51 protein-coding genes (1 of these 51 running past the window's edge) are annotated in these 57,671 nt (G+C 55.7%); 23 read left to right on the plus strand and 28 right to left on the minus strand.

The features are described 5' to 3' along the window. Window positions 1-207: 207 nt before the first annotated feature. Window positions 208-1,032 (plus strand): 3-methyl-2-oxobutanoate hydroxymethyltransferase, encoded by an 825-nt coding sequence (locus ACR0NW_RS22630; RefSeq protein ID WP_480452161.1) that lies wholly within the window; start codon window positions 208-210, stop codon window positions 1,030-1,032. A gap of 99 nt (window positions 1,033-1,131) precedes the next feature. Next, window positions 1,132-1,455, plus strand: a complete 324-nt coding sequence (locus ACR0NW_RS22635) for a 2Fe-2S iron-sulfur cluster-binding protein (RefSeq protein ID WP_170653301.1) — start codon at window positions 1,132-1,134, stop codon at window positions 1,453-1,455. Here ACR0NW_RS22635 and ACR0NW_RS22640 read toward each other — a convergent pair. The 6 genes from ACR0NW_RS22640 to ACR0NW_RS22665 are packed head-to-tail and all read right to left on the minus strand — an operon-like array spanning window position 1,452 to window position 7,809. Beyond that, window positions 1,452-2,612, minus strand: a complete 1,161-nt coding sequence (locus ACR0NW_RS22640; RefSeq protein WP_480452163.1) for an alpha-hydroxy acid oxidase — start codon at window positions 2,610-2,612, stop codon at window positions 1,452-1,454. The genes ACR0NW_RS22635 and ACR0NW_RS22640 overlap by 4 nt on opposite strands. Then, the gene (locus ACR0NW_RS22645; protein WP_480452165.1) at window positions 2,609-3,871 is read right to left on the minus strand and encodes a M24 family metallopeptidase; all 1,263 of its coding nucleotides are present in this window, start codon (window positions 3,869-3,871) and stop codon (window positions 2,609-2,611) included. The genes ACR0NW_RS22640 and ACR0NW_RS22645 overlap by 4 nt, the downstream gene beginning before the upstream one ends. A 5-nt stretch (window positions 3,872-3,876) precedes the next feature. Continuing rightward, on the minus strand, window positions 3,877-4,188 hold the full coding sequence (locus tag ACR0NW_RS22650; RefSeq protein ID WP_480452166.1) for a non-heme iron oxygenase ferredoxin subunit: 312 nt from the start codon (window positions 4,186-4,188) through the stop codon (window positions 3,877-3,879). Then, window positions 4,169-5,182 carry a fatty acid desaturase gene (locus ACR0NW_RS22655; RefSeq protein WP_480452168.1) on the minus strand — a complete coding sequence of 338 codons (1,014 nt, stop codon included), beginning with the start codon at window positions 5,180-5,182 and terminating at the stop codon, window positions 4,169-4,171. Before ACR0NW_RS22655 ends, ACR0NW_RS22650 begins: the two co-directional genes overlap by 20 nt. A gap of 30 nt (window positions 5,183-5,212) precedes the next feature. After that, complete coding sequence (locus tag ACR0NW_RS22660) at window positions 5,213-6,835, minus strand: 5-guanidino-2-oxopentanoate decarboxylase (protein WP_480452169.1); 1,623 nt, start codon at window positions 6,833-6,835, stop codon at window positions 5,213-5,215. Further along, a complete protein-coding gene (locus ACR0NW_RS22665) occupies window positions 6,832-7,809 on the minus strand; it encodes a C-terminal binding protein (protein WP_480452171.1) in 978 nt (325 codons plus the stop codon). Before ACR0NW_RS22665 ends, ACR0NW_RS22660 begins: the two co-directional genes overlap by 4 nt. Window positions 7,810-7,958: 149 nt before the next feature. Here ACR0NW_RS22665 and ACR0NW_RS22670 point away from each other — a divergent pair, with 149 nt between their 5' ends. Beyond that, the gene (locus tag ACR0NW_RS22670) at window positions 7,959-8,846 is read left to right on the plus strand and encodes a LysR substrate-binding domain-containing protein (RefSeq protein WP_480452174.1); all 888 of its coding nucleotides are present in this window, start codon (window positions 7,959-7,961) and stop codon (window positions 8,844-8,846) included. Window positions 8,847-8,861: 15 nt separating this feature from the next. Here the strand turns inward: ACR0NW_RS22670 and ACR0NW_RS22675 are convergent, their stop codons facing one another. From ACR0NW_RS22675 to ACR0NW_RS22685, 3 genes are all read right to left on the minus strand, one after another. Then, a complete protein-coding gene (locus tag ACR0NW_RS22675) occupies window positions 8,862-9,752 on the minus strand; it encodes a 2-hydroxy-3-oxopropionate reductase (protein ID WP_480452175.1) in 891 nt (296 codons plus the stop codon). Window positions 9,753-9,762: 10 nt separating this feature from the next. Then, the gene (locus ACR0NW_RS22680; protein ID WP_480452176.1) at window positions 9,763-10,779 is read right to left on the minus strand and encodes a D-2-hydroxyacid dehydrogenase; all 1,017 of its coding nucleotides are present in this window, start codon (window positions 10,777-10,779) and stop codon (window positions 9,763-9,765) included. 80 nt (window positions 10,780-10,859) lie between these two features. After that, complete coding sequence (locus tag ACR0NW_RS22685; RefSeq protein ID WP_480452178.1) at window positions 10,860-12,245, minus strand: Rieske 2Fe-2S domain-containing protein; 1,386 nt, start codon at window positions 12,243-12,245, stop codon at window positions 10,860-10,862. 172 nt (window positions 12,246-12,417) lie between these two features. Here ACR0NW_RS22685 and ACR0NW_RS22690 point away from each other — a divergent pair, with 172 nt between their 5' ends. From ACR0NW_RS22690 to ehuA, 6 genes are all read left to right on the plus strand, one after another. Beyond that, window positions 12,418-12,951 (plus strand): Lrp/AsnC family transcriptional regulator, encoded by a 534-nt coding sequence (locus ACR0NW_RS22690; protein WP_480452179.1) that lies wholly within the window; start codon window positions 12,418-12,420, stop codon window positions 12,949-12,951. Window positions 12,952-13,239: 288 nt separating this feature from the next. Next, window positions 13,240-14,703: a betaine-aldehyde dehydrogenase gene (gene betB, locus ACR0NW_RS22695; RefSeq protein ID WP_480452252.1), complete on the plus strand. Its 1,464-nt coding sequence runs from the start codon at window positions 13,240-13,242 to the stop codon at window positions 14,701-14,703. Window positions 14,704-14,883: 180 nt separating this feature from the next. Next, window positions 14,884-15,723, plus strand: a complete 840-nt coding sequence (locus ACR0NW_RS22700) for a transporter substrate-binding domain-containing protein (RefSeq protein ID WP_480452180.1) — start codon at window positions 14,884-14,886, stop codon at window positions 15,721-15,723. 107 nt (window positions 15,724-15,830) lie between these two features. Then, on the plus strand, window positions 15,831-16,496 hold the full coding sequence (ehuC, locus tag ACR0NW_RS22705; RefSeq protein ID WP_480452181.1) for an ectoine/hydroxyectoine ABC transporter permease subunit EhuC: 666 nt from the start codon (window positions 15,831-15,833) through the stop codon (window positions 16,494-16,496). Between the two features lie 3 nt (window positions 16,497-16,499). Next, window positions 16,500-17,165 (plus strand): ectoine/hydroxyectoine ABC transporter permease subunit EhuD, encoded by a 666-nt coding sequence (gene ehuD / locus ACR0NW_RS22710; RefSeq protein WP_480452182.1) that lies wholly within the window; start codon window positions 16,500-16,502, stop codon window positions 17,163-17,165. Next, on the plus strand, window positions 17,166-17,984 hold the full coding sequence (gene ehuA / locus ACR0NW_RS22715; RefSeq protein ID WP_480452185.1) for an ectoine/hydroxyectoine ABC transporter ATP-binding protein EhuA: 819 nt from the start codon (window positions 17,166-17,168) through the stop codon (window positions 17,982-17,984). 125 nt (window positions 17,985-18,109) lie between these two features. Here the strand turns inward: ehuA and ACR0NW_RS22720 are convergent, their stop codons facing one another. Continuing rightward, window positions 18,110-18,865, minus strand: coding sequence for an IclR family transcriptional regulator (locus ACR0NW_RS22720; RefSeq protein ID WP_480452187.1), 756 nt, complete (start codon window positions 18,863-18,865; stop codon window positions 18,110-18,112). A gap of 95 nt (window positions 18,866-18,960) precedes the next feature. On the opposite strand from ACR0NW_RS22720, the gene ACR0NW_RS22725 reads away from it, so the two are divergent. From ACR0NW_RS22725 to ACR0NW_RS22735, 3 genes are read left to right on the plus strand one after another with little or no spacing between them, the layout of a single operon-like run. Next, complete coding sequence (locus ACR0NW_RS22725) at window positions 18,961-19,662, plus strand: SDR family NAD(P)-dependent oxidoreductase (RefSeq protein WP_480452188.1); 702 nt, start codon at window positions 18,961-18,963, stop codon at window positions 19,660-19,662. A 16-nt stretch (window positions 19,663-19,678) separates the two neighbouring features. After that, entirely contained in the window at window positions 19,679-20,209 is a 531-nt protein-coding gene (locus ACR0NW_RS22730) for a 2,4'-dihydroxyacetophenone dioxygenase family protein (protein ID WP_170653266.1), read from the plus strand. Window positions 20,210-20,214: 5 nt separating this feature from the next. Further along, entirely contained in the window at window positions 20,215-20,949 is a 735-nt protein-coding gene (locus ACR0NW_RS22735) for an SDR family NAD(P)-dependent oxidoreductase (protein WP_480452189.1), read from the plus strand. Between the two features lie 249 nt (window positions 20,950-21,198). Here ACR0NW_RS22735 and ACR0NW_RS22740 read toward each other — a convergent pair whose 3' ends face one another. From ACR0NW_RS22740 to ACR0NW_RS22750, 3 genes are all read right to left on the minus strand, one after another. Next, complete coding sequence (locus ACR0NW_RS22740) at window positions 21,199-22,050, minus strand: DUF4396 domain-containing protein (protein ID WP_480452191.1); 852 nt, start codon at window positions 22,048-22,050, stop codon at window positions 21,199-21,201. Between the two features lie 207 nt (window positions 22,051-22,257). After that, window positions 22,258-23,013, minus strand: a complete 756-nt coding sequence (locus ACR0NW_RS22745; protein ID WP_480452193.1) for an isochorismatase family protein — start codon at window positions 23,011-23,013, stop codon at window positions 22,258-22,260. A 27-nt stretch (window positions 23,014-23,040) separates the two neighbouring features. Then, window positions 23,041-23,472, minus strand: a complete 432-nt coding sequence (locus ACR0NW_RS22750; protein ID WP_480452195.1) for a VOC family protein — start codon at window positions 23,470-23,472, stop codon at window positions 23,041-23,043. Window positions 23,473-23,557: 85 nt separating this feature from the next. Between ACR0NW_RS22750 and ACR0NW_RS22755 the strand changes: the two genes are divergently transcribed. Next, window positions 23,558-24,454, plus strand: coding sequence for a LysR family transcriptional regulator (locus tag ACR0NW_RS22755; protein ID WP_480452196.1), 897 nt, complete (start codon window positions 23,558-23,560; stop codon window positions 24,452-24,454). 102 nt (window positions 24,455-24,556) lie between these two features. Here ACR0NW_RS22755 and ACR0NW_RS22760 read toward each other — a convergent pair whose 3' ends face one another. The 3 genes from ACR0NW_RS22760 to ACR0NW_RS22770 are packed head-to-tail and all read right to left on the minus strand — an operon-like array spanning window position 24,557 to window position 27,161. Continuing rightward, window positions 24,557-25,192, minus strand: a complete 636-nt coding sequence (locus ACR0NW_RS22760) for a glutathione S-transferase (protein WP_480452254.1) — start codon at window positions 25,190-25,192, stop codon at window positions 24,557-24,559. A gap of 50 nt (window positions 25,193-25,242) precedes the next feature. Beyond that, the gene (locus ACR0NW_RS22765; RefSeq protein WP_480452197.1) at window positions 25,243-26,331 is read right to left on the minus strand and encodes a TIGR01458 family HAD-type hydrolase; all 1,089 of its coding nucleotides are present in this window, start codon (window positions 26,329-26,331) and stop codon (window positions 25,243-25,245) included. Then, the gene (locus tag ACR0NW_RS22770; RefSeq protein WP_480452198.1) at window positions 26,301-27,161 is read right to left on the minus strand and encodes a DMT family transporter; all 861 of its coding nucleotides are present in this window, start codon (window positions 27,159-27,161) and stop codon (window positions 26,301-26,303) included. Before ACR0NW_RS22770 ends, ACR0NW_RS22765 begins: the two co-directional genes overlap by 31 nt. 147 nt (window positions 27,162-27,308) lie before the next feature. Here ACR0NW_RS22770 and ACR0NW_RS22775 point away from each other — a divergent pair, with 147 nt between their 5' ends. After that, a complete protein-coding gene (locus tag ACR0NW_RS22775) occupies window positions 27,309-28,664 on the plus strand; it encodes an aminotransferase-like domain-containing protein (protein WP_480791954.1) in 1,356 nt (451 codons plus the stop codon). A gap of 281 nt (window positions 28,665-28,945) precedes the next feature. On the opposite strand, the gene ACR0NW_RS22780 is transcribed toward ACR0NW_RS22775, so the two are convergent. After that, window positions 28,946-29,131 (minus strand): hypothetical protein, encoded by a 186-nt coding sequence (locus tag ACR0NW_RS22780; protein ID WP_480452201.1) that lies wholly within the window; start codon window positions 29,129-29,131, stop codon window positions 28,946-28,948. A 451-nt stretch (window positions 29,132-29,582) separates the two neighbouring features. On the opposite strand from ACR0NW_RS22780, the gene ACR0NW_RS22785 reads away from it, so the two are divergent. Beyond that, window positions 29,583-31,562 (plus strand): bifunctional 2',3'-cyclic-nucleotide 2'-phosphodiesterase/3'-nucleotidase, encoded by a 1,980-nt coding sequence (locus tag ACR0NW_RS22785; protein ID WP_480452203.1) that lies wholly within the window; start codon window positions 29,583-29,585, stop codon window positions 31,560-31,562. A gap of 122 nt (window positions 31,563-31,684) precedes the next feature. Here the strand turns inward: ACR0NW_RS22785 and ACR0NW_RS22790 are convergent, their stop codons facing one another. From ACR0NW_RS22790 to ACR0NW_RS22800, 3 genes are all read right to left on the minus strand, one after another. Next, a complete protein-coding gene (locus tag ACR0NW_RS22790; protein ID WP_480452205.1) occupies window positions 31,685-32,818 on the minus strand; it encodes a TIGR03032 family protein in 1,134 nt (377 codons plus the stop codon). A gap of 88 nt (window positions 32,819-32,906) precedes the next feature. After that, entirely contained in the window at window positions 32,907-36,641 is a 3,735-nt protein-coding gene (locus ACR0NW_RS22795; protein WP_480791955.1) for an autotransporter outer membrane beta-barrel domain-containing protein, read from the minus strand. A 318-nt stretch (window positions 36,642-36,959) separates the two neighbouring features. Continuing rightward, complete coding sequence (locus ACR0NW_RS22800) at window positions 36,960-37,145, minus strand: ectoine synthase (protein WP_480452256.1); 186 nt, start codon at window positions 37,143-37,145, stop codon at window positions 36,960-36,962. 61 nt (window positions 37,146-37,206) lie between these two features. On the opposite strand from ACR0NW_RS22800, the gene ACR0NW_RS22805 reads away from it, so the two are divergent. Together ACR0NW_RS22805 and ACR0NW_RS22810 are read left to right on the plus strand one after the other, a co-directional pair. Then, window positions 37,207-38,085 (plus strand): LysR substrate-binding domain-containing protein, encoded by an 879-nt coding sequence (locus ACR0NW_RS22805; RefSeq protein WP_480452207.1) that lies wholly within the window; start codon window positions 37,207-37,209, stop codon window positions 38,083-38,085. 137 nt (window positions 38,086-38,222) lie between these two features. Next, window positions 38,223-38,729: a hypothetical protein gene (locus ACR0NW_RS22810; RefSeq protein WP_480452208.1), complete on the plus strand. Its 507-nt coding sequence runs from the start codon at window positions 38,223-38,225 to the stop codon at window positions 38,727-38,729. A gap of 104 nt (window positions 38,730-38,833) precedes the next feature. Here the strand turns inward: ACR0NW_RS22810 and ACR0NW_RS22815 are convergent, their stop codons facing one another. The 7 genes from ACR0NW_RS22815 to ACR0NW_RS22845 all read right to left on the minus strand — a co-directional run bounded on the left by ACR0NW_RS22815 (window position 38,834) and on the right by ACR0NW_RS22845 (window position 48,427). Further along, window positions 38,834-39,700, minus strand: coding sequence for an alpha/beta fold hydrolase (locus ACR0NW_RS22815; RefSeq protein WP_480452210.1), 867 nt, complete (start codon window positions 39,698-39,700; stop codon window positions 38,834-38,836). A 243-nt stretch (window positions 39,701-39,943) separates the two neighbouring features. Beyond that, complete coding sequence (locus tag ACR0NW_RS22820; protein WP_480452211.1) at window positions 39,944-40,270, minus strand: hypothetical protein; 327 nt, start codon at window positions 40,268-40,270, stop codon at window positions 39,944-39,946. A gap of 139 nt (window positions 40,271-40,409) precedes the next feature. Beyond that, window positions 40,410-44,192: a beta strand repeat-containing protein gene (locus ACR0NW_RS22825; protein WP_480452213.1), complete on the minus strand. Its 3,783-nt coding sequence runs from the start codon at window positions 44,190-44,192 to the stop codon at window positions 40,410-40,412. 103 nt (window positions 44,193-44,295) lie between these two features. Further along, window positions 44,296-45,447 (minus strand): TIGR03032 family protein, encoded by a 1,152-nt coding sequence (locus ACR0NW_RS22830; RefSeq protein ID WP_480452215.1) that lies wholly within the window; start codon window positions 45,445-45,447, stop codon window positions 44,296-44,298. A gap of 193 nt (window positions 45,448-45,640) precedes the next feature. Beyond that, window positions 45,641-46,603 carry a TAXI family TRAP transporter solute-binding subunit gene (locus ACR0NW_RS22835; RefSeq protein WP_480452216.1) on the minus strand — a complete coding sequence of 321 codons (963 nt, stop codon included), beginning with the start codon at window positions 46,601-46,603 and terminating at the stop codon, window positions 45,641-45,643. A 63-nt stretch (window positions 46,604-46,666) separates the two neighbouring features. After that, complete coding sequence (locus ACR0NW_RS22840) at window positions 46,667-47,692, minus strand: D-cysteine desulfhydrase family protein (RefSeq protein WP_480452218.1); 1,026 nt, start codon at window positions 47,690-47,692, stop codon at window positions 46,667-46,669. 6 nt (window positions 47,693-47,698) lie between these two features. Beyond that, on the minus strand, window positions 47,699-48,427 hold the full coding sequence (locus ACR0NW_RS22845) for a sulfite exporter TauE/SafE family protein (RefSeq protein WP_480452219.1): 729 nt from the start codon (window positions 48,425-48,427) through the stop codon (window positions 47,699-47,701). A gap of 107 nt (window positions 48,428-48,534) precedes the next feature. Between ACR0NW_RS22845 and ACR0NW_RS22850 the strand changes: the two genes are divergently transcribed. Then, window positions 48,535-49,428, plus strand: a complete 894-nt coding sequence (locus ACR0NW_RS22850; protein WP_480452220.1) for a LysR family transcriptional regulator — start codon at window positions 48,535-48,537, stop codon at window positions 49,426-49,428. Window positions 49,429-49,731: 303 nt separating this feature from the next. Further along, the gene (locus ACR0NW_RS22855) at window positions 49,732-53,109 is read left to right on the plus strand and encodes an adenylate/guanylate cyclase domain-containing protein (RefSeq protein ID WP_480452221.1); all 3,378 of its coding nucleotides are present in this window, start codon (window positions 49,732-49,734) and stop codon (window positions 53,107-53,109) included. Window positions 53,110-53,352: 243 nt separating this feature from the next. Here the strand turns inward: ACR0NW_RS22855 and ACR0NW_RS22860 are convergent, their stop codons facing one another. Next, window positions 53,353-54,252: a LysR substrate-binding domain-containing protein gene (locus ACR0NW_RS22860; protein ID WP_480452223.1), complete on the minus strand. Its 900-nt coding sequence runs from the start codon at window positions 54,250-54,252 to the stop codon at window positions 53,353-53,355. 139 nt (window positions 54,253-54,391) lie between these two features. Here ACR0NW_RS22860 and ACR0NW_RS22865 point away from each other — a divergent pair, with 139 nt between their 5' ends. The 4 genes in view from ACR0NW_RS22865 to ACR0NW_RS22880 are tightly spaced (each overlapping or abutting the next) and all read left to right on the plus strand, a layout consistent with a single transcriptional unit that may run on beyond the window. After that, complete coding sequence (locus tag ACR0NW_RS22865) at window positions 54,392-55,486, plus strand: aromatic ring-hydroxylating oxygenase subunit alpha (protein WP_480452225.1); 1,095 nt, start codon at window positions 54,392-54,394, stop codon at window positions 55,484-55,486. Beyond that, complete coding sequence (locus ACR0NW_RS22870) at window positions 55,480-56,235, plus strand: class II aldolase/adducin family protein (RefSeq protein ID WP_480452227.1); 756 nt, start codon at window positions 55,480-55,482, stop codon at window positions 56,233-56,235. The genes ACR0NW_RS22865 and ACR0NW_RS22870 overlap by 7 nt, the downstream gene beginning before the upstream one ends. After that, window positions 56,232-56,879: an enoyl-CoA hydratase/isomerase family protein gene (locus tag ACR0NW_RS22875; protein ID WP_480452229.1), complete on the plus strand. Its 648-nt coding sequence runs from the start codon at window positions 56,232-56,234 to the stop codon at window positions 56,877-56,879. The genes ACR0NW_RS22870 and ACR0NW_RS22875 overlap by 4 nt, the downstream gene beginning before the upstream one ends. Continuing rightward, window positions 56,876-57,671, plus strand: partial view of a CaiB/BaiF CoA transferase family protein gene (locus tag ACR0NW_RS22880; RefSeq protein WP_480452230.1) — the 5' portion only. 362 nt of this gene lie beyond the right edge of the window; the window shows 796 of its 1,158 coding nt (coding positions 1-796); the start codon lies at window positions 56,876-56,878; its stop codon lies off the right edge, out of view. Before ACR0NW_RS22875 ends, ACR0NW_RS22880 begins: the two co-directional genes overlap by 4 nt.

Below are 57,671 nucleotides of genomic sequence, written 5' to 3' on the forward strand. Positions count from 1 at the left end.
CGTGATGGGCCCGGTCATGCGCAAATCCTACCTCGAATACAAAAATGACGAGTGGGAACGATACCACCAGTCCGTCACAGACTGGGAAGTCCAGGAATATCTGAGACTGTATTGATGAACCAAAAGCAGGGCGATCAGCCGGCCATGGTCGCCCCGCGGAAAATGCCAATAGCATCAACAATCTACAGATCATCTGAGACTACGACGATGAAGAACATCTATACGTTCAACGGAACACCAGCGAAGCGTAATTTCACTGTCGCCGACCTGCGTGCACGCAAAGGTTCCAAAGACAAATTGACGATGGTCAACCCGTCCAGCCCGGAAGAAGCGCGGGCAGCGGTTGAAGCCGGTATCGATCTGTTCACCCTTTGGGATGAACAAGTGGAAATGGTGCGCCAGGTCGCCCCGAGCACATTTGCCGGTTCCGGTATGGGGTGGGAGCAACACGCCACCAATGACGACATTCTGCGGGCCGGTATCGCATCGATGGAGCGGGGCGCAGATTTCTTCTACACGAACCGCAGCTACGATGCCGTTGAGCTATTGGCCAAGAATGGAATTCCCGTCCAAGCGCATATGGGATTGATTCCTCGCTTGTCGACATGGGTTGGCGGACTTCGAGCCATTGGAAAAACGGCTGAAGAGGCGATGGAGCTACATCGCACATTCAAGCGTTTGGAAGATGCAGGGTGTTTTGCCGTCGAGATTGAGTGCGTCGCCGAAGAAGCGTTGCTGGCCCTGAACGAGAAAACCAGTATCGTTACATGTTCTCTGGGATCGGGTTATGCCGGTGATATCATTTTCCTCTTTTTGCACGATATCTGCGGCGAGGCCCCGAATGATCCGAAACATGCAAGGGCGTTCGGTGATGTGGGTCGGTTGCACCGGCAGATCTATAGCGAACGGGTAGAGGCAATGGTCAAATTCCGGGATGCCGTTAACGAGGGCTCGTTCCCGGGCCCCAAAGAGACGGTGCATATGTCGAAAGAGGAGAACGAGAAACTTCTCGAGGCATTGGACAAGCTCTGACAGCCGACCGCGATGGGGGTTCCGCCCCGATCCCACAAAATTCGAAATACTCGCCTTGGAAACCAAACCTGCAACTGCTTACAGGGAGATCTAACGAAGATGGCAACGATTACCTACGTCGAGCATGGCGGTACCGCTCATGTTGTCGAGGTTCAAAACGGTCTGACCGTGATGGAAGGTGCAAGAGACAATAACCTGCCGGGCATCGATGCCGATTGCGGCGGTGCATGCGCATGTTCGACATGCCACGTCTATGTGGATGCGGCTTGGGTCGAAAAGCTGCCGGGCAAAGATGACATGGAAGACGACATGCTTGATTTTGCATTTGAACCAGATCCGGCGCGGTCGCGTCTGACTTGTCAGATCACAGTATCAGATGCCTTGGACGGTTTGGTTGTTCACCTGCCCGAGAAGCAGATTTAAGTCGACGCTGTTGACAAGAATTGAGGCAGATCGCGCGGGGTCAGGCATCCGATCTGCCTCAACGCCGTTTTGAATTCAGCGAGAAAAACATCAAAGACGTGGTCCGCACCTTCAGGCCCAAGCGCGGCGACCCCTGCATAGAATGGACGCCCGGTGCAAACGAAGTCGGCCCCCAGCGCAATCAGGCGACAAATATCCAGGCCAGAGCGGACCCCGCCTTCGGCCAAAATCGGAAATTCGCGTCCTAACTGCTTGCGCATTTCAGGCAAAACGTCGGCCGGAGTAGGTGCCGCGTCGTATTGCCGGCCACCATGGTTGGACACCACCACGCCATCGCACCCCATGTCGCGCAGCTTAGCGGCTTCGGTCGGAGACAAAACGCCCTTCGCCACAAGTTTACCGGGCCAGTGGTCCCTTACAGCGCGCAGGCGGTCGGCGGTAACGGGCGTCGACAGGCTTGCGATCACATCGGCGGCGTTCTGGCCATCGCGGCCGATATAAGGACGCAGGTTGGCGAAATCCATTATGCCGTGGCGCAGGACGTGGTGTAGATTGGCCCAGCTCCAAGCGGGGTTCAGCGCCATCTGCCACAGTTTGGGCAAATCAAACCGGAACGGAAACTCTAACGCGTTGCGTAGATCGTGGGCGCGTCGGGCGGGGGTCGGCACGTCCATCGTGACCAGCAGAACGTCGTATCCGGCAGCTTTGGCGCGGCTTAACAGGTCATACGTGATACCGTCCCGGGATGACACATATAGTTGAAACCAGGCTGCTGGCCCTGCGATCTGCCGCAGCTTTTCCAGCGTCGCAGCGGTATATGTCGACCCCGTAAAGGCGAGCCCAGCCCGCGCAGCGGCGGATGCCAAGTGGGACCCGGCCCGCGGCCAGGCAATTTCGCCCCCGCCAACCGGAGAGACACCAAATGGCGCGGCATATCGCTGGCCGAACAGGGTGCAGGATAGGTCAGGGCCTTCGGCGTCATGAATACTGCGCGGCGTCAGGGTGACCTCAGACAATCCTGCGCGGTTTCGGGCCATCGTTGCATTGTCATCGACGCCTTCGAAAATGAAGTCTCGGGCAAATCCCGGCAAACGTTGTTTCGCCCGCCTTTCAAGATCATCAATGCGGGGAAAGCGTCGATGCAGTTCCGATGTCAAATCTCGCGACCAAGCAGATTGGATTCAAAGGGGAACTTGGACAACAGTTCATACCCGTCCTCGGTGATCAGAACCTGCTCTTCCAGTTTCACACCTTCAGCCCCTCCGACTTCTCCTACATAGCTTTCAACGCACATCGCCATGCCGGGCTCAAGCACGCCGTCATAGGCCAGAGCTTCGTCCTGCGGGTAGTAGATGCACGGCCATTCATCGGACATCCCGATACCATGAGCCAATACCGCATAGTGTTGATCCTGGAATTGCTCGGGCTGTTTGAACCCTTTCTCCATGACTTCACGGAACGACATGTCCGGTTTCATCAGTTCCAGATTATGCTGAATTTCATCATAGGCACGGTTGTAAAGCTCGCGTTGATAGTCGCTTGGCCGACCCGAGCCACAGAACAGTGTGCGCGACACATCTGCTGAATATCCGAAAGGGCCGACCATATCCGTGTCAAATGCCACCAACTCTCCCGGGCGGATGACGCGCCCCGAGGCTTCCTGCAACCATGGGTTCGTTCGATCGCCTGCCGCCAGCAAGCGCCCTTCGATCCAATCACCACCGGCCTCGACATTGGCTTTCCAAAGATGCGACCACAGTTCGATCTCGGTTAGGCCGGGGCGCAAGGCCTCGCGCATGCGCCACATGCCGCCTTCGGCCACCGCGATGGCGTAATTCATGCACAGGACTTCTTCGATGGATTTGATTGCGCGGGCTGGTTCGACCACCTTGTGCGCATGAACGACTTCCAGCCCTTTATTCGCAAACAACGCCGCAACCTGCGGTACCGGGCTTTCCACGCCCAGACGTGTGCTGCTACCGCCATGGCGTTGCATCAGGGCAGTAATCTGATTGACCCAACGGTCGATCATTTCGTCCATGCGCTGACCGGCAAACATAAAGCTGATCTGGATCGCCTCATCGCCCAACTCATCAATAGTTTCCAACCCCTGAGCGATCTTCTTGCCGGTTTCGCCATCGAAATAGACTGTCGGACCTTCAGCGGGTACGAACAGATAGCTGAGCGGGATGTGGCTTTGCATGATGCCGGCATCGCGCATGCCGGTAGCGTAGCGGATCGAATAGACCGAGGTCAGGACGCAGCCGCCCATGTCCTGTCGTTTCATCTCTTCCCGCAGCCGTTGCAGGCGATAGGCCCGCATCTTGGGTAGGTCGATCATTTCCAGCGTGTCGGTCATGCCGACAACCGGCGTAACCCGTGCGGCCTGCGCCAGTGTCATATCCGCATAGCGCATAAGCGTCAGACCTTTACAAAAACGCGCCCGTTTTCGACGCGGGTTTCATAGGTGCACAAATCTTGAACCGCAGGCGCGTTGAGCGCCTTTCCCGTGCGAACACAAAACCGACCTTGATGGAGGGGGCATTCGATTACCCCATCCATGACCAGCCCATCGCCCAGTGATTCATCTTCGTGGGTGCACATGCCGTCCGTGGCAAAGAAACCTTCGGGCGTGTTGTAAATGGCCAGAAGTTTGCCCCCGACATCCAGAGTGATCAAATCCTCGTCGTCAATGTCGCCTGTTGCACAGGCATCATGCCATTGCTGTGTCATTTTCTTCCTTTGCTAAGTCATCCGAGAAGGCCTGGCGGATTTTCTTGGACCGGTCATCGCGCCCCAGCGAGCGTCGGATGGCAATTTTAAGAACCTCCCAATGAGTGCTCAGGAAACCGGCATCGGGTTCGGGCAATTGATCGGTGAGCGCCTCACTCAGGTCCGGCAGCGCATGAAACGGCACCGTTGGATACAGGTGATGCTCGATATGGTTGTTCATGTTGAAATACAGGAATTGAAAGAACCAATTGGTGCGGAACGAGCGGGTCGATTGCACGATATTGGGTTGGTTTTCGGCCATTTCCACATGCTGCATCAGGATGAATGCGTTCATGATCGGTCCGCCCAGAACGCGCGGGATCACGATCAGCCACAGGGGCCATAGCCAGCCAAGCCAGACGCTGATTGCGGCAAGGCCCAGGTAGATCGCGACGCAGATCTGCGTATTGCGCTGCATTCTGGACAGTTCGCTTTTCGGTGTGACGCGTTTGACGTTCTCCGAGAAGATGCCGAAAGAATGCAGCACAAACATTCTCGTCTGATGCCAGTATAGCCCCAGCCCCAGGATTTCCTCGATCCATCCCCAAAAAGTCAGCGGGATCGGGGCATAAGGCATCTGGTTGTCTGCGCCCTCGATCCAGGTGTGGGTGTGGTGGCTGGCATGGGAGTAGCGACGGTGCAGCGGTTCCTCATAATAGAGCAGTGAGGTGAACCAGAATACCAACTCGTTCAGCCAACGGGTCCGAAAGGCGGTGCCGTGTGCGCATTCATGTGACAATGCATAGGCTGATACCGCGAAGAACCCGGAATAAATCAACAGCGCCGGAACCATCCACCAAGTGCCTACGGAGAGCATCACCAAAGTGCCGGTAATCGCCAACAGGCCAAGCCAGCACCCGAGGTAAATCAGGCCTGGCCGGTCACTGCGCCGCATGAGCTGCTTGAGCTCTTTCTTGTCCATGTGGATGTTGGATGTCTTTGCATTGGTAATCATGACATAGCCCCAGTTCCGGGGCCCGGCAGCTTATTGCAGCCAGGCGTCTTTCTCGTCGATTTCGATGATGGTTGGACCATCTGCCTGCAGCGCGAATTCCAGCGCCTCGCGCAGCTCTTCGGCGCTCTGCGGACGGCGACCATGGGCGCCAAAGGCTTCGGCGATTTTCTTGAACTCGGGGTTGTAGATGGTGCAGCCGATGGTGGGCAGGCCCTTGCTGTCCATATATTCCCGGATTTCCTGATAGCCGTCGTTGGACCAGACGATTATCGGCATCGACAGCTTTTGCTCGACCGCTGCGGCCAGTTCTTCGCAGGTCATCTGGAACGACCCGTCTCCGGTGATGCAGGCCACCGGCTTGTCACCCGCACCGACCTTCATGCCGATGGCGACCGGCACGCCAAACCCCATCGCTGCATAGCCGTTTGGGAAGTGAAACAGGTTCGGGAGTTTCATCGGATAGTGATAGAGCCCGGTATAGCAGACCTGAGACGCATCGGCGCTGATGATCGTATCCTCGGGCAGGACGTCGTGAATGATTCCCAGCGCCTTTTTGTGCTTGGGGGATTCCTTGCACAGATCTCCGCTGAATTTGGCCTTGGTCTCGGCCACGAGATCGGCGGCAGGTTGGTCGTGCTGCGGGCCGTTGTGGTTTTCCAGCGCCTTCAGAATGGCCGAAACCGCCAGCTTTGAATCGCTCAGCAGGGCAGCGGCGGGTTTCGAATAGTGCATGATCTGGCCGGGATCGATATCGATGCGGATCAGTTGCCCGTTGATCGGGTAATCCTCGGTGAAATACCGATCGGGTTCGGCAAATTCAGTGCCGATGGCCAGTACAGCATCTGCATCTCGCAACAGGTCTCGCACCGGATCAAACGCCTGAGTGAAGCCTAAACACAAAGGATGATCCTCGGGGATCACACCTTTGCCCGCGCAGGAGTTGATGACGGGCGCGTCCAGCCGTTCGGCCAATTCCAGAACCTCTTTTGAGGCCGGGATAGCACCGCCACCCACCACGATCATGGTGGAATTGCTGGCGGAGAGCATCCCGGCAATCTTGTCGACCTCGGTCGGGTCGGGGCCGGGTTTTGGGGCAGGGGGCCAGGCTTCGATTTCGAAGCTAGCGGGGCCGGCAAGAATGTCCTGCGGGATCTGGATGCAGACCGGGCGCGGGCGCTGGCCGGAAAAGACAGCAAAGGCGCGGGCCAGAACCTCGGGCAGGTTGCGTGCGTCCAGCAAGGTGTGGGTGAACGCCGTGACCTGATCCAGAATGTCGGATTGCGAGCGCAGCTCGTGCATCCGGCCGCCGTTCATACCCAGCTCGTGCACGTTGTTCATGGTGGTGAAGATCAGCATCGGGATCGAGTTTGAATAGGCCTCGCCTATCGCCGTGGTTCCGTTGGTAACACCAGCACCCGTGACCAGAAAACAAACGCCGGGCTTGCCGGTGGCGGCGGCATAGCCATAGGCGCCATAGGCCGAGCCCTGTTCGTGCCGGGGGGTGACCTGACGGATGCCCATCTTGTCGAAATTCCGGTAGAACTCGACTGTGTGATAGCCGGGAATGCCAAAGGCAGTATCGACACCATAGGCTTTGAGCAGATGCAGAAGGCCCTCGCCACAGGTCATGGCGGATGTATCTAGATCTTTCATGGCTGTTTTGTCCCTTCGACGACAAAGTGGTCCGGTCGACCGGAGTTGGCATAAGTGATCACGTTCTTGATCGCGCGCGAGCGGCCTTCCTCATCGGCCTCGACCGAGTAATAGGCGGCATGCGGTGACACCACGGTGCGCGGGTGGTGCAGCAGGGGGTCATTTGGATCAGGTGGCTCGACCTCGAACACGTCCAGCCCGGCACCGCCGACCTGACCACTGTCCAGAGCAGCGAGCAAAGCGTCGGAGTCAATCAAAGCGCCCCGCGAAGCATTGACGATGAAACTGCCGCGTTGCATCCGCCCCAGCAGATCAGCGTTTACGATATGCCTGGTTTCGGCCGTGAGTGGAGAGTGCAGCGATACGACGTTGGACCGTTCAAACAGCGCTTCTTTGGTCTCGACCCGCTCGATCCAGTCCGGGAATGCTTCGGCGGGCATATAGGGGTCATATGCAATTACCTTGCCAAAACTGGGTGCAGCGCTGCGTGCGGCCTGCTGGCCAATGCGCCCACACCCCATCAGACCAAAGGTCATGTCGTGCGTGCGGTGCAGAACGCCCGGCTCTTCATAATCCCAGCGCCTTTCGCGGACCGAACGATCATAGAAGGGCAGGTGGCGAACCAGAGACAGCGCCATGGCGGCGGCGTGTACGCCAACTTCGGACACCCATGCGTCCGGGATATGCGCAATCCAGACACCGTGCCGCTTGGCCGCTTCTGTATCAATGGCATCGACCCCGACCAGCGGGACGCTGACGACTTTCAGATCGGGTAGGGCAGAGAACACGGCCTCGCCAATCGGCGCATAGAGCGACACGATGGCATCAGCGCCGGTTTCCTTGACCAAATCGATAACCTCTTGTTCCGAGGTGCAATGGGGATCGGCCACCACCATCTCGAACCCCGCGTCGTTGATAAGGGCGGTTTCCAGATCGAGGTCGGGTTGCACGAAATCAGTAAAGGCGATCTTCACACCTGGGTCTCCTTGCTGAGCCTTGGGTAAGCCCGGCACAGCCCCTGCTGTCCGGTGACTCGATAAAGGAGTTTTGAAGTCATCTTTTCAAACGACTAATTTCCGGCCATGATGCGACGAAATGGAATGGCAGCGTTGAGACTGAAGGAATGCAGCAGGAAAACCGCAAAACAGCGACTCCGCCACTGCATTGGCTGCGCGCCTTTTCGGTCTCGGCCCGGCATCTGAGTTTCACCGACGCAGCGCAGGAGCTGCTGATCACGCAATCCGCTGTAAGTAAGCAGGTTAGGCTGCTGGAACAGGCCTTGGGTCAGCAATTGTTCATCCGCCGCCATCGCGGTTTGACCTTGACCGAGGCCGGTCGCAACTATCTCCCCATCGTCGAGCGGGCCTTCAACACGCTGGAACAGGGCACGCGGTCGTTTCTGGGTTATTCGACCGGTCGCAATCTACACCTGAAAGTAAATTACGCCTTTGCCTCGTTCTGGCTGATGGATCGACTGGATGACTTCATGGAGGCCCATCCGGACGTGCAACTGACCGTCTCAACCGCATTGTGGGAGCAGGAGTTTCAGGGCACCACCGCGGATATTGAGATTCACTATGGTCGAGAGGAAACCTTTCAGGAAGACGCGATCCGTCTGCGGCAGGAAACACTCACGCCGGTTTGCGCACCTGAAGTTGCGAAACGGCTGAAGTCGCCGGATGATCTGGCAAATGAACGAATTCTCGATCTGACGGGTGTCAACGAAACTTGGGACTTCTGGCTCGCGCGTTCCGGGGTTCGGGGGCTTGCGTTGAAAGACCGACATTTCTTCAGCACCTATGTCCTGTCACTGACTATGGCACAGGCGGGCAAAGGAGTGTCCATGGGGCACACGACATTAGTCGAGCGCGCGATCGCACGAGGCAATCTGGTCGTACCGTTCGACATCCATGTTCCCGGGCGTGACGCGTATTTTCTGATCCACAATAAGGGCAGCGCCGCAAATCCTTATGCGTCGCTGTTTGTCGATTGGGTTCAGGCGCAGTTTTGAAACCGGCCCGACGCGTTATCCGTCAGAAACCGGATGGTTGGCCATCCGCTCAAGCGCCTTGACCATACCCGAGTGATCGTCCTGCGCCCCGCCATTGGCCGAGCAGGAATTGAACAACTCCTGCGCTGTGGCGGTGTTGGGCAGCGACACGCCGAGGGCGCGGGCCGAGGACAATGCCAGATTGAGGTCCTTCTGGTGCAGTTCGATGCGGAACCCCGGATCCATCGTGCGTTTGATCATCCGTTCTCCGTGAATCTCAAGGATTCTTGAAGTGGCAAGCCCGCCCATCAACGCCTCTCGAACCTTTGCAGGATCGCAACCCGCCTTGGATGCAAAGACCAGCGCCTCGGCCACCGCTTCGATATTCAGGGCGACGATGATCTGGTTGGCGATCTTGCAGGTCTGACCAGCTCCATTGGCCTCGCTTATTAGGGTGATGTTCTTGCCCATCAGCTCGAACAGGGGTCTGGCCCGGTCAAACGCGGTTTGCGGCCCGCCGCACATTATGGTCAGGCTCGCCGCCTTTGCGCCAACCTCGCCGCCCGACACCGGGGCATCGACGTATTGACCGCCCTTTTCATTCACAGCCCGTGCAAGCGCCTCGGTTGCGATAGGGCTGATCGAGGACATGTCGATCACCAGAGAGCTTTCGTGCACATTGACCAGCACACCGTTTTCCCCGGTGATCACTCGTTCCACATCGGGCGTGTCCGGAACCATGACGATCACGGTATCGCAATGCGCCGCGACCTCGGCCGGGCTGCCGACCACCTGAACGGGCTTGTCCGCAAGCGCATCGGGCAGGGCCGAGCGGTTGAGACAGGTGAAAATGGTATGGCCAGCATCTGCCAGATGCCCGGCCATGGGGGCGCCCATGACGCCCAGTCCGATGAACCCGATATTCATGACAATCTCCTCAATAGCCCAACTTGGGATCGATGGGATTCAGCAGCGGCTTGCCCGCAAGAAACAGCTCCATGTTCTGAAAAAACAGGCCCAGCGTCAGCGGGATGTACGCGTCGCCGTCATCGGCCGAGACATGGGGCGTGATAATCATGTTCTTCGTGTTCCACAGACGCGACTCGGGTGCGATGGGTTCGGGATCGAACACGTCCAGAATGGCGCCGCCCAAACTGCCTTCGTCCAGCTTGTCGCAGAGTGCATCGTAATCCATGACAGCCTCGCGTCCGATATTGATGATACCCGCCGTGGGTTTCATCAGATCCAGCCGCCGCCGATCCATCAGCCCGCGTGTGTCCGGCGTATCGGGTGTGGCGATCAACAGATAGTCGGCCAGTGGCAGAACCTCGTCCAGCTGCGCCGTCGGCACACAGCGATCACAGCCTTCGACATCCCGGCCCGACCGGTTCACACCGATCACGTTGACCCCCAGAGGTTTGATCATCTTGGCACCTGACCCACCCAGCGACCCGGTTCCCAGAACCACGACGGTCTTGCCAGCGATGGGTGAGCAATAAAGCGACTCGTAATATGTATTGCGCTGATTGGTGACGATGGCAGGCATATGCGAATGCAGCATCAGGATCGCCATCAGGCAGAACTCACCGGCCTTGGCGGCATGAACGCCCTTGTTGTTGGTCAGGGTCACGCCCTCGGGCAGCCAGTCCATCGGCAGCATATGCTCGACCCCGGCACCGATGCAGTGAATCCATTTCAGATTGGGCGCGACCTGCGCCAGATTCTCGGTGGGCATGTTCCAGGTCAGAAGCACTTCGGCATCCGCCATCGAGCTTTGCCAGTTGTCAGTATCCCAGTCGATGAACGGATCAAGCTTGCCGACAACATCGGGGTGCAGCGCCTGCGCCGTGTCAAAGCGTTCACCGGTGATGGTGAACACCTCTTCGCCTTCCGGTGTGTTCGGAAATGATCCTTCAGCCCAACGGTTGTTTTTGACGTGAACTTTCACAGCCATAGTGGTTTCCTTGCGTAGAGTTGACCAAAAAACCCCCGCGGACCGATGGAAGAACCGGTTCGCGGAGGAAGTAGGGGAGTTCACCCGATACCGTTGGCTTCCATTTCCTTGAGTCTTTCGATGATCGCGGTGTCACGGTTCTCGTCACACCAGTCTTCGTGCGCAAACTGCATATCCATCACCGCTTCGCCGATCTTCAACAGATAGGCACTGTCGTCCTGACCATCGATCGGGGGCAGATGCAGCACCGTGTCCTGACCATAGGTGCGCACCGAATTTGCACCGTGCCGCAGGGGCTGAGGTGGTTCGATGCCGTCATTCTCGAGATCCCGGATCGCCTTGCGCACACGGCGCCGATATAGCGAGATACCCCGGTCAGTCGGCATCAGGTTCTCACCTTTATGGGTCGAGATTGGTCCCATTCCTTCTACGGCTTCCGAATCCGCCGGGTAGCGCTGTTTCTCTTCGGGTGTCCGGTCCAGAACCTCACCCTGTTCGATCATCTCGTGACCTTCCTTGGTGTTGTATTCGTGCGGGTCCCATCGGTCGCCGAAATTCGCCCATGCGTAGACAATGGTGTTTTCGTCATCCACCGGCACCACCCAACGGGTAAAGCACGACCGTCCGAAATAGCGCTGTTCGGTCCCGTCGGCGGCATAGGCTGACCCGGCTTGGGTAAAGTTCGGCAGCACAAGCTCGTTTAGCCGGACCCAGGCGTTTTCACCGATGCGTCGGGTGGATGTGCCGAGGAAATGGTTTTCATTCCGCTCATAGAATTTCAGTTCACCCGAAGCCATCATTCCTTCGGAGAACTGAGGGTGGCTGTTCTGGCTGTGCAAAAAGGTTGTATGGGTCGGGTCCATGATCGCATCCTGAACCTGAATCCAGTTGCAGGTATATGGCGCCTTGTAGGGCGCGCTGGTCATGCCCTCATGCTCGAAGGCGTCGTAGATCGGGAAATCAGGCTGTTTGTCGGGCGGACCCATATAGGCGAAGATAATACCGCGATATTCGATAACCGGATAAGCGCCCAGCCGGGTCCGTTCCTTGACCATCTCGACCGCGCGTGCGGTCTGATCCTCGGCTGGCGCTTCGAGAATTTCGCCATCCGGTGCAAACAGCCAGCCGTGGTAGCAGCAGCGAATTCCCCGGTCTTCGCATTTCCCATATTCAAGCGAGGCGCGCCGATGCGGGCAGTATTTGTGGACCAGCCCGATCTGTTGCTTGTCCTCGCCATAGCGGAACACGACCAGTTCTTCGCCGAGGATGGTGATGGCTTTGGGCAGATCGCCAAGATCGTCGGTCAGATGGACCGGATGCCAGAAACGGCGCAGATATTCACCTGCGGGTGTGCCCGCTCCGACGCGGGCGATCTCTTCGTCGATCGCGGCGGGATGGGATTGATTGTAGCCTTGGAAATTCCCGGCAAATGTTTTGATCTGCGGTTTTTCTGCTGCGGATGACATGGTTGGCTTCCTCCTGATCGGTCGGGCGCTTGGTTCCATCGAACTGCAGTTCTGCAAGTTGATTCAATCCGAACTTTGATTGCGAATTATTTCACGTCAACGAAAAATTACGATCCAAATACTACGAGATTCGTAGTAAAATCCGGATTACGTATCAGATTAGAGAGTTCTCATGACCGAAACCAACCGAAAAAAGCCATCATCCGATCACGCAACCGGGGCAGGCAGCCGTCAGCGGGACACCGCATTGTTGAATGACAGCCTCAATCAGGAAATTATCCAGGCGCTGCAAAAGGATGGGCGCACTCCGTTTGCGGAAATTGCCCAAAAACTCAACGTATCCGAGGGCACGATCCGAAATCGGGTAAATGCCATGAAATCCAGTGGCAGCCTGCGCATCGTCGCCGTCACCGATTCAGGCGTTTCCGAGTATCGGACCGAGGCCATGGTCGGCATTCGCGTCGCTTCCGGACATCGGCCGGAAAGCGTTGCTGCCCGCCTCTCGGCGTTGGAGGAAATTGTTTATGTAGTTTGGGTAAGCGGCAATTATGACCTGCTCATCGAAATTGTGACAGATGACCGCAAGACCTTTCTCAGCATGTTGTCCGAGCATGTCTATGGCCGGGAAGACATTGGCTCGGCCGAAGTTATGACCGGGCTGATGAACTTCAAAAACCAGTTCCTTCTCAAAAGCAACTGGGGATGAGTGAAATGCGGAACCGTCATCTAGTTTTGCGCCATGATGCGAAATCCGTAATCAACACGAAAAAAGATCTCATAAAGATTACTGTAACAGCAAAGATGTTGCGTAAAACAGAAGTTCGCCCCTATCATGCTGGGACAGAACACTCGAATCAGGCACGCCACGTTGTCGAATGTCCTCACGCCGAAAGGAATGGACATGGACTTAGAAGCAAAGTCGAACCCATTGGAGGAACCTGCCAACGTAGCTGACAGCGGCGTGGCCACACGCACGCAACCTGTTTCGTCTGGCCTGCGCGCGCAGCCGCAGGCTTCTCATTTTGTGGATGGAGAGTACGTGGAGGATCCGGCAGGTGCCCGGATCGAATGTATCTATCCTGCAACCGGTGAGCGGATTGCCCTGCTGCATTCCGCAACACCCGACATTATCGCGCGTGCGGTAGAAAGCGCAGCGCGGGCGCAGGCAGAATGGGAACGAACCTTACCGGCTGAGCGGGGTAGAATCCTGCGCCGGGCGGCCGATATTATACGCGACCGGAACCATGAACTGTCCGTTCTCGAGACGTTGGACACCGGAAAGCCGTATCAGGAAACGATTGTTGCGGATGCGCTGTCTGGCGCTGAAGCATTCGAATTTTATGGTGGGCTGGCCAGTAGCCTTTCGGGCGAGTGCATCCCGTATGGCGAGTCGTTCATCTATACGAAGCGGGTCGCGTTGGGTGTGTGCCTTGGTATCGGTGCCTGGAACTATCCGACACAGATCGCGTGCTACAAGGGTGCTGGAGCATTGGCCTGTGGCAACTCGGTCATTTTCAAACCTTCCGAAGTCACGCCGCTTTGTGCGCTGAAAGTCGCGGAAATCCTGATCGAGGCCGGACTCCCGAAAGGGCTTTACAACGTGGTCCAGGGCTATGGCGATGTCGGGGCCGCGCTGGTCACGCATCCCGATATCGAAAAGGTCTCGCTGACCGGTTCGGTACCCACGGGATCAAAGGTGATGGCCGCAGCCGGCGCGGGGATAAAGCATGTGACGATGGAGCTTGGCGGTAAGTCACCTTTGGTCATATTCGAAGATGCCGATCTGGATGCCGCCGTAAGTGGTGCGATCCTTGGGAACTTTTACTCTGCCGGACAGATCTGTTCGAACGGCACTCGTGTTTTTGTCCAACAGTCGATTCGAGCGGAGTTCGAACGAAAACTCGTGGAACGAGTACGGCAAATCCGTTTGGGTGATCCTCTGGACCCCGACACGCAGATGGGATCGCTGATATCTGCGGCACATATGCAGAAAGTGCTGGGCCACATTGAAACCGGGCTTTCAGAAGGGGCTCGACTGCTGTGCGGGGGAAAGCAGGCGTCCGTTCGCGGTTTCGAAAACGGCAGCTTCGTTGAGGCCACGGTGTTTTCGGACGTCACAGACGACATGGGCATCGCGCGCGAAGAGATTTTTGGCCCTGTTCTCTCAATCCTCGAATTCACGGACGAAGAAGAGGTGATCCGCCGCGCCAACGATACTGACTTCGGATTGGCAGCAGGGGTCTTTACGCGCGATCTGACCCGGGCACACCGGGTGATCGACCGGCTGCAGGCAGGTACGTGCTGGATCAACACCTATAACACCATGCCGGTTGAAATGCCGTTTGGCGGTTTCAAGCAATCCGGCGTCGGCAAGGAAAACTCCCGGGCCGCGCTGGATCACTACAGCCAGATCAAATCCGTTTATGTCGAAATGGGAGGAGTGGAAACGCCCTATTGAAAAACACCCGATATCGCCGGGGATGGGAAACATGAGCCTGAAAAGATCAGTTTTTTCAGCATCTTTCCGTCCATCGGCACAGCCCGAAAAGACGCATGAAACAGCGCGCCGGGCAGACAAGCGCATTTGGCTACGGATCGTTTGTCGGACCAGTCATTCCAACAGTAAGGAGAACCAACAATGAAAACGAATATTCTGGGAACTGCCCTTTCCGCCGCGCTGGCCCTGACGGCCGGCAGTGCGCTCGCCGGACCGCTGGAGGACCGGGTCGCAGCAGGTGAGCCGATCCGCCTTGGTTTTGCCGCGGCGGCCCCTTGGGCCCATCCGGGAGAAAACGGGGAACCGCTGGGATTCGTAAACCAGATCACCCTGGATCTGCTGGAAAAGATGGGTCACACGAATATCGAACCTGTCGTGACCGACTGGGCTGGTCTTATCCCAAGCCTGATGGCGGGTCGTGTCGATATCATCACCGGTGGGATGTATATTCTGGGTTCGCGCTGCGAGAATATCGACTTCTCCGAGCCGGTCGGGCAATTCGGTAACGCCTTCATCGTGCCCGAGGGGAACCCCGAGAACCTGCAGACATATGAAGAGATCAAGAATGCAGGCGTCACCATGGCCGCTGTTGCAGGCTATGTGAATGTCGAAGAAGCATTGAAAGTCGGTATACCCGAAGCCAACATCATGCAGTTGCCCGGCACGACCGAAGTGCTTGCAGCCGTCAAGGCCGGTCGGGCGAGTATCGGCGCGATGACCGCAGTTGAGGCCTATGACCTTGCAGCCAAAACCGACGGCATCGAAGCGACGGATACCAACGCACTGCCGGAATGGACTTTCAACTGGGTTGCTATCGGCTTCCACCCCGATGACGATGGATTCCGGGAAGAGTTCAATGCTGCCATGCCCGGTTATCTCGGGTCCGAGGCAATGCTCTCTGCCGTCGAGCAATGGGATTACTATCCGGACAACGTCCCGGGCGAAGACGCCTCGATGGAATGGGCCTGTGCCAATCGCTGATCCCCGGCGAGGATCATTCACTTAACTTGCAAAAAGCAGCGCCCTGTCGGGCAGGGCGCTGTTCTTTGCACCTCTCATCCTCTGAGTAAACACGAAGGGAGCGGCGTTTGCCCTATTACGAATTTCTTGAGGCCTATGGCGGACGGCTGCTGGAGGGGTCGCTGATCACGGTTGTGCAGTTTGTCCTGGCCACAATCGTGTCCGTAATCGTCGCCCTTACCTTCGGGTTGATGCGCCTCTCTCAGAACGTCGCGGTCAAAGGCGTCGCCACTGTCTATATCGAGATTTTTCGCGGAACGTCGCTGCTGGTGCAGCTGTTCTGGATTTTCTTCGTTCTTCCCTTGTTTGGGGTCACGCTGGACAAATTCACTGCTGGTTTCATTGCCGTTGGAATGAATATGGGCGCCTACGGGGCTGAATTGGTCCGCGGTGCAATACTTGCCGTTCCAAAAGGGCAGTGGGAGGCCACCAAGGCCATCAACATGACACCCGGGCAAAGGATGCGGCGTATCATTTTGCCTCAGGCCTTTGTCATCATGTTGCCGCCCTGGGGCAATCTGGTCATCGAGATCATGAAAGGCACGGCGCTGGTGGCGCTAATCTCTGTCACTGACCTGATGTATGAGGCCCGCCAGATCAATATTTCGACCTTCCTGTCGGTTCAGACTTTCGGCACGGCTTTGATCATCTATTACATCTTCGCGCGGTTCCTCATCACGCCCTTCATGCGATATTTCGAGCGCACGATGGCCCGCAAGATCGGGAGGGCCTGACCGATGCAATGGCGCTGGGACTGGACCTGGGAATTGTTGCCGCGTTTTATCGACGCGACGGGAAAAACTCTGCTGGCGGCGGGCGGGGGATATGCCATCGCTGTGGTATTGGGGCTGGTCTTCGTACTGGCACAACGCACGCCGTACCGCATTGTGACAGTGTGCGTGCGCGAAGTGGTCGAGTTTATCCGCTCGACACCGCTGCTTTTGCAGGTGTTCTTCGTATTCTACGTGGGGCCACAGTTCGGTATCAACCTGTCGCCCTGGACATCGGGCCTGATCGCGATCGGTGTTCACTACGCGGCTTACCTGTCCGAAGTTTATCGTGGTGGCATCGAAAGCGTGCCGAAAGGCCAATGGGAGGCCGCAACCGCCATCAACATGCCGGTCATCCAAACCTATCGCCGCATCATCATCCCGCAGGCGCTACCGCCGGCGATTTCGGGAATGGGGAACTACCTGGTCGGTATTTTCAAGGACACCCCGATGCTGTCCGTGATTGGCGTGGCTGAATTGATGCATACCGCTAACGCGGTCGGCGCCCAAAGCTATCGTTACCTTGAACCCTACACCATGGTCGGCGTGATCTTCCTTGCGATCTCACTGCCCACCGCGTTTTTAATCGCCCAGTTTGAAAAATGGGTGCGCCGTAAAATGGGAATGAGATAAATGAACGAAGACATGAGCCAATACCCATTGCGCCTTGAAGGCGACGATATCCCGATGGTCCGGTTTCAGAACGTGCGCAAAAGTTACGGCAATCTTGTTGTACTGGACCATCTGAATCTGGATATCGACGCGGGTGAGATGGTGACAATCATCGGTCCGTCCGGGTCAGGCAAAACCACCGTTCTGCGCATGCTGATGACGCTGGAAACCATAAACGGTGGCGTCATCTACGTGGATGGAGAGCCCCTGACACATATGGAAAAAGGCGGTGTGCTGGTGCCCGCGAACCCGGCGCATATCCGGCGTATCCGCAGCAAGATCGGCATGTGTTTTCAGCACTTCAACCTGTTCCCGCACATGACCGCCTTGCAGAATTGCATGGAAGGTCCGGTGCAGGTTCTCGGAATTCCTAAGAAAGAGGCCGAAGAGCGGTCGATGGAGCTTCTGCAAATGGTCGGCATGGACGAGAAGCGCGATCAGCATCCGTCGCGCCTATCTGGTGGCCAGCAGCAACGCGTCGCCATCGCCCGTGCGTTGGCCATGCGCCCCAAGGTAATGCTGTTTGACGAAGTAACGTCGGCATTGGATCCCGAAGTGATCGGAGAAGTTACCAATGTCATCCGTAAGCTGGTGGATGCACATAATCTGACTATGCTGATGGTGACGCATCAGATGGGGTTTGCCAAAGACATCTCAGACCGCGTCTGCTTCTTCTTCAATGGCGCGATCGAAGAACAGGCAGCGCCCGAAGAACTGTTTGAAAACCCGAAACGAGAACGCACACAGCAGTTCCTGAATGCGGTCCTCGAATCCAACTGAGGACCCGCTAGGGAATTCACTCAACCAATGGATTTTGTAGTTCGCGACGAGTGATTGGGCCGCGGACAAGAACCTAATCCGGAGCAAGAGGACGTTGTAGCTCGCGCTGGGGTGTCCTCTTAGCATTATGTAGAGCGACCGGACAACTCTCGAACGCATTCCAAAACGGCTGCCGAATAACGCGATTTGTTCCTGTCCAGTCGAAACAACGGTACGGACACGCTGATGGCGGCGATAGGGCGTGCGGCGTCGTCAAGTATTGGTGCGCCGAAACAGGCGATGCCGACTTCATTCTCCTGATTGTCAAAAACGAAACCCTGTGTGCGGCATTGGTTAATCTGAACGCGTAATCCGGCAGGGTCTGTTGTTGTGAAAGACGTGATTGGTGTCAGTGTCGCGGTTTCGAGATAATCGGCAAACTTATCCTCAGGTAAAGCGGAAAGATAGGCTTTGCCCACACCGCTTGAGTGCAACGGAACAAACGTACCTATGGTCGAGTTCATGCGCACTGTTTCGAGGCTTTCGATTTTGTCGATGTAAACAAGCCCTTCGCCACTTGGTACGGCGAGGTGCACGGTTTCCCCTGTCTTGTCTCTGACGCGAATAAGCGCATCGCGGGCAAGGTCACGAATGTCAGATGTAGATAGGGCGGTACGGGCCAGATTGATCAAACGTGGGCCGGGTTTGTAGCGTTTGTCTTTGGCCTGAATTACCAGGCCCTCGGCTTCCAACCCGTGCAGCAATCTGTACAGGGTGGGGCGTGTGAACGTGCATTCAGTAAGCAAATCCTGAAAGGTCGGAGGCGTGGTCCGGTCGCAAATATGCTGCAAAAGACTGATGCTTCGCGCAAAACTCTGCGTCCCCTGAATTTGTTTTGACATGCGTGAACCTCTCTGTTGACCAGCGAACTGCGCAGCGTGTAACGTCCATAAAATGGTCTAAATGTCCACTATATGGACAATGTAAGATGGAAGCAATGAACGAAATACGAAAACGCGCCTTGATCACCGGCGGAACCAGCGGGCTTGGACTGGCGATTGCCGAAGGTTTTCACGAGGCGGGTTATCAGGTGATGGCTGTCGGATTAGGCGATCTGCCGGAGGGTAAACCCGGTCTGAGTTTTCATTCGCTGGATGTGACTGATGGGAAAGCGGTTGAAGCCCTCTGTCAGGACATTCCCGGACTGGATGTTGTGGTGAACGCTGCAGGTGTCATCCGGCGCAACGAAGAGCACGATCCGGAGATATTTGCCAAAGTTCTGGATATTAACCTGAACGGCACAATGCGCGTTTGCGCTGCCACGCGCGCGCATCTTGCCAGTACCAAGGGTTCAATCATCAATATCGCGTCGATGCTCAGCTATTTTGGCGGTGGATTGGTGCCTGGGTATGCGGCATCCAAAGGCGGGATCGCACAACTCACCAAATCACTGGCGATTGCTTATGCGTCGGACGCGGTTCGCGTAAATGCGCTGGCACCGGGGTGGATCGCCACGCCGCTGACACAGAACCTGCAAAACGACCCTGAGCGCAGCGGGGCCATTCTGTCGCGCACACCTATGGCGCGATGGGGCAAACCGCAGGACCTGATCGGCCCGGCCCTGTTTCTGGCGTCTGAACAAGCAGAGTTCATCACCGGAACAATTCTAAACGTGGATGGCGGCTACGCCGCAGTCTGAAAGCAAGGGAAGCGAAATGCCACTGTCTGAGACCGACGAAAACCCAATGGTGCCATACAAGCACCCCATGCCACAGGACGCGCTGCCCGAGATCGTAGTGCCAAATGCGCTGGCCGAAGACGACCCCCGGATGTGGGTCCAACAGACCGAGACGGTATTCTTCCGCCCGCTCTGTCTGAATGTCAGTCAGGGATATTGGATGAACCTTCTCAAGGTGACAAAGGCAGGTGTTTTGTCACGCCACCGCCACCCGAACCCGGTACACGGCTTTGTGCTGAAAGGCCGCTGGCATTATCTGGAGCACGACTGGGAAGCCACCGAAGGCTCTTACGTTTACGAGCCTCCGGGCGAAACCCACACTTTGGTTGTGCCGGAAGATGTCGAGGAAATGATCACCTATTTTCAGGTGAACGGAGTGATGTATTACTGCGACCCCGACGGAAATCACCTTGGCTACGAGGACGTGTTCACCAAGATCGACATGTGCCGTGCGCATTTCGAGAAAGTCGGCCTTGGCGCTGATTATGTAAAAAACTTTATCCGGTAAGGTCCATGAGCAACGTAACTTATGACTTCGCTGGTCGCACCGCTGTCATCACCGGTGGTGCAGCTGGGATCGGTGCAGAGATCGCACGCCACTACGCTGCGGCAGGTGCAAACGTCGCCATCTGGGACTTGGCCGAGCCTGAAGATGCGCCAGCCGGGTCCATCATGTGCAAGGTTGACATAAGCCAACCCGAGCAGATTGCCGAAGCGGTTGCAGAAACTTGCGCGGCCTTTGGCGGCATCGACTTTTTGTCCCACAATGCAGGCTTTGCCGGGCCAACCCTGCCGGTGGTCGAGAGTGACCCCACCACATGGGCACGTGTCGTCGAGGTGAACCTGACCGGCACCTTTTACCTTGCTCATGCGATCGTGCCAGTCATGCAAGAACGGGGGTTTGGCCGGATCGTCAACATGGCCTCGTTGGCCGGGAAAGAAGGTACGCCAAATGCGTCGGCCTATTCTGCATCCAAGGCGGGCGTGATCGGCTTTACCAAATCGCTCGCGAAAGAACTGGCGCAGACTTATATTCGCGTGAATTGCATCGCCCCAGCCGCAATCAAAACCGCAATTCTGGACCAGATGGCGCCAGAATTTGTCCAGATCATGATCGACAAATCGCCGATGAAACGGCTGGGTTGGGTCGAAGAAGCCGCGCGTATGGTGATGTGGCTCAGTTCCGAGGACTGCACGTTTAACACGGGCGCGGTTTTTGATCTCTCTGGCGGCAGGGCAACTTACTGATGACCCACCTTCGCAACTTCACGCCCGGCCCGGTCGAGGTGGTCGGGAATGTGCTGGCTGGGCGACATGGGCTTTCCAAGAGACCGGCGAACAGATCAGACGCGTAGAACCGGGGATCTTCTGTATGACGTGGAGGCTTTTGCGCGCCTTGCAAAAACAAGCGCGGCGGCTATTCACTTTGGTGAATTTAGGCCAGGGTTTTGCCTGCAATTATGCCTTGATTTTTGGTGTCCAACGACTTTTGAAGCGCTAAAAATGGATGGGCGTAATTCGCGAAGTCACCCAGATTGCGATCAGCAGGATTGCGTAGGTGCCAATGACCCAGAGGAACATTGAGTGCAAAGGCAGCGTCTTCATGCTCATGCCGTGACTGGGCATGTCCTCCATTTCGCTATGGGACATACCGTTCATCTCTGAAGACAAGTGACCGTTGCCCGGTGCCGGGCCATCCGCCCCGGGTAGAGTCATACATCCGTGTTTGAGGTGGTTGGCAACCAGCCAGTAATTGATCGGGAATGCAACAAAACCACCAACAATTGCCGCCAAGCTCATACGAAACCAAAAAGTCGGAGAGAGCGGGTCTTCCGATTCCGGCCAAGCCGCGGCCAACAAGACCATGGTCGGAATCATGCCTGTCATCACCATGTTCATCGAGACCGTCTCTGAAAAGAACGTCTTTCGGACAGCTTGCGAATAACTTCCATACATCGAAAGCATCATAAGGGCCTGAAAGATGAAAAGCCCCGAGACGAAACCGAAGACGTATTCGACAACAATGTCCCATCCATTTGATAGCGCGAGGAAATGAACAACGGTGGCAGCAACAATGATCCCCGTAGCGTCACCTGCTAAGCAGTGCATTTCGCTGTTGACCCCTTGCTTCCACGGTGTGCGGGTGAAACGGTCATGTCCGCCTGGAAACGGTCGGCGGCAGGTAATCATATAAAAAAACAGGCCGACTGGTCCTGTGTAGATCGTCACCAGAATCCAAGCCATGCGCTGAACCCAACTGGTCACGCCGTTGCTTATTGAATCCCAAACAACGAAAGCTACGCTGGCACCAGTCAATAAAAACCAGACAAGCATCGCGCCGTTGAGCACATCGACCTCCTTGAAATACAATTCCTATCAATTGAACCAAGTATCAACATTCATGAGATGTCAGGCAATATATGGCGAATTTTTCGATCTAGGGGATTGAGAGCTCAATTTCACTACCTTGGTGATGTTGCCCAAGCGCAAGCAGGCAATGTCGGGACTAAACTAGACTTCACTGCCAGGGACCGAAGCCCCTGACAGATGTTGGTTTTACCACTTTGTATCTGGGTCGACTTTGAACAGATGTTCCATGAACACACGGGTAACAGCCTGCAACTTGTCAGTACGCGCGTGGTCGCGTTGCAGCTCTGCCGGAACTACGTTCCATGTGATCGGTTCGACCCCTGCCTCGATCATGCGGCGCATGCCGTTTTCGTGGCTGAGCTGGGTTACCGAGCCAATGGCGTCTTCCGGTACATAGACGTCATATCCAGCAAGTTCGGCTTCAATCGCGGGATAGGCTAGGCAGACATCTGTCCAGAGACCACCCATAATCAGCTTTGTACGGCCGGTAGCTTCGACCGCGGCGACAAACTCAGGTTCTTCCCAGGCGTTGACATTTGTCCGGTCGACAAAGATCGCGTTCGGGGCCAGTTCGCGCAATTCTTCGATCATCGGATCATAACCGTTCAGGCCCACGGCGACATGACTGAAAATGATTGGGATGTCATAGATCACAGCGGTCTTGATCAGACCCGTGGTGTTGTTGATCAGCTCTTCATGGTCGATGTTCTTGACCCCAGCCAAAATCGGAGGCTGGTAATCGATAAGGATCAACGCCGAGTTGGTCGGTGACAGAAACGGGTCTTCGTCAGCGGCCCGGACCGGCGTGCCCTGATAGCCTTCTGGATATGCCGCGACGCCATTTATTGTTTTGATCATCGGAGTTTCCGCCGCTGCCGGCTGCGCTGCGGCAGCGATGATCAGGCTCAGGGCTGTGGCGAGCGATTTTGGGAAAGTTAACATGAGAGTGTTTCCTTGGTTGCTTGGGTTTCAGCCGTGCACATGTTCGGCAATAAGCTGCGCGACTGAAGGACCGGGGCCGACAAGCTCCAGAACATTGCGATCCGGGTCGCGAATGAAGATGGTTTTGGTACCGCGAAATTCTCGGCGGCCCGTGATGGCGATGCCGTTTTCGGTGACAAAGGTTTCGGTTGCTTCAGCGTCCTTCACCTTGACCGCCAGATGGGTGATGCCCGGATACTTCTCTGCCTCGTCCATCAGAACGTTTTCGCCCGCCTTTGCCGTTGCCGGACCCAACAGGTTGATGTTGACCCCCGAAGGATGGAGCATCACCAATGGATGCCCGTCGTCAAAACCGCCATCGGCGATCATCTCGAATCCCAGCAACTCATAGAAGGTAACGGATGCATCGCGATTACTGATACGGATGCCGATGTGATCGAAGTTTCTGATGTCTAACATGGTTTGACCTTTCCTTTGCTTGTAACAAAGGTAACTATGCCTGTAGTGAACTTTAATAGCTTATGTGGAACGGCATATATTCCATATGGATCAAAATAAGGATCTCTTCGACGGCATGGTACTGTTCTGCTCAGTGGTGGAGCAGGAAGGTATGAGTGCGGGCGCCAAGCTGTTGGGGCATACGCCCAGCCATGTCAGCAAAGAGATTGCACGGCTTGAAGCGCGCCTTGGGACACGGCTCCTGAACCGGACAACACGACGGATCAGCCTGACGGAATCCGGGCGCATCTATTATGAAAACGCGCGTCGAATGGTGGAGGACGCCCGCGCGGTGCAAGACCGATTGCATTCGGTCGGCGACCGACCCTTTGGGGAATTGCGGATGAGTGTGCCTGTGGTGTTCGCCCACGGGTGGCTGAATGACTGGCTGCCCGAGTTTCTGAAGCGATACCCTGAAGTAGATCTGAACATCGACGTATCCGAGCGTCGCGCCGACATGATCGGTGAAGGGATCGACCTGCTGGTGCGCATCGGCGATCTGCCCCCGTCCGACCTGATCGCCCGAGAGATTTTTCGGACACAGGGTCTGACGGTGGCTTCGCCCGCTTATCTGAAACGAAACGGCACGCCGCGACACCCCGATGACTTGAAAGGGCATCAACTGATTGATTTTTCGTTTCACGGGATCACCCAAAACTGGACCTACCCGGCGCCCGACGGGGAGGTGATCACTGTGCCAATCACGCCGCGCATTCGATGCAACGATGCTCATACAGAGAAGGCACTAGCGCTTGCCGGGCGCGGGATTACCCGTCTACCAGAGCTTTCCTGTCAGGCTGAACTGGATGCCGGATCATTGGTGGCGATTTTGCCCGATTTCCGTCCGCCCTCCATCGGGGTCAACGTGATCTATGCCAGCCGCGACAACCTACCTGCCAAGACTCGTGCCATGATCGATTTCCTGGTCGAAAAGAGCAGCTGAGGTCAGGACCTGCAAAGGTTCCAATTCCATCGCTGGCGGCAAGCGGTCTGATCGAGATTTACACTGTCCTTTTGCCGCGAGGTCCGGTCCGCCATGCTTGGTCTAGCCATTGAACCAAAGCGGTGTGTCGCCGTCTGCCCACGGCGCGTGCTTGTTCATTACGTTTGCGAAGGCTTCGCTTGCCAGGAAATGATCCAGCCATGCAATCAAATGCGGCCATTCCTGTGCGTCAAACCATTCCCTGTCTATGTGGGCGAACTGGCGGACAAAGGGCAGAAGCGCCAGATCTGCGAAGGTTGGGCGATCTCCAAAAAGCCAAGATTGACCGGTCAATCGTGCTTCAAGTTTAACCAAATAGCTCTCAGCTTTCCTGCGCTCTGCTGCATGGTCAACATCTGGATAGCGCGTAGCATACTTTGTGCGATCCAGCGCATCCTTGAATGGACCATCATTTTCCGCGATCAAGTCCCACCCTTCCTGAGGCATGTCCAGAAGTCGCTGGGGGTCATTTTGTTCGAGAGCCCAGATCATGATATCCAGGCTTTCGTCAAATACCCTGTCCTGAAGACGAAGTGCCGGCACCGTAGCGGATGCAGATGTTTGCAAGAAAGCTTGTGGCTTGTCCTTTAGGCGGATTTCACGCAATTCGACTTTGACGCCCGAGCTCGCCAATGCAAGACGAGCCCTGATTGCATATGGGCAGCGGCGGAACGTCCATAATATTGGGTGATAAGCCATATGAGGATTTATCTGCAATCCGCCAGCACGGTCAAACCCTTCCTCGACCGTCAAGTTGGAGCTTCTGTCTCCAAGCTGTCACGCCCGGTCAAGCAGGCCACCGCTTCGCAAATATCGTCCACGGTAGCCGTCGGTTCAGGGGCAAATCGAGTCTCGTCACCTTCACGGAATTTTCCGGTGCGCACCAGATACGCCTCTGCCAAGCCTGCAGCCAGTGCACCAGCAATATCGCTTTCTGCATCATCGCCGATCATTGCTGACTGAGCAGGCGAGGTTCCGGTGCCAGCAACAGCAGCCCTAAAAAACCCAGGGTCCGGTTTGCCGAACAGTCGGGCCCGAATTCCGCTGGCGTGTTCCAACGCTTTGACGAAGCAGCCCGCATCAAGGCTCAGCTCGCCATCCTCATCCATGAAAATGCGGTTGTTCGCGAGAGCGATCAAAGGTGCCCCCTTTTGCAACAACCGGTAGGCTTGGTTCATGTTTTTATAGGAAAATTCTTGAGCCGCATCGCCAACAATAACGGCGGGCGGCCCACTGCTATCACAGCAGGAAAATTCCTCCTCAAGCGCAGGATGGACGAGCAAATGCGGGCTATGTCCCGTGTGGACCAACCAATCGAGGGCGGCCGCAACGGGCGTAAATAACTCATCCGGCTGAATGTCGAACCCAAGATCGTGCAGCTTACGCATTATGCGGTGCTTTGGCTGCCGGGTGCTGTTAGTGAGGCATCTCACTTGCCGCCCGCTGGAGCGCAAAAGGGTAAGAGCCTTCGCGGCTCCGGGGATCGCTTCGGTCCCTTGGTAGAGAACTCCGGAGACATCAAGCAGAACTGTTTGGATCATTGTCAAACTGTGCCCGAGCCTGCGCGAGGCGTCAAATTCGACACCTGCCACGCCACCCGGAACCGGTGCTCTCCGAAACAGCATTCCGTCATAAAAGATGTCACGATTGTCAGTTCTTCTGTTCGGTGAAATCTCGTTGCTCCGCAGCAATATCTCAGAGAACGCATGACCGTGCGTGCCGCGGTGGAGATCAGGATGATGGAATAGTGCCGCGCTGAGCACGAATGACAACTTTAGGGAATTGTAATGCAGAAGGCCTGTGGTGGTTAAGCAAAGCGCTTTGCCCCTGCCACGCATACAACCACAAAAATTGTGATCCCGATCATGGATGGCGCTATCGGTTCCGCCAAAAAGGCTGCTGCAAGGATCAAGCCGAAGAACGGCTGAAGGAGCTGAAGTTGCCCGACACCTGCCGTGCCTCCCAGCGCCAAGCCGCGATACCAGAAGACAAAACCAACCAGCATCGAAAAGATCGAGACGTAGCCCAAGCTGAGCCAGACCGGCAAGTTCAGCCCTGTATATGTGTCAGGCCAAGTCAAAAGTGCAAAAACGGTCATGAACGGTAGAGAATAGACAAGCGCCCAGGAGATTACCTGCCATCCGCCAAATCGGCGTGACAGCAGTGCACCTTCAGCGTATCCCAATCCGCAAACAACGATGGCAGCCACCATAAAAAGATCTCCGATGAGAGAGGCGTCGGCGCTTTGTGTAAGTGCAAACCCAACGACGGCCGCGCTGCCCAAAACTGAAAATACCCAAAATAACGCGGAGGGGCGTTCACCACCCCTCAGCACGCCAAAGGCAGCAGTGCTCAAAGGTAAGAGGCCGATAAAGACAATCGAATGCGCGGCAGTGATGTGCCGCAGTGCCAGTGCCGTCAAAAGCGGAAAGCCGATCACCACACCCAAGGCTACAATCAAAACAGAAATCAGATCCGCACGCGGCGGCTGCTTTTCTTTGAAGAAGACCAGCAAGAATAAGGCAAGTACAGCCGCCAATACCGCTCGGATTGATGTCAGAAAGAACGGGTCCAGACCACCTACAGCCACCCGCGTGGCAGGTAGTGATCCGCTGAAGATCAACACACCGAGCAGTCCGCTGCCCCAGCCAGAAAATGAGGAATTCATCAACAAAGGGTCCTTTTTTGGAGCTTGTAGCTGGAGTGGCGCAACAGATGCAGGTACAAAGCAACACAATTATCACAAACTGTACTGCTAGATGATGCCATACAGAGAAGGTTGGAAATGGTGACAGCGACCCGTCGAACCCTTGTGATGGAACACATCAATCGTCGTATTCGATCTCGATCACTCGGAGCTGGCGACAAACTGCCTTCGGTTAGAGGCCTCGCGTCCCGTCTGGGCGTGTCACCTTCGACGGTGGTAGAGGCCTATGATGTCTTGGCTGCTGAAGGGGCTATTTTTGCCCGACGCGGGTCTGGCTTTTTTGTGACGGACCGCGCACAGCCCTTTGTTGTATCACAAACCGGACCGCAGCTTGATCGGGAAATCGACCCGCTTTGGGTGGCTCGACAATCGATTGATGCCGGAGACGATATTGCAAAGCCCGGATGTGGGTGGATGCCTGCCGACTGGATGCCGGTCGAGTCGCTCCGACGCGCCATGCGCGGGGTGGCACGTGGCGAAGGTAGCGTGCTCACCGACTATAGTAGCGCGCAGGGCCATGCTGGTCTGCGAAAACATGTGGCACGGGTGTTGTGCGACCAGAACATAGAGGTGGATCCCGATACTGTTCTGCTTACCAATTCCGGATCTCAGGCACTGGATTTGATTTGCAGGATGCTTCTCAAGCCTGGCGATACGGTTTTGGTGGATGATCCGTGCTACTTCAATTTTCAAGCGTTATTGAGGGCGCATCAGATCACAATTGTCAGTGTCCCATATACGCCCAATGGCCCCGACTTAACCCAGTTTGAATGTGTGCTTAGAAATGAACGCCCGCGGCTCTACCTGACCAACTCGGCATTGCACAATCCAACGGGTGCGACGATTGCCGCAGCTACCGCACACCGCGTGTTGTCTTTGGCTGAGGCATATGATCTGCAAATCGTGGAAGACGCTATCTTTTCCGAATTCGAACCCGATCTTTCCCCGCGATTGGCAGCATTGGATGGGATGGACCGGGTTCTAACGATTGGAAGCTTCTCCAAAACGCTCTCGGCGTCGCTCAGATGCGGATACATAGCGGCGCGCCCTGATTGGATTGCAGCCCTGACCGAACTACAGGTTGCGATCAGCTTCGGTGGCCCCAGCCCGATGGTCACAGAATTGCTATATGCGGCGCTCACCGACGGGAGCTATCGCAAACATATGGAATCGCTTAGGACAAAATTGGATCGGGTCCGCACGCGTTCAATCAAAGAGTTGAACACGATAAACATAAGACCCTTCGTGAAGCCCAGAGGTGGGTTTTATCTATGGTGCGAGCTTCCCGATGGGATGGATGCAGCAGTGCTCGCGCGAATGGCTCTCAAGAAAGGTGTTGTTCTGGCACCTGGAAATGTATTCAGCCCAACTCAATCCAAAAACTCGTTTCTACGTTTCAACGTAAGCCAGATGACAGGAAAAACCGAAACGGAACTACTTCGGAATCTAATGACTGACGTATAATTGGAAGTTTCGCCAACTTGCCCCTCTTTCTATTGGTCGTACTCAGTCGGACGCCTTGATTGGCGCTCAGGCTAATGTACTGGGCACGGACTGGCTGGCGCGCAGATTTCAGGCTTAAGCTGGATGTGTCCGAAACCAAATGTCGTGGGGCACATCCACGCGCTTTAGGGGCCGTTACTTTGGTAGCGATGCGGTAAATGGCTATACGGCCTGTCTCAGCACAAGTTTCTGAAGTCGCGTCGAAGTGTGGTGGCAGTTCAACTCAGGCGACCTCTAGTACTTTATGCCGGTTGCGTTCGCCGCAACGCGGCGCCAACGCCACCGGTGCCTAAATTCATATAGGTCTCGGATCCGTCCTTGCGCGAAATTGCGACACCGCGACCATAGCCGGAGGTGAAGGGTACAGTGGTGATCTTGCGGGTTTCGGAAACGGCGTAACCGGACTGATTCCGGTTTGAGTTGACCATTGCGGATTATGTGCGCCACTTCCATTCTGTCGAGTTTGGCCGCTGCTGAAGCGCAGGCCTTGAACCCCAGCATTGGCCACGTGCCTTTTGATGAAACCGATGGTCCTGCTTGACGATGTTGTTCAAGTATTCCCGCCTCAACCATCTCCTTTTTGTATCGGGCAGACCAAGCTCTTCGGAATTTTGTTGATGGCTTTGATGCCCACGGTGTTGGCGTCACTCTTGTCAATCACCTGTTGGCGGCGCGCACGTCAAAGGCCATAAGCTAGCAACAGTGCCCCGGCAGAGGGTTTCCCACCTGACATACCCTAGCCAACACATGAAGTTTGGGTATGGTACTGAACATAACCGCCTACAAACGACGCGTCAGATGTGCTGGCAACCCGTGTCATATGGTTGTTGTGAGAATCCGACAAAAGGCGCGTTGACCAACAAACTTGAAAGGTGACCTATGTCGTTCTCCAGCAGATCACTAATATCCCGTCGCCAGTTCCTCGCCACTACGACTGCCAGTGCTGCGGCCATCACCCTGCACCCGTTTTCAGCGGCTGCGGCCAACAATCAGGCGCATCTACGGATTATGGAAACCACAGACATACATGTCCATGTCTTCCCATATGACTACTATGCAGACAAACCCCGTGACACAGTGGGTCTGTCCCGTACAGCGTCGATCATTAACGAAATCCGGTCGGAAGCGACGAATTCGATGCTTGTCGACAACGGCGACTTTCTGCAGGGCAATCCGATGGGCGATTACATCGCCTATGAACGTGGCATGAAAGATGGAGACAGCCACCCGATCATCACCGCGTTCAACACCGTCGGTTATGATGCTGCCACGCTCGGCAATCACGAATTCAACTACGGCCTGGAGTTTCTGGACAAGGCGCTGGCAGGGGCAGAGTTCCCGGTTGTTCTGGCCAATGTGGCAAAAGAGAAAGGTGCAAACCCGCGCGACGACAAGACGCTTGTGCAGCCTTACGCCATTCTCGACCGCGAAATCGAAATGGGCGACGGCGCCAAACATCCGATCAAAATCGGTGTAATAGGCTTCACGCCACCCCAGATTATGAACTGGGATCGTAAGCATCTTGAAGGCAACGTCGAAGCGCGAGATATCGTCGAGACAGCTCGGGCTTATGTGCCTGAGATGAGGGAACAGGGATGTGATCTGATCATCGCACTGTCGCATTCGGGGATTGGTGGCGCCGATCACGAAGATGGCATGGAAAACGCGTCAGTCGTTCTGGCCGGTGTCGAAGGGATCGACGCGCTGGTCACGGGTCACAACCACCTGGTGTTCCCGTCACCGACATTTGCAGACCGCCCCGGGATCGATGTGGACAACGGCACGCTGATGGGCAAACCCGCCGTCATGGGCGGCTTCTGGGGGTCGCACCTTGGACTGCTGGACCTGCTTTTGGAACGGGACGGAAATGAATGGCGCGTAGTGACTACCACGTCCGAGGCGCGTCCCATTTCCAAGCGCAACGAAGACCGCTCAATCACAGCTTTGGTCGGCGATGATCAGAAAGTTCTGGATTCGGTTGCAAAGGAACACGACGAAACGCTGGCTTATGTGCGCCGTGCTGTTGGAAAGACTTCGGCCCCGTTGCACAGCTATTTCGCGCTGGTCGCAGATGACCCGTCTGTGCAAATCGTCTCGATCGCGCAGAAATGGTATATCGACGAGATGCTGAAAGGCACCGAGCACGAAGGCCTGCCCATCCTGTCAGCGGCGGCACCCTTCAAGGCTGGCGGTCGTGGTGGCCCGGACTATTACACCGATGTTCCAGTCGGTGACGTTGCCATCAAGAATGTTGCCGATCTCTATCTTTATCCAAACACTGTGCGGGCGGTCCGGGTGAACGGTGCGCAGGTGCGTGGTTGGCTGGAACGCTCGGCCGGCATGTTCAATCAGGTTGAAGTAGGCTCCAAGGATGCGATCCTTTTGAACCCGGAATTCCCATCCTACAATTTCGATGTGATGGACGGTGTGACCTATCAGATCGACCTGTCCCAGCCTTCGCGCTTTGGGCCAAAGGGCGAAGAGGTAAACCCCGATGCAGCCCGAATCGTCAACCTTGCTTTCAACGGTGCGCCGGTCACGGATGAAATGGAGTTCATCATCGCCACCAACAACTATCGTGCATCTGGCGGCGGTTCTTTCCCCGGCGCATTAGGTGACACCGTCGTATTCGAGGCCCCGGATACCAACCGCGACGTCATCGTGCGCTATATCGTCGAGCAGGGCACGATTGATCCCAAAGCAGATGCCAATTGGTCGTTTGCTCCACTTGAGGACACGACTGTATTGTTCGAAACCGGCCCGAAAGCGCGGGATTACATGGGCGATGTCAAGGGTGTCTCAATTGAGGATGCCGGGGAAGGAACAGACGGATTCGCGGCGTTCCGCATCAAGCTCTGATCCGAACTGTGTGAGAATTTACCTGCCACCGAATGACGTCGGTGGCGGGCTCCCGCTGATAGTTGGATCGGATAGAGTATCTCGCGATCTGGATTGTTGCAGTCAATTCACTTTGGGAACTGCTAGCTGGACTGAGGCAGCGTTACCAGCGAAGCCGCTTCGGGCGTGCTTGGCGCAATGGCAATTGGGCACAGGTGACCTGGCAAAAGTTCAAGGTCGTAAAGTTCGGCAACTGCCCCGTCGATGCGCAACCAGTCAACGCAGGTTTTGGTCCCAAGGTCGATGATCTGAATGCCACACCAAGGATCACTGTCGGCCTCGGCCAGTTTGGCGTCCAGCTCCAACCCTTCGAACCGTTGGTAGCGTGGCTTGGACAGTCCGACAAACGCAAAGCGGCCATGAATCGCTAGCCCTCGTGTGAAGCCGGGGCAGAAGACATGGGGTACAAACCGGCCTTTGCCGTCGCTGTCGAACTCAACCTCTCCCAGTTCGCCCCGGCCCGAGTTCAGCACCCAAAGGCGTCCTTCGTGCACCCGAGGAGAGTGCGGCATCGAGAGGCCTTGGCAGACGATTTCATCGCTCTGGACATCGATGACAATTCCGCCATCCGCGCGCCGGTCGCGCCAACCATCGATCGTGTTCGAGCGGCTGACAGCGGTGACATATCGAGGCCGCCCGTTTTGCATCGCCAATCCGTTCAGATGACAGCGATCCTCGTCCACCAATGCAGAGACGAAAGGCGGCCGCCAGACCTCGCGAAAACTGTGGCGCGGGTCGGGCGTGGCCAGACAATTGTAGCGGGTGTTTATGAAAATCGACCGCCCATCCGCATCGACGCCCAGATCGTGCAAATCCAGCCGCCCGGTGAATTCACTCCGCCGGGGCATGAACCCCGCATCGAAAATGTCGTTCATCCGCTCTTTCGGTTCCAGAACGTTCTGAAAGTGCAAGATCTGATCGTCAGCAGCCACAGACAGCCCGTGCGCACCATGCCGGTGCAGACCCATCGGGCGAGGAAGACTCATCTGGTGGATATTGACCCCGCCATCCGGTTTGGTACCGACAAGATACAACAACCCGGACTGATAGGACGAAAAGGCAATCGATAGCCCGAGGCCTGTCAACCGCGCCGAAAACCCGGCAGATATTGAGTAGCGCACATCAGACGCATCTGATTTTGCAGGCGCCTCAAACGCGTCTTCGGCAATTTGCTCAGGCTGACTTTCCGCAGAACCATTCACGTCGTTTTCATCCATCCTGTTGTTTCAGCGTCTTCCGACAGATCTGGTGTTTCGCGACGTTACAAATCTTATTCCAACAGAAAAGCCAACCGGCATACGTGTCCTAGAACCGGAATTCAAATCCGATGTTGCCGCCGAAGGTATAGTCACTGGAATTGCTGCCCAAACCGGTTTCGCCGCTGATTTCGCCAAAGAAGGTGGTTCTGTCAGACAGCGCTACATACCCGCCCAACGTCAGAGCGGCAGTGTTCCTGCCGCGTTCTGTCAGGATAGTGTTGTTGCCGAATGTCACGCCGGTTTTGTTGTCGAAAGCATGGTAATAGTCCACCTGGCCGAACAGCACGGAATTCCACGCAAAATTATGCTCGGCGCGCAGACCCAAACGGGCTGTCAAAGTATCCCCGTCGGCCAATGATCCGCTTTGTCCGCCGCCGGTAAGATCGGTGACATCATCCGTGTCGATATCGCTGTACATCAGCTGCGCTTGCGGCACCAATGTCAGCCCGTTTTGCAGCGTAACAAGTTTGCCGACTTCGACAGACAGACCGAAACCCGTGCTGCCCGTATCCACCGCTACTCCGCCATTCGGGCGGGTCGTGCTGTCAAAGATGGCATAGCACAGTTGTCCGTCGACATAGAGCTGACCGTTGTGGATCCACAAAGCGCTGAGCGTTACATCGTAGGCGTCAGTGTCAATGTCAGCGCTGGTCAGCGACGTGGTTACATCGGTGGATAGGCTGCTGACCCCGAACTCAAGCCCGCCGAACACCAGACCGCTTGCAAGGTCGGCCAACGGCATACCCGCGCCAAAACGCAATCCGCCGCTGTTTGTTGCAACGTCACGATCATCGACGGTGTAGCTGTCGCGCTGACCTTCGGCCTGCACCCATACGACAGGCTGTGTTGTCGAAGTTAGTTCGCTCAGGGCCCGGCTGACCGTGTTGGCGTCGGACGATCCGCGCTGCCGTGCGGCCATGACCCGTTGAAGGGCGGTGCCAAAGGCGAGATGGTCATTGAACTGCTGAATACTGGCCGCGAAGAACTCACCGCCCGGGTTTCCGGTCACTGCTCCGGAATTGCCAAATGGAGTCAGAACGAATTCACCCGCTGCAGCATCATACACAAGACGATAGGCAATCGCCCCGTCGCTGATCGCCTGCGCCCCGTCGTTGGTAACGAAATCAGCATTAACCAGTCGGAAATCGCTGGAGGTGCTGGCTCCGGACACCGTGACTAGGGTGAAGGTTTGTGGAGTGTCCACAGTGCTGCCAATTGCATCCACCTGCAGACCCTGATCAGAATCGGCGCTGTCACCCGACACGAACACCGCGTCATTGGTGCCGTTGGTCAGGTTCACGTCCAGACCGATCGTTCCGCTGCCCGCAAGGTTGCCGCCAAATGTCAGTCGGTCTCCTGCCGCTCCATCGGCCAGCGAAATCAGGCCATTATTGAGCACATTGCCGTTGAGTGCGACTTTGCCCAGCCCAACGGCTCCAGCAAGGAACTGACCGGTCTCATTCACCTGGAGATCACCACCGAAACTGAAGTCGGCGATTCCTGCGGTAACACTGGAAGCAGCTCTGATTTCCAAAATTTGCACGTTCAAAGGTGAGGAGTTCAAGTTCAGATCGCTGCCATTCTCCGCGATCACACTCTCCCAATTGGCAATGGAAAGATTATCCATCGCACCCGAAAATCCCGAGAACGTCAGAATATCCTCGGCACCATCTCCGCCGTCGAATAGTGTCGCGGCGCTGATATCCGCACCACCGTCGACAATCAGCGCGTCCCTGCCACCGTTCAGCCGGACAGAACCTGCAACCGAAGACCCGGACCGAAGTGTGATCTGACTATCGCCATCGTTGTTGCTGATTGCGTTACCGGAGGTCGCCGAGACCGCAGCACCATCCCGCAGATCAATCACGCTAAGCTGGGCGGAAGCGGTTTCGGCCACAATCCCAGTATCAACGCCGCTGACTTCTCCGGACGTGGCGATCGAAATACTGCCATCACCAGCGTGCCGGGCAACAATCCCGGTTCTTCCTGACATGACATCGCCAGTCGTGGTGATCGACAGATCGCCGTTTGCGGCAGCGTTTGTGATCTGTGCGTAAATCCCGTCACCACCTGTGCCGGTGACATCAGCCGCGTTGATGGTCAGCCCGCCGGTGCCGTTATTAACAGCGTCTATGCCAAAATCTGTGCCCATTACTTCGGTGGCATCGACGGTCAGATTTACGCCTGCGTTTCTGGCATAAACACCCGAACCGTTAATGGCAGTGACGGTTCCTGAACTGGTGATCGACAAATCACCCGTACCGGAATTGAATGCGGCGACACCGGCATCATTACCTGAAGCATTGACTAGATCTACAGACAGATCAGTGCCGGAATTGCCGGCCGCAATTCCGAAATCGTTTGCGCCGGATACAGTACCTGCGCTGGAAATTGTTAAAGCACCCGAGCTGTTATTCAGGGCTAAGATTCCATTGCTGCCCTGACCGTCGACATCCCCCAAGGTTGTTACATTCACAGAACCGGTAGGGCCGTTATGCTGAACTCGAATTGCGGTCCCGCCCGTCGTTACATTGGATCCGGCGGTAAAGTTCACGTCACCCGAGCCGCTGTGCCTCACTTCGAAACCTGAATCGTTACTGTTTACTTCACCGGATGCCGTAATATCGATGTTGCCTGTACCGCTGTGTTGTACATCAAAACCAGGACCGCCAGTGCCCCCAGCGGCCCCATTACTCGTTACTGAACCCAAAGCCGAAATGTTCAGATCGCCCGTGCCCTGATTGCGAACGAAAACGCCACTGTCTTCTGAAACGACCGTTGCCACATCGACCGTAACGGCACCGCCCGCAGCACTATTGCGAACCTCGACGCCGCGGTCACCGTTGTCATTGCCGCTGATAAGGTCGCCCGTCACAGAAACCAATACATCGCCGGTACCGTAGTTGCGCGCATCAATGCCGTCGTGCCCTCCCGCGGAGTGATTTGCAGTAATGGTGAGGTCACCTCCCGTCGTTTCATTGCGAGCGTAGATGCCGTCTGCAAGGGTCCCACCCCGCACCTGTCCGGATGCAGTGATGGTCAGATTTCCAGTGCCTTCGTTACGCGCATCGATGCCAGCGCCCTGAAGCCCCCCCGTGGAGTGATTTGCCTCTATGGTGAGGTCACCTCCCGTTGCCTCATTGCGAGCATAGATGCCGTCAAGAGCATCGCCCGGTGCGTTTGTGGAACCACCTTGCACCTGTCCGGATGCAGTGACGAATAGATTTCCGGTACCTCCGTTACGCGCGTAAATACCGGCCGCCGCACCGGTTACATCCACTGCGTTGATGGTCAGGTCTGTGGCTCTTGAACCGTTGCCGCGGTTTCTGGCGTAGATACCATTTCCGCCTTCACCGATCACGGTTCCTGTCGTTGTTATCGTCGACGTACCTCTGCTGAAACCATAATTCAGAGCGCTGATACCTCTCTGATTTCCTGTAACGTTTCCTGAAATCGTAACTGACATTGAACCAGTCGCTCGCAGGCGCAGAGCATCGGCGGATGCAGGTGAGTTGGAATTGTCGAGCCCGAAATCAGGGCTGGATGTTACGACCAGATTGTTCCCGCCATTAATAGTTTGACCACTGTCGATGCCTGTGGGGCTCGCGGGACCGGTACAGAGATACGTGTTCGTCGCATAGGAAAAGGAACAACTCCCCGCGTAGACCTGCCGCGAGTAGCCCAACCCGGAGACACTCGCTGCAACGGCAGAATTTAGAACGAGGCGCTTCATGCTGCTGTGCGCCGGTTTCTGTGCGGTGTTTGCCTGTTTCGTGGTCATTCAACGTCTACCCAAATTTACTTCCTGCCGACGTCATCGTAACGCCGATCTATTTCTTTTCGTCGATGTGTTTGGTCCGTGCGTTGCGCCCCTTGCACCAATGTGAGTGATGGTCACATCTTCATCTGTCGTGATCTCAAGAGGTGTCTTCAGTGGCGCATTGATGAATGAGTGGGTTCATGTGGGATTTTTCGGAGCTGAGGCGACAGTCTCCATTGCTAAAAAGCGACGGGGCAATGCTTGCCACTTTGCCATTCCTCTGTAGCGCTCTGTAGCCGCTTTCAATTGTATTTTTGAGGTCGAGTTTTGTTTTTTTGCTCATATCTGCCCAAATTTACTTCCAAGACAGTAGCTTCCGTCTTTGCGGTGAACTTCTTGCCAGCTGAGGGGAGGGGTGAAGACGCAGACAGGCGTTAAGCTGGCGTCCGTGGCTTGGGCGACATGCCGGTCATATGTCTCTCGATTAACTAGATTGCGTGAGGGTTCTTCGGTTGATCCCGATATAACTGTTTGTAACTAAATATTCCTATCGAGTTTTTTTGATGTTGCTGTTAAATATTCTCACATGACGGAAAACCTCAGACACCTCCGTGCCCTGCAGGCCTTTGACGAAACCGCGGCCCATTCCAGCCTGACAAAGGCTGCGGATGTTTTGAGCGTCACTCACGGCGCGATCAGTCGGCAAATCAAGTTGCTGGAACAGCATCTTGGCGTGACGCTTTTTCATCGTCGGCCCAATGGCGTTGAACTGACCGAGGCTGGGGAACGCCTGCACCAGTCAACACGCGGGGCGTTTTCTGCCTTGCAGTTGGGTGTGTCGGAGGTGAAGCGACAGCATCACCGCCAATCGATCACGGTGTCTTTGTCGACATCGCTGGCGTTAAAATGGCTTGTGCCCTTGCTAAGTTCGTTTCAGCAAGCGCATCCGGATATCACCTTGTTGCTGGATACCAATGATGCCTTTGCCGATTTTGATAGGTTCGGGGTCGATGTCGCCTTGCGGTTTGGGGTACCCGGTTGGGATGGGCTCTATCATGAGCAAATCAGACAAGAGGAATTGATTGTCGTCGCCGCGCCGTCCCTCGTTGAGAAAATGCCGCTGCCAATGCGCGCCGAGGATGTGGCTGACTTCCCATTGTTGCACGATGCGTTCAATACCGGGTGGGACATCTGGGCGGCGCAAGTTGGGCTGAGCGCAGATCGGATCAATTCACGAAACACCAAATTTGTGGACAGCGCTGTTCTTTTGGAGGCCGCGATTGATGGGCAAGGCGTCGCATTGGCGAGGCATCTGTTGGCAGCGAGAGACTTGGAACTCGGTCGGCTGACTCGTCTTGATGAAACTAGCGTTCCATTGAACCGTGGGCTCTACTTTGTTTGCCGACCGGGCGAAGAAGAGCGGGCCACAGTGAGAACGTTCAAAAGGTGGCTCATGTCTGTTTGAGCTTCAAGTTTCAGTTCTGTTTCCGCAAGAGCGGTCATCGGTCCAATTCTCGCAGAAGTAGGCTCCAATGCGGACAAAGGGGACATTGCCGAGATTTGAGACTGGAACCATTTGAATTTCCTTATATTTATTGAGGGATGAAAATCGGCGATTCAATCAAAGTTAGCGACCGCATGCAGACCGGTTACACATATCGGTTAGAGGCGCCCCTGGGCGAGAATTTTTCGCCAGAATTTCGACCATTCTTGTCCCCAAAAGAAATGTTGGAAATGGGCGTGTTTGAAGGGAAATACTGCAACGATTGCGTCAGTGAATTCCCGTCAAGCTGGTTCGAAAAAGCCAAGATAAGTGAAACGCCAGATCCAAAGTACAATTATTTTGGCGTAAAGAGCCGTCAGCCTCTCTCGCATTGGCGGCAAAAGGGCTGGATATTTGGACCTGACCCGCGAGGGTGGTTTCAGTGGTATTGCCGCTATTTTTTGGGTCGACGCATCCCAGAAGTCGATGCAATCCAGATCAAACGTTGGAGAGCATTTTCCCGTCACGCTGGCCAAATTCGTGCTAATTGCTTTCCGGGGGATATCTTCTGTCGTCCACGCCAACGGCAAGCCTTGTTGCAATGGGCATATGACCCAATGATCTGAAAGCAACTTCAGGCTCACTGTGGACCTCTGATCAAAGGCGGAATCCTCTGATCAGATTGGCCCGGACCCACACTTATACTACCGCCAAAGTTTCCATTGACTTGCTACGACAGACTGGCAACCGCGCCGACAAATTCGGTCCACCGTTCGCGGTCCACAAACCCATAATGTCCTGCGCCCGCCCACTCGTGCGCGGTGCAGTTGGGAAGTTCAGAGCAAAGGTGCCGAGGCATTTCAGGCGAGATGATATCGTCTGCAGTACCATAAAACATCTCCACCGGTTGCCGGATCGCCTTTGGCGAAAATCCCCAATCCCAAAGAGCCATGGTCATTTCGAAAACACCTTCCTCTTGTTGTTGATAACCAAGACGAAAGTTCTCTTCGAACAAGGCCTGCTGCTCTGGATTGCGGAGTATTGTTTTGGCTTCGTTGGGCATTTGGTCAACGACAGACTCCACATATGAAGGGATGTCTTTTAGAGCACTTTTGGCGCCCATACGCTCCGCCCAGCGGATCAATACAGTCAGATGGCGCAGTTTCGCGATGGTCTTCAGATCCTTCAGTACCAGCATTTTGGTAACGCCGGGCTCATCGAATGGCGCCACAGGAGAAGCGAGTGCAACTTTGCGCACACGTTCGGGCATGTGATATGCCACCGCCAAAGCGTGAGGGCCGCCCCCGGAATGGCCCGCGACGTTGAATGTATCGAGACCAAGATGATCCGCTAGGGCCTCCATATCAGCACCCCAATCGACCATTTTCCGATCCTTCTTCGGACTCGACCCTCCGACACCGGGCTGATCTGCTGCAATCCATCGCACTCCAAGCGAGGCGGTTAGACTGTCGTCGGGCTGACGAATTACATGAGAGTCGGAAAACCCGTGGCTAAAAATCACAGGTGTTCCGTTTGGGTCGCCGTAAGTGCTGAAAGCGAGTGTTCTACCATCTCTGAGAGTTATGTGGTTGGTCACGTTGATCTCCTAAAATGAAAAACCCTTAGGCTATTGGTTTACTAGAGTTTTGGCTAAGATTTGATCCAATGGTGCGAGCCGTTCTCACCTATTAGGTATCATATTCATTGGTCCGCAAAATGAAGCGCAGTTGTCAGTTTGGACTTTATTCGGACTGAGCAGCTTGTTTGGTGACAGCCTGATCAAGTGGTTGAGGAAAGCTCCGACCTCTCGGAGCTTTCGCCGTTACGAATGCATCTATACCTAGTCGGTGAAAGTGTATTCACCCAGATCACACAGGTTCAGCTCGTAGTCTTCGGCTTCGGAACCGTCAGCAAAGACGCCACGGATATCATAGACGCAGGTTGTCAACCCGTCTGCGATATCCACGCCAACTTCATATCCAGGGGCCAGATAGCCACCCGCCAAAAGGTTTGCTTCCCAATCATCGGATGATGCCGGGGAGACGTTGAATTCTATCAGGTCGGCACTGCTGTCGTTGTAGAGCAGGAATTCCAGATCTTCCGCTTGAGCCGGCGAATGAACGGCCAATGCCGCCAAGACCAGTGCCGTGGAGATTAGAGATTTCATCGTGTTGATCCTTCTGTTTGATCGGTTAATTGGTTGTGGGCCACCTTTGCCCGTGAATGGTTTTGTGAGTGAGCTGTGCAGTGGCCCACAAGAGACGGCGCGAGGAGGAGTGCGCCGTCATTGTCTCGTGGAGGAGGGGTCAGAACCGGAACTCGAAACCCAGTTGACCGGCAACGCCATAGTCGTCAGAGCTGCTGCCAAATCCGCTCTGGGCGGATACTTCTCCGAACAAAATGGTGTTTGCTGCGATGTCCATGTGTCCTCCCAGTGTTAGAGCAAGGTTGTTCCTGCCGCGCTCGGTCAGAATTGTGTTATTGCCGAATGACACTCCGGTTTCATCATCAAAAGCATGGTAATAGTCGAACTGGCCAAAAAAGACGCCGGTGCCGAACTCCCGCTCGGCCCGCAAACCTATGCGCGCACTCAGCGTATCGCGGTCAGAGACCGTTCCGGCGGCACCGCTTGAAACATCGTTGAGATCGTCGGCATCAACACTGCTATAAAGAAGCTGCGCTTGTGGAATGATATTCAGGCCGTTGTTCATACTGAAGAACTTGCCAATCTCGATCGAGGCCGCATATCCATCGCCGTCAGTGTCAACCTCCTGTCCGCCTGCCAGCCGGGTTGTGCTGTCAAAGAACGCATAACGCACTTGGCCGTCCAGATAGAGTTGACTATCAGCCAACCACAACGCGCTCAGCGTCACATCGTACGCGTCGGTGTCAATCTTGCCGTCAGCCAAAGATGTTTCGCTGTTTGTTGAAAGTGTTGTTGCACCGAATTCAAACCCACCGATCAAGGAGCCGCTGCCGATCTCGGCAAATGGCAGACTGGCGCCCACACGCAGGCCGCCGCTGGTTGTTTCATTCGTGCGATCACCTGACGTATAGCGGTCACGCCCACCTTCAGCGTTCAACCAGACCAGTGGTTGGTCTGAAGAGCTGAGTTCGATCAGGGACCGGCTGACAGTGTTCGCGTCTTCACTGCCTGTTCTGCCGGTCAGGCGGCGCAACGCGCCATCCAATGCAATCTGGTCGCTGAACTGCTGGATGCCGGCAGCAAGGAATGCACGGTTCGGATTCATGTTCACCCCGCCGTTTGCCGTGAAGGGAGTGAGAACGAATTCACCGGTTGCCGGATCGTAATCGAGCAGGAAGGTATATGCGCCACCGATGATTGCGGCTTCTCCGCCTTTGGTCACGAAATCACCGTTTGCCAGATGGAAATCGTTGGCGGAACTTGCGCCGGTAACTGAGGCAAGCGCATAGGTCTGCAGGTTTGTATGGCCACCGGATTTCCGAACCTGCAATCCCTGCTGTGCCCCTGTGCTGTTACCTGTTACAATCAACCGGTCGTTGGTTCCGGCATCAAAATCGATATCAAGCGCCACAGAACCGGACCCCGACAGATTGCCGCCAATGGTCAGGCGATCGCCCCCGTGCCCATCCACCAAACTGACAAGGCCATCGTTGCTGACGTCACCGTTGACACTGACCGCACCCGATCCGGCAAATCCGGCCCGGAAACTGCTGGTTGTGTCGATCCGAAGGTTGCTGCTCAGAGACAGGTTTGCATCCCCGGCCGTGATGGTCGAACCGTTGTTTGCCGCGATAAATCCAATACCTGAGGCTGAACTGTCCAGAGTCAGGACACTTCCATTGTCTGCCGTCAGGCTTTCCCAATTGGTGAACAGAGCGCCATCAAAACCGCCGCTGAAGCTTGAAAAGGTCAGCGCGTCCTGCGTGCCGCCACCGCCGTCGAACAGGGTTGCCGCACTGATATCTGCGCCTCCTTCAATCGTCAGCGCGTCGATGCCGTCATTCAGACGCACGGCTCCTGCTACCGCAGACCCCGCGCCCAAGGTGACCTGACTGTTGCCGCCGTTGTTGGTGATCGCCTCACCGGATGTGGACGTGACCGACGCTCCGTTGCCGAGCCTGAGCACGCTCATCCCACCAGAGTTAGTTCGGGCGTCAATCGCTGCGCCCGAACCTCCATTAACGGTGCCGGCAACGTTCACCCGCAACGCGCCATTGCCATAATTGCGGACATAAATACCCCGAAACCCGCCGCTGACGGTGCCAGACGTGCTGATAGTCAGGTCGGCGTTACCCTCGTTTCTGGCGTATATTCCTGCGCCGCTGCTGCCGATTGCTCCGGCAGTTGAAATAGTCAAAGCACCGCTGCCCAGATTGACCGCGTAAAGCCCGTTGACTGAGCCAGTTACCGGCCCTGAGGTTGTGATTGAAAGGTTAGTTGCAGGCGCCCTGTTAAGCGCAAATATTCCATTTGGCCCAGTCGCCGTGACAACCGCCGAAGAGATCGTCAGCGCGCCGCTGCCATCATTAAGTGCAACAATTCCATCACCACTACTGGTTACCGTGCCACGCTGCGTATTGATCGACAGATCGGTGCCACCTTCGTTGCGGGCGATCAGACCGTTGCCAGCGGTGCCAGCGACATCCGACGTAGAAATCGTCAGCGAACCTCTGCCTTGGTTGGTGGCTGCAATTCCGGTCGTGCCTGTGACCGTTCCCGCAGCGGTGATGGACAGATCCGTTCCTGAGGCGGCATTGAGAAGGTAAATTCCTTCTTCCGTCGTTCCTGTAACGTTGTTGACGGAAACCGTCAGCGCGCCGGAGCCCTGGTTACGTGCTTCGATCCCTTTCGTTACAGCGCTGATCGTTCCGGTGGATGTGATCGACAGGTTAGCGCCATAGTTGGTCAGGTTCAGCCCGTTCAGGCGGGTCGACGTTACATCCGCAACCGAAAGGGTCATATCACCCGTGCCGGTGTTTCTTGCGGAAATCCCACGCCAGTTGCTTGTGACCAGTCCGGTTGTGGTAATCGTAAGGTCGGTGCCGCTGTTACCGGCAAAAATGCCCGAATTATTGGCGGTCCCGGTGGCATTGGCGGCTGAGATCACCAGCGCGCCTGCACCGTAGTTGCGGGCATTGATGCCGTAGCCATCATTTGTACTGATTGCGTCTCCAGCATCGATCGTCAAACCTCCGCTGCCGCGATTGCTTGCCGAGATCGCGCTGCGACTACCCGTAACCGCACCCGATGCCGTGACCGATAGATCGGTGCCATAGTTTGCCGCTCTTATCCCGAAGCCGTTGGTTCCAGTGACTTCCGCAGTCGAAACTGTCAGCGTTCCTGTACCTTGATTACTGGCCATTATGCCATTGTTACCGCCGCTGACACTCTGAGCAGCTGTAACCGATAGATCAGTTCCAGTGGCGCCGTTGTAGGCAAAAATACCGTCTGCACCGGACCCGGTGACCGCCGCCGCCGTGATCGTCAGCGCACCGCTACCGGTGTTTCGGGCATGGATTCCAGACCGGCCCCCTGAAACGATCCCGGAAGTTGTGACTGAAAGGCCGGTGCCACGGTCATTCCTGGCATAAATCCCGTCGACAGCTGCTCCGCTGACATTCGCCGCTGTAATTGAGAGATTCCCTGCCGATAGCACACCATAATTTCGGGCGTAGATACCGTGTCGGGCTCCGCTGAGCGTGCCGGTCGTGGTCACCGTCAAATCGCCGCCGCCATAAACGACAGCCCTAAGCGCGTCATTGCTCCGCGAAATGATGGTTGAAGCATTATTGTCGGTGAAGGTCAGGCCCGAATTACTGAACAGATCCATGGCGTTTGCGGAATTGAAAGGGTCAATGCCGAAGCCCGGTGTCGTTTCTACAGATATGGGCGCGCCGTTGATGATCGTCACACTGATGTCGTTTACCGGATCAGCTGGCCCGGAACACAAGAATGTGCCGGGGACCTGCGGGACGCAGCTCCCCGCAAGCGCAGAGCCTGCAGTCAGTAATGTGGTCGCGCCAAGTGCCGCTGCGGAAACGCCTGAAAGCACACGTCCCAGTGCTGGAGCGTAACTTGCCACTTGTCCCTTATACTTCGTCATCCGACCGCCACGCAGACGGATTGCACGCCAGTGTGGCAGGCTCGTGCTCTGATCTAATTTACTCATTATGTCCGTACCAATTTTATTGTTTTGTTGTTGAATTTTATGTGTTTTCTTCGGGTTGCTCTGACTTCGGCAGGGTGATCAGCGTCGCCGCTTCTGAGGTGTCAGGCGCAATTGCCATCGGGCAGAGGTGACCCTGCAGGAGTTCAAGGTCGTAGAGCTCGGCCACCGCGCCATCTATCCGAAGCCAGTCCACGCAAGTCTTGGTCTCAAGATCAATTATCTGGATTCCGCACCATGGCGCACTGTCGGCCTCGGTCAGGCGGGCCTCAAGCTCCAGTCCCTCGAACCGCTTGTAGCGGGGCTTGGACAGGCCAACGAAGGCATAACGACCATGCAAGGCCAGACCACGGGCAAAACCGGGACAAAAAACATGTGGCTTGAAACTACCCTTGCCGTTCTGGTCGAACTCCACTGTGCCCAACTCGCCACGTCCAGAGTTCAACAGCCACAGCCGTCCATCAGACCATCGCGGCGAATGCGGCATCGACAGATTGTCGCAAATGATGTCTCCCGTCTCGACGTCAATAACGATACCCCCATCCGCACGCCGGTCTCGCCAACCGTCGATAGTGTCCGATCGGCTGACAGCTGTAACGTATCGGGGATGTCCGTCCCTCATCGCCAGCCCATTCAGGTGGCAACGATCCTCAGCCACCAGCGATGATATGAACGGGGGGCGCCAGACCTCACGAAAGCTGTGGCGCATGTCCGGTGTAGCGAGGCAATTGTATCGCGTGTTGACGAAGATCGCCTTGCCTGAGGCGTCGATGCCAAGATCGTGCAGGTCAAGCCGCCCGGTAAACTCGCTCTGACGGGGCATAAAGGCCGCGTCGAACAGATCATTCACGCGCTCATGCGGATCAAGCACGTTCTGTAGGTGCAGAATTTGGTCGTCTGCCGCCAGCGACAAGCCATGCGTCCCATGACGGTGAATGCCCATTGGTCGGGGAAAAGCCATCTGATGGATGTTGATCCCGCCACCCGGTTTGACCCCTACCATGTAAAGGAACCCCGACTGGTAGGAGGAAAAGGCGATGGACAGCCCAAGCCCTCCAAGTCGGTCGGCAAGACCCGCTGAGACCGAGTAGTCGACTGTGGGAGTCGGGGGAGAAGAATCCGCCGCGTTGCCTGCATGCCCGTTGCCAAGGTGCTGGGGACGGATAGAGGTCTGCTCTTTCGTGTTCTGCATACTCAAAAAAGCCTTTTTGGCACTCGCAATGCTCTTTTGATGCCTTCTTGATTGCTTCGGTCATTTTACCTGCGCTTGAACCCAAATCATTCCTCTGTTGGGAATGGAATTGTCTATGCGGGGCCACTTGAGCATGTCTGCATCAATGCGGCCCCGACATGGGTTGGACGACAGTGTCCGAAGATATCCCTGCTTACTCCAACAGTCCTTTTTCCTGGTAATACTTCAGCGCACCCGGATGGATTGGCGCCGAAAGACCGGCGGTTACCATTTCCTCTTTAGTCAGATTGGCAAAGGCCGGGTGAAAGGTGCGAAAATCATCGAAATTCTCGAATATGGCCGAAACCAAAGCATAGACTGCCGCATCAGATACGTTGGCCGACGTTACAAGTGTTGCGCCGACCCCAAAGGTCTCGACGTCGCTATCGGTGCCGCGATACATACCGCCGGGAATTGTGGCCGAGCGGTAATAGGCGTTGTTGTCGATCAAACCGGTCACAGCATCACCCGTCACTGGCACCAGCTTGGCGTTGCACGTGGTGGCGGCCTCGGTCAGATTACCCGAGGGATGGCCGGCCGTGATAATGAACGCGTCGATCTGGTTGTCGCACAAAGCGCTGGATTGCTCCGCTGATTTCAACTCGGCGGCGAGGGCGAACGTGTCTTTGGTCCAGCCTTTGGCGTCCATAAGCACCTCCATGGTGCCGCGCTGGCCAGAGCCGGGATTGCCGATGTTGACCCGCTTGCCTACCAGATCGTCAAAATGCTCGATCCCCGAGTCTTCGCGCACCATAACGTTGAACGGTTCGGCGTGAACGGAAAACACTGCACGCAGGTCTTCGAATGGTCCGGCTTCTTCAAACTTAGAGGTGCCGTTGAGAGCGTGGAATTGCCAGTCGGACTGTGCAACGCCGAATTCCAACTCACCTTCGCGGATGGTGTTGATGTTATAAACCGAACCGCCGGTGGATTCGACCGTGCATCGCACGCCGGTTTCCTTGCGGTTCTTGTTCATCAGACGGCAGATCGATCCACCGGTGGGATAGTATACACCGGTCACGCCACCTGTGCCGATCGTGACAAACTCTTCCGCCTGCGCAGCCACACCTCCGAGCAAAAGTGCCATAGCTGAGGCCAAGATCAGGTTCTTCCTCATAGTTTTCTCCCTTTCTGTTTTTTATTTTGTTTGATGATTTGTGCGATGCTTTTGCAGCCGGTTCTAAGCGAGTGATCCGATCACTTCCTGATATCCAAACAGTGCCGGCAGACCTCCGGTATGCAGCATGACAACCTTTTGGCCCTTGCTGATGATCCCCTCGTCCAACAGCCCAAGAAGCCCGGCAAATGTCTTTGCCGAATAGACCGGATCCAAAAAGATACCTTCGGTACGCGCCATGAGGGTCAGGGCATCAAGCGTTTCTTGCCCGACTTGCCCATATCCGGGTGCGAGCACGTCATCCCAGACTTTGATATCGTTCATGACGATCGCCGGGTCGAAATCCATCAAAGCCGCCAATTTGGCCAGGACTTTTTGCATGCGTGCGTTCTGCTGCTCCTGATCGCGACGGACGCAGATTCCATGAACGGGCGCGCGCATTCCGGACAGCCGTAGACCCGTCAGAAACCCGCCGTGAGTTGAGCCGCTACCAGAAGGCACGACCGCGGCATCAAAATCGCTTATTTGCGCGCTCAGTTCCGCACCACCCTGCACATAGCCCAATGCCCCCAAGGGCGGATGGTCGATACCAAGGTGGATGACATAGGGCCGGTGGCCGGCGGCAACCAGCTGGGCCGCCCTTTCATGCAGGGCATTGTCAGCGCCGACTTCATCTTCGCCCACCGGAAAGTGCATATGTTCAGCGCCCAGGATTTTAGCCAGCAGGACATTGCCTGAGTGGTAGTATTGCTCTCCCATCCCCGGCACCCGCTCTTCCAGTTGCAGAACGGACTTCATCCCGAGACGTGACGCAGCCGCGGCCGCTGTGCGCACAAAATTAGACTGTACTGCTCCGGTAATCAGAACAGTATCAGCCCGCTGTTGTAACGCTTCGCCAAAATAGAACTCCAACTGACGAGTCTTGTTGCCACCAAAACTAAGCCCAGTCAGGTCGTCCCGCTTAAGCCAAAGGTCTATATCCAGGCGGTCTGACAGGCGATCCAGCCTTTCGACCGGTGTGACTTCGGTCATCAAACGAGCGCGCGGGAACTCAGACAATTTCTGGTCGATATTCATCTGTTCAGTCATCACGTGTCATCCAACCAGATAGGCGCGGCGGAACAGGGCCGCGCACGCGAGGATCGAGATTATTCGAATTGCGTGGGTTATAGTCTGCTGTGGCAGCAGTGGGCCGATCAGGTGCCCCAACAGGCTGCCCGCGATAGTAGCGGCGACAAACGGCCAAAGCCACGGGGCGCTGGCAAAGGCCGACCAGTCTGACAGGCAGTGCAATGCAAAGGCAGAACCATATGCGACCAGTGCCACAGGCTGTACCAACCTACGAGCTTCATGCGGAGTGCGACCCAATGCCAGAAAGCCCAAAATCATCAAAGGACCGGGGGTCGCTGCCCATACTGTGGCAAGACCTGACAGGCCCGAAATTGCCTGAAATCCCGGTTGGCCAACCCTGTTTTCCTGCGGCAGTAACGAAGTGGCAACTCCGACAAGTAAAAGAACGCCTGTCAGGGCCAACACCATGCGTTCTGACAGATAGGGGTAAATCAAGAGACCGAGAGCTATTCCCGTTAAGCACCCAATAACTGCATTGCGGATCAGGCCATTGTTCTTCAACCACACCCGCCTATTCGACGCGACAAGTGATACGAGCGTGTTCAACATGAGCAAAACCGGAACAGCCGTAGCCGTCCCCAGCAACACCATCATCACGGGCGCTACCACGATGCTGAATCCAATCCCGACGCCAACCTGAATCGCTGCACCTGTTAAAATGGCAAGCAGCAAGATCAGTAGGTCAGCGGGCACGTTTCGATCCATTGTTTCGCAGTTCATGCACGGAACGGTAACGCCAGCTAATCTTAATGAAAAATCATCTTATTGCATTTATTGATACACTTTTGTTATCAATCCCTATGCGTATCACTGCCCGACAGATTGAGCTTTTTCAGATGGCCTATCGACACCGGTCCACGCGAAAGGCAGCAGATGCCCTGCACATATCGCAGCCTGCCATTAGCCGAGTGGTCGCCGAGTTAGAGGCAGAAATGGGCGTGCTCCTGTTTGATCGATCAGGACGTAAGTTCGAGCCAACCTCTGCGGCACACAGTTTGCAGAGAGCAGTTCAAAAACACTATCAGGGTTTGGAACGTATCCAGGAGGCAGCGATCCAAATCGCCTCTGGCACAGGCGGGCATTTGCGTGTGGCAACAGTCCCGGCGGTGGCCGATACCCGCGTTGCGACTGCGGCCGGCAAACTCATGGCGGAACTTTCCGCCTTAAGGGTGGATGTCGATGTTCTGGATGAGAAGGCAGGGATGGCCGCATTGCGCGAAGGACGGGTGGATTGCGCAATTGTATCGTCTGACCCCGGCGATCCAAATCTGGCGTGCACTCGACTGGCCGACCTACAACCCGTGGTGATTGTTCCCCGCGATGACCCGCTGGCTGATGCGCGCAAAGTCTCGCCTGCCAAACTCGCGGAGGCGCCTCAAATCATGCTGACACCGCGCAGCCCGTTCCGCCGTGCAGTGGAGACAATGTTCGATAGCTGTGAAGTTTCGTTTCAGGTCAGAGCCGAGGTTCAGACACAATCCGCATTGGTACGCATGGTCGCCCAAGGTGCAGGCCGTGCGATCGTCGACATTGATATTTTAGGCGCATCGCAATCGGGCGATGTATCAGCTGTGCCTTTGACTTACGATCTTAACTGGCCCGTCCGATTGATCACCTTTTCCGCATCAAATGACATTCCCGGTTTGCAGAGATTTACGAATGAACTGAAAGAGCACCAAAGTCAGGCCCTTTAGATTCAAGAGTATAGCTGGTACCGTTGTCTGAAGAGCGAGCGATTGCGCATGTGTTTTTTTGACAAGCGGAAATAGAGGAGCGACTAATAGGCAGCAACGCGGACCCTAGCTGTAAACACCAGACCTCTGCGCGCGGTTTGCAAAACTGGCCAGACACGGTGCTTAAAGCAACCAGACAAAATTAGTAACTGAATACGGTATTCCGTAAAAATTCGCTGCTTTCCGACAATGCAACGAGCTGTGATGGATCGAAGTGGGGTAATCGACTAAACTGGAGTCGTTTCAACCGTCCGAGAGGCATCAATGGCTCAAGATGTCGGTGAATGGCTCGAAAAACTAGGCCTTGGCGAATATGCAGAGGCCTTCGCCACGAACAAAATCAACTTCAAACATCTTCCTGATCTCAGTGAAGATGACTTGGCAGAACTTGGTGTCAGCCTACTCGGTGACCGTAAGCTGCTGGTACGTGCGATAACTGCTCTTGCCGGCGATGGATTACAGAAGGCTATACCAGATAGGCATCAAGCCCGAGGCAACCTTGCACAAGGTTCTGACGCTGAACACCGGCAACTGACAGTTCTCTTCTGTGATCTCGTCGGATCAACCGCACTTTCACAACGGTTGGATCCGGAAGATTTACGTGAGCTTATGCAGCACTACCAAGTCACTGTAGCCGAGGTAGTGATGCGCTTCCAAGGACACGTCGCCAAGTTCCTTGGCGACGGCGTCTTAGCCTATTTCGGTTGGCCGCGTGCACACGAGAATCAAGCTGAAAGCGCTGTTCGAACAGGCCTGGCATTGGCACAGGCGGTGAAAGACTTGAAAAAGGACGTGAAACAGAACCTTTCGGTCAGAGTTGGAATTGCCACCGGGCACGTCGTGATAGGTGACATCGTTGGAGAGACGGCGTCTGAGAGGGGTGCTGTAGCCGGGGAAACTCCCATCCTTGCTGCTCGTTTGATGACTCTGGCGTTGCCTGATCAGGTTGTAACTGACACTGCCACGAGCAAATTAGTAGGAGGCGCGCTAAAATTTGAAGACCTTGGCGTTCATCAGTTAAAGGGCTTTGAACAACCAGTGCCGACTTGGCGAGTGGCCGGAGAGCCAAATCCGGATACACGGTTCAAGCTGGCACATTCCGGGCAACTGACCCCATTTATCGGGCGCGAGAATGAGATTGAGTTGTTGTGGCAGACTTGGCAGCAAAGCCAAGAGAATGTGGGGCAAGTTGTCCTGATTTGCGGTGAGCCTGGCATTGGAAAATCCAGATTGTTGGAAGCCTTGCACGGCAAACTCAGTGATGCGGATTGCACCCGTATTACACTTAGCTGTTCGCCGTATCACACTAACAGTGCACTTTACCCTCTTATTATTCATCTGGAGCAGCTTTTACGTTTACGTGGAGAGGACGAGCCCTCGGATAAACTCCGCAAACTGGAAGACGCACTTCGGGGGACCAACTTGCCGCTTAATGATGTGGTGCCCTTGATAGCCTCATTGCTGTCAATTCCGTTACCTGTTGAAAAATATCCGCCGTCAGCGTTGACGGCGCAAAAGCAAAAGCACCAGACCATGGATGCTATTGTCGCTTGGCTATTGGATGAGGCTCGGCACCGGCCCGTCTTGTTGACCTGGGAAGACTTGCATTGGGCAGACCCTTCAACGTTAGAAATACTAGCGTCTCAGATCAGACAATCGCGGAACGCTCCAATACTAAATGTCCTGACCTGCCGTCCAGAATTTCGACCACCGTGGCAGAGCGATATCCAGATAACAACAGTCAAGCTTGGTCGCTTGAAGAGGTCAGAGGCAGAAACTCTGATCAGGCAGCAAGCCCAAGGGCTAGACCTATCTCAAATGACTGTCGAACATATTATTGGCAAGACTGATGGCATACCGCTCTATATCGAAGAATTGACCAAGGTGATGCTGGATTCCAGCCTTTTGGCCGAGCGAAACACAGGCCGTGAACTGCCCCACCATATTTCCAGTGCAACGATCCCCGCGTCGCTGCAAGATTCCTTGATGGCAAGGTTGGACCGGTCGCCTAAAGCGCGGGAAGTAGCACAAATTGCCGCTGTGCTTGGTCGAGAGTTCGATTTCCAAACATTGCAGGCTGTTTCTTCATTTGAAGAAACGGCCCTAAGGTGGGCGTTGGTACAGTTGGTGGACGCCGAACTTCTCAACCAAAGAGGGCAACATCCTCACACCAGATACTCCTTTAAGCATGCGCTCATTCGAGACACAGCTTATGGCAGCTTGCTGAAGGCAAAGCGGCGGCCGGTACATCAACTGGCAGCCGAAATGATAGAGACGATGCATCCTGAGATTACCAGGAAAAGGCCAGAAATGGTGGCCTACCACTTTATGGAGGCTGGCAGCCACGAAAAAGCTATTGAGTATTGGTTGAAAGCTGGAGAGCTGGCAATTGCCCGTTCGGCAAATATGGAGGCGATTGAACATCTGAAAACAGGCTTAAAGCTGGTGCCCGCAATCCGACAACCTACCGCCAGAATTGAGACTGAGTTGGAGTTGCAGTCAAAACTTGCCGTTCCTTTGACTTTCGTGAAAGGGTGGTCGTCCCCGGATGTGCGGCAGGCTTACCAAAGGGCGCGTAAGCTTTGTAACCGCCTTGGCCGAACCGAAGATTTATTCCCAATATTAAGAGGGTATTGGAATTACCATCTAACCAGAGGAGAGCATAAGCAAGCTTTGCATCTTGCAAGGAGACTGAGTTCTCTTGTGACGTCGGCAAGTAGTGCGCACCAGCGCGCATTAAGTAACAGAGCGCTTGGAACCAGCCTGTTTTTTGTGGGCGAGTCTGAGAAAGCAAGAGAGTATCTGCAATCCGGCATAGATATTGATGACGCACTTTCGAAACACATACGCCACGTGGAAGTTGCCATTCACGGAGATAGCGCGGGCGTTGTTTGCAGGCTCTACGCTGCATGGAATTATTGGCTAATCGGTTACCCTGATACTGCTCTGAAAATGGCAAATGAAGGGCTTGAGCTTGGTCAGGATCTATCATTCAGCCACTGCATTGGATGGGCCTTGTGTTTTAAGGCCGTAGCTCTGTTGTATCGCAGGGAATTCGTTGCGGCGTTGTCTGTGTCCAAAGAGGCGATCGCCCATGCAGCGGAGCACGATTTAGCGCCGTGGCTTGCCATTGGAACCATGTGCTGTGGCCGCGCCCTGACTGGGCTCGGCAGGATTGACGAAGGGGTTGAACTGCTGCTGGACGGGCATGCAAAATGGCACAAAACCGGAGCACGTCTTGGTGATACACAATGGCTTGGTTTTCTAGCCGCTAGCGGTATCGAAACGCATGACTTGGATAGCGCGTGGTCTGCTTTGAGAAAAGCCAACGCAGCGAGCGATGCGAACCGAGAGCGGTTCTATTTTGCTGAACTGGCCAGGCTGGAAGGCGTCCTGTTAGCTGAAGCCGGAGATGAATCTGCAGCGGAAGAACAATTCAAACTCGCAATTCGGAGGGCGCGCGCGCAACAGGCAAGATCGCTTGAGCTGCGTGCTTCTACCAGCCTTGCAGCACTTTGGAAAAGTCAGGGAAGTGTTACACGTTCAAGAGAACTGCTGACGCCTGTTTATGACTTGTTCTCTGAGGGTTTCAACACTCCTGATCTTAACGATGCCAAAGAACTTCTTGATAGTCTCCGGTAGCGAACGGCCGCAATGAATGGTGGTCTGCCGTAATAGGTTTTTGCGGTTGAAAAGTGGTCTTAGGCCGACGACCCCACTCTGCAAAGTTTGCTTTCGACATTTTGCTACTGCTCCTTCCCAGAGCAATAAAAGGCACAATGGGCTTAGAGCCAGATCAACATCTTGGAAGCAAACCTGTATCGCACGAATAGGACGATCCATTGCGTGCCCATAGCGCCCATTTCCGTCTTTAAGGGATATGTTCTAACGGTGGCTCTGGCCGGCTTCTTCGACTACCCAATCTCGGAAAGCTTTCAGTTGCGGCTGGTCCATAGCGTCCGGCGGGTAGACCAGATGATAGGACCGTGACGGCGCGAAGTCCTTTTTAAAAGGTCGAACAAGATGGCCGGACCGCAATTCACTTTCGATGAGAGGAAGCAGCCCGAGCGATACCCCTTGGCCCGACAGAACGGCGCGGAGCAGGACACTGGAGTCGTCGATGACGACGCCAGGTAGATGGCCACCGGTTTCAACGCCCATGGAATCGAACCATTCCAGCCAGTCGAATTGATCCTTCCAGTGCAACAGCGGCAGGTTCAACAGATCCCCCGGATTGTTCACGGCCGGATTGCTCGCCAGCAGCGAGTGGGCGAGCACGGGCGACGTTTTGAACCGCAGCAGAGGCTCCGAGATCAGTCCGGGCCAGCGCCCGTCGCCCCAAGCCAGCATCATGTCTGTCTGGCCGTCCGAAAACTCAACCCCGCCGGGCGAATACTGCAGATGCAGGCCGGTATCGGGGAAACGCTGCCAGAAACTGAACAGGCGTTTGGACAGCCATTGCGAACCGATCAAGGCACCCACCCCAACGGTGATTGACGTGCGGCCAGCGGTTTGACGCACGTCAATCACCGCCTTGTCGAGCCTCGCAAAGATGGCGTCACAGGCTTCGGCGAATTGCTGTCCTGCTTGGTTCAACGTGACCGACTGGGCGTTGCGGTCAAACAACGTGCAGCCGAGATAGGCTTCAAGCGACTTGACCTGTGAACTGACCGCCGTGGGTGTCACGCCCAACTCGGCCGCAGCGCGTTTGAAGTTTTCGAATTGTGCAGCAACGGTGAAGACACGGACTGCGCCGAGCGGTGTCTGATTGGACGGGTCCGGCATAAGTAGACTAACCTGAAATTACCCTAGGTGTAAAAACTTTTTATCTATTCATCACATCGAGAGCAAGGCAGGCTGCGGCTCAGCGGTACGTAAGCGAAATGGCGAAACCAGCAAGGCATCAGTAAGAAGCGGAGGGCAAATGTCACGAGATACGCCATTGGCAGCGCGGTACTATGTCGAGCCGGATTGCTTTGAGACCGACAAGGAAAAGATATTCTTCCGCAGCTGGCAATGCGTTTGCCATGTGTCGGAAATTGCAGAGCCGGGCGATTTCAAGACCTTTACCATTGTCGACGAGGATATTTTTGTCATCCGCGCCCCGGATGGCAGCATCATGGGCTATTACAACATCTGCCGCCATCGCGGGCATCCGCTGGTAGAGGGTGAAGGCAAGGGCAAGCGGGTGCTCGTCTGCCCCTACCACGCCTGGACCTATGAGATTAACGGCAAGCTGCGCCGTGCGCCGGGATCGGTGGAAAGCGATGGGCTGACGTGCGACCAGATCAATCTTCGCACGATCCGGGTCGAGGTTTTCTGCGGCTTTGTATTTGTCAATCTGGACGAAGATGCATCGCCGATGGGCCCGGCACTGGAGGAATACAGGGAAAACCTGCTCAGCTTTCATCCTGACCCCGAAAAGTTGCGGTTCGTCTGCGAAACCGAGATCGAGCACAAGTCCAACTGGAAGCTGTCGGTCGAAAACTACAATGAATGCTACCATTGCCCGACGGTGCACGCGAGTTCACTGACCCACGGCGTTCTTGATATGGAGGGCTACACCACCGTGCCACGGGGCAAGACCATCTGGCACGACGGGAAGGCCCAGACAAAAAACGAAAAGCAATACGACTACGATCTAAAGGCCAGCCCACGTGCGGGTGACTACGGTGCTTACTGGATTTGGCCCAACGTTTCGATGTGCTGTTACCCGGGTGGCTATTTCACTATCCGACAATGGCTGCCTGTGGCCTGGAACCGAACCATATACCGCTACCGCTGGTTCTCCAGCGGCTCGATTTCGAATGAAGAAGTCCGAGCCCTGATGGTCAAACACCGAGAGACCACCGGTGCCGAAGATGAGGTCGTGGTCTCGAAGATCCAGAAGGGTATGCAAAGTCGCGCATTTGAACCCGGCCCCTATGTCATCGGCGATGGCTGCGGCGCGATGAGCGAAGTCGGATTGCGCCATTTCCACAATCTCTATCGGGATGCATTGGGAGAACCGGAATGTTGAACGCGCCTCATGATTACTCAGGCACAGAACAGATCCGGCAGGACCTGGCCGCACTTTACCGGTTGTCGCATCACTATGGCTGGACCGATCTGACCTCCACACACATTTCGGCGCGTCTGCCGCAAGATCCCGATCACTACTTGCTGAACTCGCACGATCTGATGTTCGATGAGATCACGGCATCAAACCTCACCCGCATGTCCTTTGGCGGAGAGGCTGTGGATGATCATCCGGGAAGCGGCAAGATCGTCAATCTGGCCGGTCATATCATTCATTCCGGCATTCTAAATGCGCGGCCAGATGTGAACTTTGTGATCCACAGCCACACTCGGGCCGGTGTGGCCGTTTCAGCCATGCCTGAGGGTTTGCAGCCCCTGTCGCAACACGCTGGGTTCGTACTGGGCACCCTGTCGAGCCATCCCTATCAGGACTCAACCGCAGTGGAGGATGAAGGCGCGCTGCTAGCGCGCGATCTGGGCAGCAACTTTGCCATGCTTTTGCAGAACCACGGGCTATTGGCGGTTGGACGGACAGCGGCCGAGGCGTTCATCTATCACTACTACCTTGAGATGGCCTGCAAAATTCAGGTGGATATTCTGGGTGCCACCGACCGGCCCATAGAAATCACCGATGAGGCTATGGCAGCGCTGCACGATTGGGGTGCGCCAGAAAGTGGACCACATGGCCAGTTACAATGGCCCTCACTGATCCGGATGCTGGAGCGCACTGTTCCGGAGTTTCGGACATGAGCGGAACCAGCCTGATCCGAACCCAGCGCGAAGGTGCTTGCCTGACAGTCACGATAAACCGACCGGGTAAGGCCAATTCGCTCACGAAGGATATGCTGGTTGCACTGAGGGATATTTTTTGCGCGACTATCGGGGACACGGAGCTTCGCGCGGTGATCATTACCGGCGCAGGAGGCCGAGTGTTTTGTGCAGGCGCTGACCTGAACACGCTTTATGACGATTTGGAAGGCCCCGACCCATGGGACGAAATGGCCGAAGCATTGCGAGCCGTACCGGTACTTACTCTGGCCGCCATCAATGGGCCGTGCATCGGTGGTGGCCTGACGCTGGCGCTTGGCTGCGACATCCGGGTCTGTGTGCCCGAGGCTCGCTTTGCCTATCCCGTTCTCAAAAACAACGTTCTGCCGGGGCAGTATGATGTGGATAAATTGCAGGCGCTGACCGGTCCGGGCCGCAGTGCTGCAATCTTGCTGGGTGGCGATGTTGTGAGCGCAGATGAGGCCGCCGCCTGGGGATTGGTAGACCGGCTGGTGCAACGGGACATCCTGACGGAAACCTGCCGCAGCCTCTGCGCCACCGCGTTGGCGGCAGACGGAGCACATCTGAAAACACTCAAAGCCATGCTGAGGAGGGGTTCGCAATGAAAGGCATCCGCGTTGTCGACATGACCTCGGTCCTGTCCGGCCCGTTTTGCACATGGCTGCTGGCCAGCCTTGGCGCCGACGTGATCAAGGTCGAAAACCCGGGTGGCGATCTGGCCCGGGGCACACCGCCGTTCGAGGACGGCATCAGCCTCTATTTCGCTTCGCTGAACCGCAACAAACGGTCAGTGACGCTGGATCTGAAGACCGAGCAGGGCAAGGAGGCCCTGCACCGGCTGCTGGCCACGGCGGATGTTTTTATCGAGAACATGCGCCCCGGCGTGCGCGATAGGCTGGGCTGCAGCGATGCCGATCTAAAGCGGATCAACCCGAAGCTAATTTCTGCCTCGATCAGCGGCTTCGGCCAGACCGGCAGCCTGTCGCACCGCCCAGCCTATGACATCGTGGTGCAGGCGATGAGCGGAATGATGAGCATCAACGGAGAGCTGGATGGCGATCCGACCCGGGTCGGTTTTTCCGTGGGCGATATCGCTGCGGCCCTGTTCACAACCATCGGCATCCTTCAACGGCTTTATGAACGCGACGCCAAGGGGGCGGACGAAACCAGCCATTTGGATGTCTCCATGCTGGCCTGCCAGTGGGTGTGTCTGGAGAACGCTTTTGCCCGCTATCTGAACGCAGGCATCGTGCCGGGGCCGATCGGTTCGCGCCACCCGTCGATGACACCGTTTGAGCCCTATCCAACTGCCGACCGGGACATTGTCATCGGTCTGGGCAGCGAAAAGGACTGGCCGCGCTTTTGCGAGGCAATCGGTTACACAGCGCTTCTGGACG

The sequence above is a fragment of the Ruegeria sp. CF5 genome, from assembly GCF_056537325.1.

Bases quoted from the DNA above. Each gene is read 5' to 3' on its own strand.
- ACR0NW_RS22630 (WP_480452161.1), top strand. From the start codon at position 208: ATGAAGAACATCTATACGTTCAACGGAACACCAGCGAAGCGTAATTTC.
- ACR0NW_RS22635 (WP_170653301.1), top strand. From the start codon at position 1,132: ATGGCAACGATTACCTACGTCGAGCATGGCGGTACCGCTCATGTTGTC.
- ACR0NW_RS22645 (WP_480452165.1), bottom strand. From the start codon at position 3,871: ATGCGCTATGCGGATATGACACTGGCGCAGGCCGCACGGGTTACGCCG.
- ACR0NW_RS22650 (WP_480452166.1), bottom strand. From the start codon at position 4,188: ATGACACAGCAATGGCATGATGCCTGTGCAACAGGCGACATTGACGAC.
- ACR0NW_RS22655 (WP_480452168.1), bottom strand. From the start codon at position 5,182: ATGATTACCAATGCAAAGACATCCAACATCCACATGGACAAGAAAGAG.
- ACR0NW_RS22660 (WP_480452169.1), bottom strand. From the start codon at position 6,835: ATGAAAGATCTAGATACATCCGCCATGACCTGTGGCGAGGGCCTTCTG.
- ACR0NW_RS22670 (WP_480452174.1), top strand. From the start codon at position 7,959: ATGCAGCAGGAAAACCGCAAAACAGCGACTCCGCCACTGCATTGGCTG.
- ACR0NW_RS22675 (WP_480452175.1), bottom strand. From the start codon at position 9,752: ATGAATATCGGGTTCATCGGACTGGGCGTCATGGGCGCCCCCATGGCC.
- ACR0NW_RS22680 (WP_480452176.1), bottom strand. From the start codon at position 10,779: ATGGCTGTGAAAGTTCACGTCAAAAACAACCGTTGGGCTGAAGGATCA.
- ACR0NW_RS22685 (WP_480452178.1), bottom strand. From the start codon at position 12,245: ATGTCATCCGCAGCAGAAAAACCGCAGATCAAAACATTTGCCGGGAAT.
- ACR0NW_RS22690 (WP_480452179.1), top strand. From the start codon at position 12,418: ATGACCGAAACCAACCGAAAAAAGCCATCATCCGATCACGCAACCGGG.
- ACR0NW_RS22700 (WP_480452180.1), top strand. From the start codon at position 14,884: ATGAAAACGAATATTCTGGGAACTGCCCTTTCCGCCGCGCTGGCCCTG.
- ehuD (WP_480452182.1), top strand. From the start codon at position 16,500: ATGCAATGGCGCTGGGACTGGACCTGGGAATTGTTGCCGCGTTTTATC.
- ehuA (WP_480452185.1), top strand. From the start codon at position 17,166: ATGAACGAAGACATGAGCCAATACCCATTGCGCCTTGAAGGCGACGAT.
- ACR0NW_RS22720 (WP_480452187.1), bottom strand. From the start codon at position 18,865: ATGTCAAAACAAATTCAGGGGACGCAGAGTTTTGCGCGAAGCATCAGT.
- ACR0NW_RS22725 (WP_480452188.1), top strand. From the start codon at position 18,961: ATGAACGAAATACGAAAACGCGCCTTGATCACCGGCGGAACCAGCGGG.
- ACR0NW_RS22730 (WP_170653266.1), top strand. From the start codon at position 19,679: ATGCCACTGTCTGAGACCGACGAAAACCCAATGGTGCCATACAAGCAC.
- ACR0NW_RS22735 (WP_480452189.1), top strand. From the start codon at position 20,215: ATGAGCAACGTAACTTATGACTTCGCTGGTCGCACCGCTGTCATCACC.
- ACR0NW_RS22745 (WP_480452193.1), bottom strand. From the start codon at position 23,013: ATGTTAACTTTCCCAAAATCGCTCGCCACAGCCCTGAGCCTGATCATC.
- ACR0NW_RS22750 (WP_480452195.1), bottom strand. From the start codon at position 23,472: ATGTTAGACATCAGAAACTTCGATCACATCGGCATCCGTATCAGTAAT.
- ACR0NW_RS22755 (WP_480452196.1), top strand. From the start codon at position 23,558: ATGGATCAAAATAAGGATCTCTTCGACGGCATGGTACTGTTCTGCTCA.
- ACR0NW_RS22760 (WP_480452254.1), bottom strand. From the start codon at position 25,192: ATGGCTTATCACCCAATATTATGGACGTTCCGCCGCTGCCCATATGCA.
- ACR0NW_RS22765 (WP_480452197.1), bottom strand. From the start codon at position 26,331: ATGCGTGGCAGGGGCAAAGCGCTTTGCTTAACCACCACAGGCCTTCTG.
- ACR0NW_RS22770 (WP_480452198.1), bottom strand. From the start codon at position 27,161: ATGAATTCCTCATTTTCTGGCTGGGGCAGCGGACTGCTCGGTGTGTTG.
- ACR0NW_RS22775 (WP_480791954.1), top strand. From the start codon at position 27,309: ATGGAACACATCAATCGTCGTATTCGATCTCGATCACTCGGAGCTGGC.
- ACR0NW_RS22780 (WP_480452201.1), bottom strand. From the start codon at position 29,131: ATGGTCAACTCAAACCGGAATCAGTCCGGTTACGCCGTTTCCGAAACC.
- ACR0NW_RS22785 (WP_480452203.1), top strand. From the start codon at position 29,583: ATGTCGTTCTCCAGCAGATCACTAATATCCCGTCGCCAGTTCCTCGCC.
- ACR0NW_RS22790 (WP_480452205.1), bottom strand. From the start codon at position 32,818: ATGGATGAAAACGACGTGAATGGTTCTGCGGAAAGTCAGCCTGAGCAA.
- ACR0NW_RS22795 (WP_480791955.1), bottom strand. From the start codon at position 36,641: ATGACCACGAAACAGGCAAACACCGCACAGAAACCGGCGCACAGCAGC.
- ACR0NW_RS22805 (WP_480452207.1), top strand. From the start codon at position 37,207: ATGACGGAAAACCTCAGACACCTCCGTGCCCTGCAGGCCTTTGACGAA.
- ACR0NW_RS22810 (WP_480452208.1), top strand. From the start codon at position 38,223: ATGAAAATCGGCGATTCAATCAAAGTTAGCGACCGCATGCAGACCGGT.
- ACR0NW_RS22820 (WP_480452211.1), bottom strand. From the start codon at position 40,270: ATGAAATCTCTAATCTCCACGGCACTGGTCTTGGCGGCATTGGCCGTT.
- ACR0NW_RS22825 (WP_480452213.1), bottom strand. From the start codon at position 44,192: ATGACGAAGTATAAGGGACAAGTGGCAAGTTACGCTCCAGCACTGGGA.
- ACR0NW_RS22830 (WP_480452215.1), bottom strand. From the start codon at position 45,447: ATGCAGAACACGAAAGAGCAGACCTCTATCCGTCCCCAGCACCTTGGC.
- ACR0NW_RS22835 (WP_480452216.1), bottom strand. From the start codon at position 46,603: ATGAGGAAGAACCTGATCTTGGCCTCAGCTATGGCACTTTTGCTCGGA.
- ACR0NW_RS22840 (WP_480452218.1), bottom strand. From the start codon at position 47,692: ATGACTGAACAGATGAATATCGACCAGAAATTGTCTGAGTTCCCGCGC.
- ACR0NW_RS22850 (WP_480452220.1), top strand. From the start codon at position 48,535: ATGCGTATCACTGCCCGACAGATTGAGCTTTTTCAGATGGCCTATCGA.
- ACR0NW_RS22855 (WP_480452221.1), top strand. From the start codon at position 49,732: ATGGCTCAAGATGTCGGTGAATGGCTCGAAAAACTAGGCCTTGGCGAA.
- ACR0NW_RS22860 (WP_480452223.1), bottom strand. From the start codon at position 54,252: ATGCCGGACCCGTCCAATCAGACACCGCTCGGCGCAGTCCGTGTCTTC.
- ACR0NW_RS22865 (WP_480452225.1), top strand. From the start codon at position 54,392: ATGTCACGAGATACGCCATTGGCAGCGCGGTACTATGTCGAGCCGGAT.
- ACR0NW_RS22870 (WP_480452227.1), top strand. From the start codon at position 55,480: ATGTTGAACGCGCCTCATGATTACTCAGGCACAGAACAGATCCGGCAG.
- ACR0NW_RS22875 (WP_480452229.1), top strand. From the start codon at position 56,232: ATGAGCGGAACCAGCCTGATCCGAACCCAGCGCGAAGGTGCTTGCCTG.